General features: G+C 70.4%; 56 protein-coding genes, 2 tRNA genes and 1 riboswitch (1 of these 59 only partly in view). Of the genes, 35 read left to right on the top strand and 23 right to left on the bottom strand.

Going from position 1 to position 54,528, the window contains the following annotated elements:
- The 3 genes from ACIBQ1_RS58130 to ACIBQ1_RS58120 form a co-directional block, all read right to left on the bottom strand.
- On the bottom strand, positions 1-456 hold the 5' end (the start) of the coding sequence (locus ACIBQ1_RS58130) for a hypothetical protein (protein WP_397291876.1). Its footprint begins 507 nt before the window's first position; 456 of the gene's 963 nt are visible here — the first part of the coding sequence; its start codon is at positions 454-456; the stop codon falls past the left edge of the window.
- Between the two features lie 5 nt (positions 457-461).
- Positions 462-603, bottom strand: a riboswitch (cyclic di-AMP (ydaO/yuaA leader).
- A gap of 64 nt (positions 604-667) precedes the next feature.
- A complete protein-coding gene (gene galT, locus ACIBQ1_RS58125) occupies positions 668-1,747 on the bottom strand; it encodes a galactose-1-phosphate uridylyltransferase (RefSeq protein WP_397291874.1) in 1,080 nt (359 codons plus the stop codon).
- On the bottom strand, positions 1,744-2,523 hold the full coding sequence (locus tag ACIBQ1_RS58120) for a DeoR/GlpR family DNA-binding transcription regulator (RefSeq protein WP_355373446.1): 780 nt from the start codon (positions 2,521-2,523) through the stop codon (positions 1,744-1,746). Before ACIBQ1_RS58120 ends, galT begins: the two co-directional genes overlap by 4 nt.
- A 145-nt stretch (positions 2,524-2,668) precedes the next feature.
- Between ACIBQ1_RS58120 and ACIBQ1_RS58115 the strand changes: the two genes are divergently transcribed.
- Entirely contained in the window at positions 2,669-2,746 is a 78-nt protein-coding gene (locus ACIBQ1_RS58115) for a 50S ribosomal protein bL37 (RefSeq protein ID WP_371252575.1), read from the top strand.
- A gap of 35 nt (positions 2,747-2,781) precedes the next feature.
- Here the strand turns inward: ACIBQ1_RS58115 and ACIBQ1_RS58110 are convergent, their stop codons facing one another.
- The 6 genes from ACIBQ1_RS58110 to ACIBQ1_RS58085 form a co-directional block, all read right to left on the bottom strand.
- The gene (locus tag ACIBQ1_RS58110; RefSeq protein WP_397291873.1) at positions 2,782-4,092 is read right to left on the bottom strand and encodes a TrpB-like pyridoxal phosphate-dependent enzyme; all 1,311 of its coding nucleotides are present in this window, start codon (positions 4,090-4,092) and stop codon (positions 2,782-2,784) included.
- Positions 4,093-4,130: 38 nt separating this feature from the next.
- Positions 4,131-4,757, bottom strand: coding sequence for a uridine kinase (locus ACIBQ1_RS58105; RefSeq protein ID WP_397291871.1), 627 nt, complete (start codon positions 4,755-4,757; stop codon positions 4,131-4,133).
- Between the two features lie 2 nt (positions 4,758-4,759).
- Complete coding sequence (locus ACIBQ1_RS58100; protein WP_397291870.1) at positions 4,760-4,900, bottom strand: hypothetical protein; 141 nt, start codon at positions 4,898-4,900, stop codon at positions 4,760-4,762.
- A 57-nt stretch (positions 4,901-4,957) separates the two neighbouring features.
- Complete coding sequence (locus ACIBQ1_RS58095) at positions 4,958-5,380, bottom strand: nuclear transport factor 2 family protein (RefSeq protein WP_397291869.1); 423 nt, start codon at positions 5,378-5,380, stop codon at positions 4,958-4,960.
- A gap of 1,030 nt (positions 5,381-6,410) precedes the next feature.
- The gene (locus ACIBQ1_RS58090; protein WP_397291867.1) at positions 6,411-6,953 is read right to left on the bottom strand and encodes a flavoprotein; all 543 of its coding nucleotides are present in this window, start codon (positions 6,951-6,953) and stop codon (positions 6,411-6,413) included.
- A complete protein-coding gene (locus ACIBQ1_RS58085) occupies positions 6,950-8,332 on the bottom strand; it encodes an XRE family transcriptional regulator (RefSeq protein WP_397291866.1) in 1,383 nt (460 codons plus the stop codon). The genes ACIBQ1_RS58090 and ACIBQ1_RS58085 overlap by 4 nt, the downstream gene beginning before the upstream one ends.
- Before the next feature lie 349 nt (positions 8,333-8,681).
- Between ACIBQ1_RS58085 and ACIBQ1_RS58080 the strand changes: the two genes are divergently transcribed.
- Both ACIBQ1_RS58080 and ACIBQ1_RS58075 read left to right on the top strand, forming a co-directional pair.
- Positions 8,682-8,978 (top strand): hypothetical protein, encoded by a 297-nt coding sequence (locus tag ACIBQ1_RS58080; protein ID WP_397291865.1) that lies wholly within the window; start codon positions 8,682-8,684, stop codon positions 8,976-8,978.
- A 255-nt stretch (positions 8,979-9,233) separates the two neighbouring features.
- The gene (locus tag ACIBQ1_RS58075) at positions 9,234-9,965 is read left to right on the top strand and encodes a GntR family transcriptional regulator (RefSeq protein WP_397291863.1); all 732 of its coding nucleotides are present in this window, start codon (positions 9,234-9,236) and stop codon (positions 9,963-9,965) included.
- 13 nt (positions 9,966-9,978) lie between these two features.
- Here the strand turns inward: ACIBQ1_RS58075 and ACIBQ1_RS58070 are convergent, their stop codons facing one another.
- Positions 9,979-10,284 (bottom strand): hypothetical protein, encoded by a 306-nt coding sequence (locus tag ACIBQ1_RS58070; RefSeq protein WP_397291861.1) that lies wholly within the window; start codon positions 10,282-10,284, stop codon positions 9,979-9,981.
- A gap of 200 nt (positions 10,285-10,484) precedes the next feature.
- On the opposite strand from ACIBQ1_RS58070, the gene ACIBQ1_RS58065 reads away from it, so the two are divergent.
- From ACIBQ1_RS58065 to ACIBQ1_RS58030, 8 genes are all read left to right on the top strand, one after another.
- Positions 10,485-10,904 (top strand): plasmid replication, integration and excision activator, encoded by a 420-nt coding sequence (locus tag ACIBQ1_RS58065; protein WP_397291860.1) that lies wholly within the window; start codon positions 10,485-10,487, stop codon positions 10,902-10,904.
- On the top strand, positions 10,904-11,185 hold the full coding sequence (locus ACIBQ1_RS58060; RefSeq protein ID WP_397291859.1) for a hypothetical protein: 282 nt from the start codon (positions 10,904-10,906) through the stop codon (positions 11,183-11,185). The genes ACIBQ1_RS58065 and ACIBQ1_RS58060 overlap by 1 nt, the downstream gene beginning before the upstream one ends.
- Positions 11,182-11,502, top strand: coding sequence for a hypothetical protein (locus tag ACIBQ1_RS58055; RefSeq protein WP_397291858.1), 321 nt, complete (start codon positions 11,182-11,184; stop codon positions 11,500-11,502). The genes ACIBQ1_RS58060 and ACIBQ1_RS58055 overlap by 4 nt, the downstream gene beginning before the upstream one ends.
- Positions 11,503-11,588: 86 nt before the next feature.
- Positions 11,589-13,013 (top strand): FtsK/SpoIIIE domain-containing protein, encoded by a 1,425-nt coding sequence (locus ACIBQ1_RS58050; RefSeq protein WP_397291856.1) that lies wholly within the window; start codon positions 11,589-11,591, stop codon positions 13,011-13,013.
- The gene (locus ACIBQ1_RS58045) at positions 13,010-13,168 is read left to right on the top strand and encodes a hypothetical protein (protein WP_397291855.1); all 159 of its coding nucleotides are present in this window, start codon (positions 13,010-13,012) and stop codon (positions 13,166-13,168) included. The genes ACIBQ1_RS58050 and ACIBQ1_RS58045 overlap by 4 nt, the downstream gene beginning before the upstream one ends.
- A complete protein-coding gene (locus ACIBQ1_RS58040; RefSeq protein ID WP_397291854.1) occupies positions 13,165-14,781 on the top strand; it encodes a replication initiator in 1,617 nt (538 codons plus the stop codon). The genes ACIBQ1_RS58045 and ACIBQ1_RS58040 overlap by 4 nt, the downstream gene beginning before the upstream one ends.
- The gene (locus ACIBQ1_RS58035; protein ID WP_397291852.1) at positions 14,778-15,011 is read left to right on the top strand and encodes an excisionase family DNA-binding protein; all 234 of its coding nucleotides are present in this window, start codon (positions 14,778-14,780) and stop codon (positions 15,009-15,011) included. The genes ACIBQ1_RS58040 and ACIBQ1_RS58035 overlap by 4 nt, the downstream gene beginning before the upstream one ends.
- A 134-nt stretch (positions 15,012-15,145) precedes the next feature.
- Complete coding sequence (locus tag ACIBQ1_RS58030) at positions 15,146-16,216, top strand: tyrosine-type recombinase/integrase (RefSeq protein ID WP_397291851.1); 1,071 nt, start codon at positions 15,146-15,148, stop codon at positions 16,214-16,216.
- Positions 16,217-16,269: 53 nt separating this feature from the next.
- On the opposite strand, the gene ACIBQ1_RS58025 is transcribed toward ACIBQ1_RS58030, so the two are convergent.
- Positions 16,270-16,343 (bottom strand) — tRNA-Gly (locus ACIBQ1_RS58025).
- Positions 16,344-16,432: 89 nt separating this feature from the next.
- On the opposite strand from ACIBQ1_RS58025, the gene ACIBQ1_RS58020 reads away from it, so the two are divergent.
- Positions 16,433-16,509 (top strand) — tRNA-Pro (locus ACIBQ1_RS58020).
- A gap of 73 nt (positions 16,510-16,582) precedes the next feature.
- On the opposite strand, the gene ACIBQ1_RS58015 is transcribed toward ACIBQ1_RS58020, so the two are convergent.
- Positions 16,583-17,887: a M50 family metallopeptidase gene (locus ACIBQ1_RS58015; RefSeq protein ID WP_397291850.1), complete on the bottom strand. Its 1,305-nt coding sequence runs from the start codon at positions 17,885-17,887 to the stop codon at positions 16,583-16,585.
- Positions 17,888-18,043: 156 nt separating this feature from the next.
- Between ACIBQ1_RS58015 and ACIBQ1_RS58010 the strand changes: the two genes are divergently transcribed.
- The gene (locus ACIBQ1_RS58010) at positions 18,044-18,640 is read left to right on the top strand and encodes a response regulator transcription factor (RefSeq protein ID WP_397291849.1); all 597 of its coding nucleotides are present in this window, start codon (positions 18,044-18,046) and stop codon (positions 18,638-18,640) included.
- Between the two features lie 127 nt (positions 18,641-18,767).
- Here ACIBQ1_RS58010 and ACIBQ1_RS58005 read toward each other — a convergent pair whose 3' ends face one another.
- A complete protein-coding gene (locus ACIBQ1_RS58005; protein WP_355373467.1) occupies positions 18,768-19,883 on the bottom strand; it encodes a PP2C family protein-serine/threonine phosphatase in 1,116 nt (371 codons plus the stop codon).
- A 118-nt stretch (positions 19,884-20,001) separates the two neighbouring features.
- On the opposite strand from ACIBQ1_RS58005, the gene ACIBQ1_RS58000 reads away from it, so the two are divergent.
- Entirely contained in the window at positions 20,002-21,231 is a 1,230-nt protein-coding gene (locus ACIBQ1_RS58000; RefSeq protein WP_397291847.1) for a GNAT family N-acetyltransferase, read from the top strand.
- A gap of 39 nt (positions 21,232-21,270) precedes the next feature.
- A complete protein-coding gene (locus tag ACIBQ1_RS57995) occupies positions 21,271-21,417 on the top strand; it encodes a hypothetical protein (protein ID WP_397291846.1) in 147 nt (48 codons plus the stop codon).
- Between the two features lie 3 nt (positions 21,418-21,420).
- Here the strand turns inward: ACIBQ1_RS57995 and ACIBQ1_RS57990 are convergent, their stop codons facing one another.
- Complete coding sequence (locus tag ACIBQ1_RS57990) at positions 21,421-21,888, bottom strand: ribose-5-phosphate isomerase (RefSeq protein WP_397291845.1); 468 nt, start codon at positions 21,886-21,888, stop codon at positions 21,421-21,423.
- Positions 21,889-21,979: 91 nt separating this feature from the next.
- Here ACIBQ1_RS57990 and def point away from each other — a divergent pair, with 91 nt between their 5' ends.
- Positions 21,980-22,465, top strand: coding sequence for a peptide deformylase (gene def, locus ACIBQ1_RS57985; protein ID WP_397291843.1), 486 nt, complete (start codon positions 21,980-21,982; stop codon positions 22,463-22,465).
- 36 nt (positions 22,466-22,501) lie between these two features.
- Positions 22,502-23,206 (top strand): SDR family oxidoreductase, encoded by a 705-nt coding sequence (locus ACIBQ1_RS57980; protein WP_397291841.1) that lies wholly within the window; start codon positions 22,502-22,504, stop codon positions 23,204-23,206.
- A 119-nt stretch (positions 23,207-23,325) separates the two neighbouring features.
- Here ACIBQ1_RS57980 and ACIBQ1_RS57975 read toward each other — a convergent pair whose 3' ends face one another.
- Entirely contained in the window at positions 23,326-24,729 is a 1,404-nt protein-coding gene (locus tag ACIBQ1_RS57975; protein WP_397291839.1) for an aldehyde dehydrogenase family protein, read from the bottom strand.
- A 127-nt stretch (positions 24,730-24,856) separates the two neighbouring features.
- Complete coding sequence (locus tag ACIBQ1_RS57970; RefSeq protein ID WP_397291837.1) at positions 24,857-25,477, bottom strand: disulfide bond formation protein DsbA; 621 nt, start codon at positions 25,475-25,477, stop codon at positions 24,857-24,859.
- Positions 25,478-25,567: 90 nt separating this feature from the next.
- On the opposite strand from ACIBQ1_RS57970, the gene pepN reads away from it, so the two are divergent.
- The 9 genes from pepN (at position 25,568) to ACIBQ1_RS57925 (ending at position 38,219) form a co-directional block, all read left to right on the top strand.
- On the top strand, positions 25,568-28,132 hold the full coding sequence (gene pepN, locus ACIBQ1_RS57965; RefSeq protein ID WP_397291836.1) for an aminopeptidase N: 2,565 nt from the start codon (positions 25,568-25,570) through the stop codon (positions 28,130-28,132).
- A gap of 122 nt (positions 28,133-28,254) precedes the next feature.
- Positions 28,255-29,454 (top strand): ROK family protein, encoded by a 1,200-nt coding sequence (locus tag ACIBQ1_RS57960; protein WP_397291834.1) that lies wholly within the window; start codon positions 28,255-28,257, stop codon positions 29,452-29,454.
- Positions 29,451-30,377, top strand: coding sequence for a carbohydrate ABC transporter permease (locus ACIBQ1_RS57955; protein ID WP_397291833.1), 927 nt, complete (start codon positions 29,451-29,453; stop codon positions 30,375-30,377). Before ACIBQ1_RS57960 ends, ACIBQ1_RS57955 begins: the two co-directional genes overlap by 4 nt.
- A 106-nt stretch (positions 30,378-30,483) precedes the next feature.
- A complete protein-coding gene (locus ACIBQ1_RS57950) occupies positions 30,484-31,242 on the top strand; it encodes a carbohydrate ABC transporter permease (protein ID WP_397291832.1) in 759 nt (252 codons plus the stop codon).
- Positions 31,243-31,254: 12 nt separating this feature from the next.
- Positions 31,255-32,511 carry an ABC transporter substrate-binding protein gene (locus tag ACIBQ1_RS57945; RefSeq protein WP_397291830.1) on the top strand — a complete coding sequence of 419 codons (1,257 nt, stop codon included), beginning with the start codon at positions 31,255-31,257 and terminating at the stop codon, positions 32,509-32,511.
- Between the two features lie 19 nt (positions 32,512-32,530).
- On the top strand, positions 32,531-33,628 hold the full coding sequence (locus tag ACIBQ1_RS57940) for a glycoside hydrolase family 15 protein (RefSeq protein ID WP_397291829.1): 1,098 nt from the start codon (positions 32,531-32,533) through the stop codon (positions 33,626-33,628).
- Entirely contained in the window at positions 33,625-35,877 is a 2,253-nt protein-coding gene (locus tag ACIBQ1_RS57935; RefSeq protein ID WP_397291828.1) for a TIM-barrel domain-containing protein, read from the top strand. Before ACIBQ1_RS57940 ends, ACIBQ1_RS57935 begins: the two co-directional genes overlap by 4 nt.
- A gap of 10 nt (positions 35,878-35,887) precedes the next feature.
- Entirely contained in the window at positions 35,888-37,162 is a 1,275-nt protein-coding gene (locus ACIBQ1_RS57930) for a protein kinase (RefSeq protein ID WP_397291826.1), read from the top strand.
- Between the two features lie 106 nt (positions 37,163-37,268).
- Positions 37,269-38,219, top strand: a complete 951-nt coding sequence (locus ACIBQ1_RS57925; RefSeq protein ID WP_397291825.1) for a hypothetical protein — start codon at positions 37,269-37,271, stop codon at positions 38,217-38,219.
- On the opposite strand, the gene ACIBQ1_RS57920 is transcribed toward ACIBQ1_RS57925, so the two are convergent.
- Positions 38,216-38,578 carry a DUF5130 family protein gene (locus ACIBQ1_RS57920; RefSeq protein ID WP_397291824.1) on the bottom strand — a complete coding sequence of 121 codons (363 nt, stop codon included), beginning with the start codon at positions 38,576-38,578 and terminating at the stop codon, positions 38,216-38,218. The genes ACIBQ1_RS57925 and ACIBQ1_RS57920 overlap by 4 nt on opposite strands.
- A gap of 7 nt (positions 38,579-38,585) precedes the next feature.
- Entirely contained in the window at positions 38,586-38,876 is a 291-nt protein-coding gene (locus tag ACIBQ1_RS57915) for a hypothetical protein (RefSeq protein ID WP_397291823.1), read from the bottom strand.
- Between the two features lie 256 nt (positions 38,877-39,132).
- Here ACIBQ1_RS57915 and ACIBQ1_RS57910 point away from each other — a divergent pair, with 256 nt between their 5' ends.
- Entirely contained in the window at positions 39,133-39,909 is a 777-nt protein-coding gene (locus ACIBQ1_RS57910) for a nuclease-related domain-containing protein (RefSeq protein ID WP_397291822.1), read from the top strand.
- A 49-nt stretch (positions 39,910-39,958) separates the two neighbouring features.
- On the opposite strand, the gene ACIBQ1_RS57905 is transcribed toward ACIBQ1_RS57910, so the two are convergent.
- Positions 39,959-40,678: a TetR/AcrR family transcriptional regulator gene (locus tag ACIBQ1_RS57905; protein ID WP_397291820.1), complete on the bottom strand. Its 720-nt coding sequence runs from the start codon at positions 40,676-40,678 to the stop codon at positions 39,959-39,961.
- Positions 40,679-40,747: 69 nt separating this feature from the next.
- Here ACIBQ1_RS57905 and ACIBQ1_RS57900 point away from each other — a divergent pair, with 69 nt between their 5' ends.
- The gene (locus tag ACIBQ1_RS57900; RefSeq protein ID WP_397291819.1) at positions 40,748-41,557 is read left to right on the top strand and encodes a thioesterase family protein; all 810 of its coding nucleotides are present in this window, start codon (positions 40,748-40,750) and stop codon (positions 41,555-41,557) included.
- Here the strand turns inward: ACIBQ1_RS57900 and ACIBQ1_RS57895 are convergent.
- The gene (locus tag ACIBQ1_RS57895) at positions 41,554-44,250 is read right to left on the bottom strand and encodes a hypothetical protein (RefSeq protein ID WP_397291818.1); all 2,697 of its coding nucleotides are present in this window, start codon (positions 44,248-44,250) and stop codon (positions 41,554-41,556) included. The two genes, ACIBQ1_RS57900 and ACIBQ1_RS57895, sit on opposite strands and share 4 nt — an antisense overlap.
- Before the next feature lie 145 nt (positions 44,251-44,395).
- Here ACIBQ1_RS57895 and ilvD point away from each other — a divergent pair, with 145 nt between their 5' ends.
- The 3 genes from ilvD (at position 44,396) to ACIBQ1_RS57880 (ending at position 47,826) form a co-directional block, all read left to right on the top strand.
- Positions 44,396-46,234, top strand: a complete 1,839-nt coding sequence (gene ilvD / locus ACIBQ1_RS57890) for a dihydroxy-acid dehydratase (RefSeq protein WP_397291817.1) — start codon at positions 44,396-44,398, stop codon at positions 46,232-46,234.
- Between the two features lie 153 nt (positions 46,235-46,387).
- Positions 46,388-46,882, top strand: coding sequence for a helix-turn-helix transcriptional regulator (locus tag ACIBQ1_RS57885; RefSeq protein WP_397291815.1), 495 nt, complete (start codon positions 46,388-46,390; stop codon positions 46,880-46,882).
- Between the two features lie 68 nt (positions 46,883-46,950).
- On the top strand, positions 46,951-47,826 hold the full coding sequence (locus ACIBQ1_RS57880) for a serine hydrolase (RefSeq protein WP_397291814.1): 876 nt from the start codon (positions 46,951-46,953) through the stop codon (positions 47,824-47,826).
- 47 nt (positions 47,827-47,873) lie between these two features.
- On the opposite strand, the gene ACIBQ1_RS57875 is transcribed toward ACIBQ1_RS57880, so the two are convergent.
- Genes ACIBQ1_RS57875 through ACIBQ1_RS57865 form a run of 3 tightly spaced genes read right to left on the bottom strand, consistent with a single transcriptional unit; the run spans position 47,874 to position 49,432 of the window.
- Positions 47,874-48,074 carry a zinc ribbon domain-containing protein gene (locus ACIBQ1_RS57875; RefSeq protein ID WP_397291813.1) on the bottom strand — a complete coding sequence of 67 codons (201 nt, stop codon included), beginning with the start codon at positions 48,072-48,074 and terminating at the stop codon, positions 47,874-47,876.
- 3 nt (positions 48,075-48,077) lie between these two features.
- Positions 48,078-48,878 (bottom strand): GNAT family N-acetyltransferase, encoded by an 801-nt coding sequence (locus ACIBQ1_RS57870; protein ID WP_397291811.1) that lies wholly within the window; start codon positions 48,876-48,878, stop codon positions 48,078-48,080.
- 47 nt (positions 48,879-48,925) lie between these two features.
- Entirely contained in the window at positions 48,926-49,432 is a 507-nt protein-coding gene (locus ACIBQ1_RS57865) for an HNH endonuclease (protein WP_355374175.1), read from the bottom strand.
- 286 nt (positions 49,433-49,718) lie between these two features.
- On the opposite strand from ACIBQ1_RS57865, the gene ACIBQ1_RS57860 reads away from it, so the two are divergent.
- The 4 genes from ACIBQ1_RS57860 (at position 49,719) to ACIBQ1_RS57845 (ending at position 54,422) form a co-directional block, all read left to right on the top strand.
- A complete protein-coding gene (locus ACIBQ1_RS57860; RefSeq protein WP_397291810.1) occupies positions 49,719-51,776 on the top strand; it encodes a prolyl oligopeptidase family protein in 2,058 nt (685 codons plus the stop codon).
- Positions 51,777-51,785: 9 nt separating this feature from the next.
- The gene (locus ACIBQ1_RS57855) at positions 51,786-52,577 is read left to right on the top strand and encodes a helix-turn-helix domain-containing protein (protein WP_397291809.1); all 792 of its coding nucleotides are present in this window, start codon (positions 51,786-51,788) and stop codon (positions 52,575-52,577) included.
- A 5-nt stretch (positions 52,578-52,582) separates the two neighbouring features.
- Positions 52,583-52,933, top strand: coding sequence for a VOC family protein (locus tag ACIBQ1_RS57850; RefSeq protein WP_397291808.1), 351 nt, complete (start codon positions 52,583-52,585; stop codon positions 52,931-52,933).
- 64 nt (positions 52,934-52,997) lie between these two features.
- Positions 52,998-54,422, top strand: coding sequence for an FAD-binding oxidoreductase (locus tag ACIBQ1_RS57845; RefSeq protein WP_397291806.1), 1,425 nt, complete (start codon positions 52,998-53,000; stop codon positions 54,420-54,422).
- Positions 54,423-54,528: the final 106 nt, after the last annotated feature.

The following is a 54,528-nucleotide window of genomic DNA, read 5'->3' as shown; positions in this document are numbered from 1 at the left end:
GGCGGCCTCGTCGGAGGCCTTCTTCTTGTCGTCGCGGGCCTTGGCCACGCCCTGGACCAGCGCCTGCTGCTCGGCCGTCAGCTGTTCGAGCAGGGCGGCGCCACCCCCGTTCTGGACCATCAGGGCGGAGGGCAACGAGGGGTCGTGGTTCTGGTACCGCATCCTGGCGAGGTCGCCGACCCGCTGCTCGGCCGTGGCCAGCGCCTGCTCCGCGGCGGCCAGTCGCTCCTTGGCCGCCTTGGCGGCCGCCTGCGCCTTGGCCAGCTCGACCCGCTTGAGGTTGTACCTCTCGATGAGCTTGTCGACCTTGCCGTTGAGCTGCTTCAGCTGGGCGCGGAGCTGGGTCTCGGACGGCTTGGGGGCCGCCGAGGCCGAGGCCGCGGTCGCCGGCAGGAGGCCGACGGCGGCCGCGGCCAGGAGGCTGATGGCAAGGGCCGCGGGGGACGGAGCCGCCACGTGGATGTTCCTCTCCCTCTGCCGACCGGGTTAGCTGACGGGTTCGGGCTGGGAGCTGCGTGCCCTACCACCGAAGTGGATTCACCCCAGGTGCAAATGGGTCCCCGGCTCCCGGGCGACTCGCCCGGGATTAGGCGCGTGACTGCTGTTACGGCAGCCACAAAAGGGATATTAGTGGTAGATCACGAGTCACGCGACCCCCATTAGAAATCTAATAGTGATCTACCTGTGATCGAAGCATCCGTGCGGCCTCCTCCGGCAGCACATCGTTCACGAAGGCCCCCATCGCGGACTCCGACCCGGCCAGGTACTTGAGCTTGCCCGGCGCCCGCCTGATGCTGAACAGCTCCAGGTGCAGATAGCCGAGCTCGCGGTCCTGCCGCACGGGCGCCTGGTGCCAGGCCGAGATGTACGGCATCACCACGCCGAACAGGTCGTCGAAGGCCCTCAGCACCGAGGTGTAGAGCGGCGCGAACGCCGACCGCTCCTCCTCCGTCAGCGCGGCCAGATCGGGCACGTGCCGGTGCGGGTAGACGTGCACCTCGTACGGCCACCGCGCGGCGGCGGGCACGAACGCCGTCCACAGCTCGTTGGCGGCCACCACGCGCGTCCCGGCGGCCCGCTCGGCGGCCAGCACGTCGGCGAACAGGTTGCCCTTCGAGTAGCGCCTGGCGGCGGCGAGCTGGAGCTTGGTCCTGGGCGTGACGTACGGGTACGCGTAGATCTGGCCATGCGGATGGGCCAGCGTGATGCCGATCTCCTCGCCCCGGTTCTCGAAGCAGAACACCTGCTCCACGCCCTCGATCCCGGACAGCTCGGCCGTCCGGTCGGCCCACGCCTCCATGACCAGCTCCACCTGATCGCTGGAGAGCTTGGAGAAGGACGACGAATGCTCCGAGGTGAAACAGACCACCTCGCACCGCCCCACCCCCGGCCGGACCTCGCTCAGGCCCCCTGGATCCACATAAGTCCCGAAATTTCCGGAGAAGGAGGGGAATCGGTTCTCGAACACCGCCACGTCGTAGTCGTACGCCGGGACCTCCGTCGACCTCGTGGCCGACGACGGGCACAGCGGGCACTCGTTCGCCGAGCCGGTCGGCTGGAACGTGCGCGTCTGCCGGTGCCCCGCCATCGCGATCCATTCCTCGGTCAGCGGGTCGTACCGCAGCTCGGAGGCCACCGGCCGGGGGTCGAGCACCCGCCGGTCGATCGCGCTCCTGTCGGCGTCGTCCCGCCGATCGAAATAGATCAGCTCACGGCCGTCGGCCAGGTGGGTGATGGTGCGCTTCAAGGCGAGCCCTCCGCGATGATCAGTTCTCCGGCCCGTTCGGCCAGCTCCATGCGTGCGTCCTCAGGCAGCCCCGCGTCGCTGATGACCACGTCGGCCTCGGTCAGCTCGGCGATGGTGCTGATGCCGACCGTGTTCCACTTCGTGTGGTCGGCGGGGACCACCAGCCGGTGGGCGGCCGTCACCAGCTCCCTGTCGGTCTCCGACTCCAGCAGGTTGGGGGTGGTGAACCCGGCCCGCACGCTCATCCCGTGCACTCCGAGGAACAACGTGTCCACGTGCAGGCGGCGGATCGCCGCCACGGCCACCGGGCCCACCAGCGCGTCGGACGGCGTGCGTACGCCGCCGGTCAGCACGACCGTGCGGTCGGGACGCGGGTTGCGGTGGAAGACCTCGGCGACGGGGATCGAATTGGTGATCACGGTCAGCTCGGGGACGGCGATCAGGTGGCGGGCCAGCGCCCACGTGGTGGTGCCCGCCGAGAGCGCCACGGCCGTGCCGGGCCGGACGAGGCCGGCCGCGCGGCGCGCGATAGCCTCCTTCTCCTGCTGCTGGCGGGCCGACTTGGCGGTGAAGCCCGGCTCCTCGGTGGAGCCGGGGCCGAGGGCGGTGGCGCCGCCGTGCACCTTCTCCAGCAGCCCGCGCTCCGCCAGCACCTCAAGGTCGCGGCGGATGGTCATGTCGGACACGCCGAGCTCGCGGACCAGGTCCGCGACCCGGACACCGCCGTTGCTGCGCACGCGTTCGAGGATCGTCTGCTGACGCTGCTGTGCGAGCACGCCCGCTCCTTCCAACAGATTCCACCAAATTATGACACGAAATTGTTGGGGAATGTTAGTTCGCGTGCTGCGCTTGCGCTGGTCAGCGCGGGCGGGAGAGGCTCGTGGCGTACCCGATCATTGGCCGATCATCGGAGGCGAGCTTATGGCCAGGCGCGCGCGCAAGGGCAAGGCACGCAAGAAGAAGAAGGCGAACCACGGCAAGCGCCCCACGGCGCGTTGACCGGGTGGCCGCCTCTCACGGCGGCCACCCCGCCCTCATCCGGGCAGCTCGCTCAGCGCCTGCTCGATGCGGTCCTGCGGGAGCGTGTAGTCCTCCAGTCCCCCGGCCAGGTAGCGGTCGTACGCGCCCAGGTCGAAGTGGCCGTGGCCGCAGAGCGCCGTCAGGATCACCTTCTCCTCGCCGCTCTCCCTGCACAGCAGGGCCTCGGCGATCGTCTCCGCGAGCGCGTGCGTGGGCTCCGGGGCGGGCACGATGCCCTCGGTCCTGGCGAAGCGGACACCGGCCTCGAAACACTCGCTCTGGGCGCGGGTGACCGCCTCGAACAGGCCCAGCTCGTACATGTGCGACAGCAGCGGCGACATGCCGTGATAGCGCAGGCCGCCCGCGTGGATCGGGTCGGGGACGAACCCGTGCCCCAGCGTGTGCATCTTGAGCAGCGGCGTGAGGCCCGCGGTGTCGCCGAAGTCGTAGGCGTACACGCCGCGCGTGAACGACGGACAGGCGGCCGGCTCGACCGCCCTGAACACCGTCCGGATCCGCCCGGCCAACTTCTCGCGCAGGAACGGGAAGGTGAGGCCGGCGAAGTTCGAGCCGCCTCCGGTGCAGCCGATGACCAGGTCCGGCATCTCGGGCAGCTGTCGCAGCGCCTCCTCGCCGATCACGGTCTGGTGCATGAGCACGTGGTTGAGGACCGAGCCGAGCGCGTAGCGGGCGTCGGGCGTGGCGGCGGCCACCTCGACGGCCTCGCTGATCGCGATCCCCAGGCTTCCGGGCGAGTCCGGGTCGTCCGCCAGGACCTTGCTGCCCGAGCCGGTGACGGGTGACGGGCTGGCGTGGACGGTGGCGCCGTACACCTGCATGAGAGAGCGGCGGTACGGCTTCTGGTCGTACGAGGCGCGCACCATCCAGACCTGGCACTCGACGTCGAACTGGGAGCAGGCGAACGCCAGGGCCGACCCCCACTGCCCGGCGCCGGTCTCCGTGGTCAGCAGCCGCACGCCTTCGCGGGCGTTGTAGTACGCCTGGGGCACGGCCGTGTTCGCCTTGTGCGAGCCCGCGGGCGAGACGCCCTCGTACTTGTAGTAGATCCTGGCCGGCGTGCCGAGCGCCTTCTCCAGCCGGCGGGCCCGGATCAGCGGCGTCGGCCGCCAGAGCCGGTAGACGTCGAGCACCTCTTGCGGGATCGGGACGAACCGCTCACCGCTCACCTCCTGCCCGATCAGCTCCATCGGGAAGAGCGGAGCCAGGTCGCCGGGCCCCACGGGCTCGCGCGTCGCCGGATGCAGCGGCGGCGGAGGCGGAGCGGGCAGGTCGGGAACGATGTTGTACCAGTCGCTGGGGATCATCGCCCCAGTCTGCGCCGCTCACGCTCCGCATTCCAGCATCACGCGTCGCGGGTCATGACGGCCGGCCTGCCGGGGTGATCGGCCCTGACCACGACGTCGGCGGCCTGCTGGGGCCGTGCCTCACGCTCGTACCGCTCGTACGCGGGCAGCCGCCACCGCTCGTCCTCGGGGGTCCCGCGCTCCAGTGCCCCCGCCGACAACCACACGTGCACGCTCACCTCGAACGCCAGCCCCCGTCCCAGCAGCAGCGTCCCGTCCACGACCAGCGCGCCGCCCGGGGGCAGCTCCTCGTACGGCGCCCGGTACGCCCGGTCGACGCGGCTGTCCCAGAGCCGCGGCAGCACCCGTCCCGAGCCGCCCTCGTCCAAGGGCTCCAGCACCTCCCTCCGGAGCGCCTTGACGTCGAGCCAGTCCTCGTAGAAGACGTCGGGATCGGTCCTGCCGTGTTCCAGACGCAGCGACGCGGGCCGCAGGAAGTCGCCCGCCGACACGCGCAGCACGGGCCGCCCGCGCAACCGCAGCGGAGCGACCAGCTCGTCGGCCAGCGTCTCGGGGCGCGCCGCCGGGGCCCCGTCGACGGCCACCCGCACCCACCCCGGCCGCCCGGCGACCAGCTCGGCCAGCTCCTCGACCAGGCCGTCACGGGAGATCGCTCGCGCACGCATGCCTAGGGACGCAGTCCCGCCACGAACCGGTCCGTCTCCGCGGTCACGTCCCTCAGGAGGGGGCAGGCGGGCAGGACGACGGCCGCCCGAGCCGGATCGCCTTCGCACCGGGCCGGAATCCCGAAGATCGTCTCAGCAGCCACCTGCGGAGTATAGGCACATGCCCGGTGGCCGGGTCATCCCCGGCCCTCAGGAGCGGGTCACACCCGCGCGCCGAGAGCCCGCGCGACCGTGAGGCTGTCCTCGTAGATGTGATAGCGGGTGACCAGCCCGTCCTCAACGGTGAGGTGCAGCGCGAACGGCGAGGTGTACGCCGTGCCGTCGGCCCGCACCGTCTGTGCGATCTCTCCGAGGACCACGGCGTGCGTGCCGTCGACCAGGATCCGCGTCACCGACGTGCCGTTCAGCTCGGGCACGTGATGGGCCTCCAACGACCGGAAATGATCCGCCACATCGACCCGGCTGGACCTCGGGATGATCCACGGCACCGCCGGATGCCCCTCGGCGGGCCAGTCGAGCTGCCAGTCGATCGGCTCGGCGAACAACTCGGCCGTCCGCTCGTGATCGCCCTCGGCCATCCGGCGCAGCAACTCTTCCACGACGTCACGGGTGTCATCACTCATGCCGCAACCCTCTCGGCCCGGGGTGAGGCACGTCGATTACCTCCGAGGTAAGGCGGCCGACCCGGAAGATCTGGAAGAAATGGCGAAAACCACAAAGGCCAGGTCGCCTCATGAGGCTGACCTGGCCTTTTGCCTGTGGAGCGGACGACGGGAATCGAACCCGCGTAGCTAGTTTGGAAGATTTCGGTACGTGATTTCGTGAGCTGCTGAGGTGCAGGCGGAGGGAAGATTCAGGCTATCCACGACACACCGCCACTCCCCGTGAATCACTGCCCTGTCGGGCACGTAGCGGGCACGCGCTGCCGACCATGGCGTGGCGTCCTAACCTTTATCAGGCGACGTGTGAGCGCTCGCCAACCTCGCAGTGATAGCAGAGATCCACTTGATCGTCATGGTTGTACCACTCATGATCACGGCAATCACGGCGACCTTTCCCTGCTACGCCGAGATCGATGAGATACCACGGCAACCGTCTGCGAAGCCTGGTTCTCCAGCGGTATCGCCCCTTGCGCCTGATCATGGGGATTCCCTTTCTCTCTCCGATCAAGGGTAGACAGTCAGGCACCGGCAGCGCTCTGGAATTTCGACCCCCGCCGACCACCCTGCCTGATCTTCCCGTCGCCGTCGTCCCACCCGTCAGGGGAGCGGGCCAGAGGGCAGGGGTGAAGGTGGAGCTCCCCGCTGGAAGAACGACCTTCGCCCCTGCCCTCTGGTCTGCTCGGGCTTGTCCTGGGCGACGGCGACGGGAAGATCAGGCCCACCTTGTCAACCACCCCGCATTGTGTGTGGTCGCGATCATCTCGGAGCCTGAGGCCCCCGCCGGAGGCATGCTTGAACGTCTGCCTCTGATGACGCGCCCGGTCCAGTGCGGCGGTGCGGCGCTTGGTCGGTGGGTTCGGGGATGTACGGCGGGGCGGGCGTACGGCGATGCCCCGCGCGGCGCTCGCGCGAGAACGGCCCCCAGGCCGCACGCGCAGCGCGGGACGGCGGCGCGGGGCGTACGGCGGCGCGCCGCGCCGCCGCTTGATACCTATGAGATCAATTCGGCAAGTTCTGTGAGTGCGCGTTTCCAGGGATAGGCGTCGATGCGGTCGCCTCCCGAACTCGGCGGATGTGGCTCGAACTGGTCTGGGCCGAACAGGACGTGCACGCCATCGGTGCGTAGGTCCTCAATGCTGCGGCGGAATGGCGTGCGGGAGGCCAGGGCGCTGTTGACGAACGGCAAGATGACAACCGGGATGCCCAAGCCTGGGGCTTCGGAGAGAACTCCTAGGGCGTAGGTGTCGGCGATGCCTTGGGCGAACTTGTTGATCGTGTTGTACGTAGCGGGGGCAACGATGATCGCGTCAGCACGAGGCGACTTCGGCTCGTCCGGCTTGCGGTACTGACTGCGGACAGCGTGGCCGGTCTGCTTCTCCAACGCGGGGATGTCGATGAAGTCGAGGGCCGGCGGGGTAGCGATGACCTGGACGGTCCAGCCTTGGTCTTGGGCGAGGGTGACGAGGTGGCCGACGTTGGGGGCGGGTCCTGCTGCGCAGACGATGATGTGGAGGACCTTGCCGGGTTGGGTCACGCGCTGACTCCCAGGGTGGCCGCGTATTCGCGGGCTTCGCGGCGGACGCTGATCGGGGCGGTTGCCAGGATGTCACGTACCAGCCGGAGAGCCGCGGGGCGGCCGGTGATTTCCTCGGGGGCGATCTCGCCTGCGGCGCGAAGGATGTGCAGGGCCTTGTCGTGCTGGTTCCACATCAGGAACGCGCGGGAGGTGTCGAGTAGCAGCGTGGCCTTGCGTTCGTTGATCGGTAGCTTGTCCAGCTCGACCTGGCGGGCGTAGTCGATGGCGGTGCCGGCGTCCCCGAGGCGGAGGGCGACGTTGGCCCGGTGGCACAGGACGTTGTTGGGACCGAACGCGGTCCACATGTGGTTGCCGTCGTGGCCAAGTCGTGTGCCTGCTTCGGCGGCTTCGTCGAGGAGTTCGACGGTGTTGTGCCGGTTGCCGGTGTTGGCGGCGGCGACGGCTCCGCGTAGCAGGAGGGATCCGTAGATGGACAGGTCGTCGGGGGAAGGGGTGGTGAGGTCGGCGTCCATGCGTTGGGCTGCGCTGCGGGCGGCGTCGGTGGCGGCGTGGTGGTGTCCGCCGTCCATGAGGGCGTGGGTGATGATGCGGGAGCTTGAGCCGATCATGAGGGGGCTCTGGCTGGCGTGGGCGGCTTGGACGCTGCGGTCTGCGGCGAGCCAGGCGAGTCCCTTGTCCTCCTGTTTGAGCAGGATGGAGGCGGTCACGTGGTACGCCTCGGCGCACAGCATGTGAGCCCGTAGCTGATCGTCGCCGTGCAGCGTGGTGCTGGCGGCGCGGAGTTTGCTGAGCAGGGCCGGCAGTTTGGCGGTCACCTGGGTGTATCGGCATGCCTGGTAGTTGCGCTTGGCGGTGCTGACTGCGGTGGCGAGTGCATCGAGGTCGATCGGGCCGTCTGCGGGAGTGGAGTAGTCGACGAGTGCGGCGGCGAGATTTTCGATATTGAGGCCGGTGTCCTGGGTGGGGCTGGGCTGTCCGACTACTGAGCTGAACAGGGCGGCCCCCGTGAGGCCGACGAATTCGCGGCGTCGCACGTTCTCGTCCTCTCCTCTTTCGACGAGATTCACAGCGCGTGGTGCATTTGCAAGGGTATCAACCGCTTTGCGGGAATCCGTGTGCGTGCGGGTGCGCTTGGTGGGCGCGAAGCCCAGGTCTTCCGGGTCCTGGTGGGTGACCTCGGTTAAGGCCAGTCGGTACGGCTCGCGCGGCCAGGTGACCTCGCCTGCCTCCCAGCGGCGTATGCGCTCCTCGTCGCAGGCGAGGTTGTACTTGATCCCGCTCTTGGTGAGGTTGACCATTTTCGCCATTTCGGCGCGGGTCAAATCGGCCTGCTGCCGCCAGTTCCGAAGTAGCACATTGGGTGTTGCCTCGGGCATACCTGGCCTGCTTTCCGATGGTGGATCGAAAAGGGGGTTAAGAGGGGGGCCTCTTAGCAGGTCCCCTCATTCTGCTTTGCCGGTGAACTTGCCATCAATCAACCACGGTACGTCAAACGGACTTCCGCCACAGGGAGTACCGAACGACTCGCAAGGAGATGGCGACGGTGACCCGGCCAGACGAGAACAGCGAGGCAAGGCTCTGCCCTGCGTGTCGAGGGCTCGGTTACAAGCTGCGGAGCTCGCGCCGCGCCCTCCTGATCGGCAACGACGGGGAGGAGCCCGAACGGATTGGGGAGCAGGAGTGTCTCGACTGCCTCGGAAGAGGCCAGGCCGAAGGGAGCGGGAGATGAATCCGATCATGGCCGTGTCGATGGAAAGGATCAGCGAGGCGATCAGCCATCACGACGAGGCGGTAAAGCTCATCACGTTGCGTGATCAGCTCGCGGAGATCGGTGTGCATGCCGAGTTGCGCGACAACAACAGTGCCCTGATGGTGGTTCGCCCTGCCGGGGCATTGCCGGTGTGGGTGTTCGTCGGGTACGGCGGAGCCTTCTACTCCTGGGACAACACCAACAGGCGGCACCCGACCGACGACCCGCAGGGAGCCGCTTCGACCCTGGCCGAGTACGTCAAGGGTCTCTGAGGCGGGCGCGGCGAGGCGGTGACAGTGCCCGATCGGAGGGGGTCGGGCGTTCTTTCCCCTGCCTCGTCGCGCCTCATCGTCCCGGCAGGCTGCGCGGCAGCGCCACCAAGGGGCTAACCCCCGGCCCCTTCTGCTGGTCCAGCCTGCCGGGCGCGTTCTGGACGGCTTGCGTCACCTGAACCGACGTGGACAGACGGTCCGAGTCGGGATACGCTCAACTTGGTAAAACAACCTGTCGGGTGTTGGACGGTCAGAATGTCGCTAGAGTCCGTACCGCCGAAGTATGCGCAGCTTGTACAGGCACTTCAACGGCGTATCGAGGCGGGAACGTACCCGCCCGGCTCCCTCCTCCCCAGTGAACACCAGCTCATCCAAGAGTTCGGCGTCTCGCGCCCTACCGTTGTCGCCGCGCTGCGGGTGCTACGTGAGCAGGGCTGGATTGAGTCCCAGCAGGGCAAGGGGCGTTTCGTGCGCGGCCGTCCCGCGATGGCAGCCGTGGAGCCCAACCGCCCCGGGCAGGCGTACCTGACCAACCCGGAGACCAACGCCCCCGGCGAGCTGGTCGAGGCCGGCGCCGTCGCTCTTCCCAATCGGGTGGCGGCGTTGCTGGATGCACAGCCCAAGAGCAAGGCGTTCCTGCGCCGACGCCTCGTAGTCCGTGATGGCGAGCCGACTGAGCTGGTCTCGCTGTGGCTACCTCTGGAACTGTCGGAGGGCACCGACCTGACCAGTGGCGAGCCGTTGCCGCAGGGCATCCGTGAGCATCTGAAATCGCGCAAGGGCGTCCGTTTCGATCACATTGTGGAGCAGATCACCGCCCGGATGCCCACCGTTCAGGAGGCCAAGCAGCTCGGCATGCCCAAGAATGTGCCGCTCCTGGCGGTCTTCGGGGCTGTCCGTGATGCCTCCGGCCGGCCCTTGGTCGTAGTTGAAGTGCTTCTTCCGGCCGATCGTCATGAACTGGAAGACGCCTACCCAATCAGCTGACCAACTCTTTCGGTTACTTGCGCAGCCCTAGCCACACCCAGAGAGCGGCCACCGCGAGCAGGGCCAGGCCGAACACGATGGTGGCGGTGCGCCGCCTGGACACGAGGGCGAGGGTGAGCCCCAGCACGGGCGTGCCGAAACCGACGAGCAGCATGGCGTTCCCGCAGATCTGCGAGAGCTGCCCGTTCCTCGCCTCCCCTCCGATGAGGGCAAAGCCATAGCTGAACCACAGCACGCCCAGGAGGGGTGTGCCCAAGATCCATAAGAGGAACAGCATCCATGGCCAGGCGGCGTCCTTGCCCGGCGGATCCGATTTCATGATCCGGATTGTTCCTCTGACGCCTCGGATAGCCCAGCAGCGTTCGGCGCCAAGCGTGACACAACATGGCATCGTGACGTATCCGGCTGGTTAGATCGCCGTCACCCACTCCTAGGCACTTGACCTACCAAGTTTGCCAGTCGTATTCTCAGAGCATCACTTGATAGGTCAAGTGTCAGACATCCAAGAGGGGAGCCGTCATGGCTCTGCAAGGTCCCATCCCCGTCACCTTCGCCATGGTCTTCCCGCACGGCTGCTACGTCGTCGGCGAGGTCGAGCCCGTCAAGGACTTCGACGCCTCGTCCAACGGGCGGTTCGTGCAGGCCCGCGACAAGCAGACCGCAGAGCTGGTCTGGCAGGTCGCAGTCATGGACGGTGACCCGACCCTCAAGCCCGCCCAGAAAACGGTGGCGGTCAAGATCCTCGCGCCGGTGCAGCCGGTGCCCCCGCAGCCGATGCCGGGGCTTCCGTTCACGCCGGTCGAGTTCGACGGCATGTCCGTCACGCCGTACGTCAACGCCGCCGGCCGTCTCGCCTACTCGATCAAGGTCCACGAGATGCACGCTCCCCGCCCGACCGCCCAGACCACCCCGAACAAGGCCGGAAAGGACGCCGCCTGATGACCCGTCGCCGTACCCCTCGAACCAGCGTGATCCGGCTGACCACCGGCCGGACCGCCCGAACCCTGCTCCACCCCTACGGCCACCGTGAGCCTGTGCTCGCGCTCGACTTCGGAGCCACCTGCGTCCTGGTCACCACGCGAGGACCCGTGACCACAGAGGACCTGACGTTCGCGCGCCGGCTCGCCCGCGAGGCCGCCCGCTACGCCCGATCGGTCGAGCGCTCCTTGCTCGCCCTGGGCGACACCCGTGAGACGACTGCCACGAGGAGGGCCGCATGAGCAACCTCGGCCCGTACACCTACGTCACGCTGTCGATGCGACCGGACGACGCCCCGCATCTGGGCGTCTCGTTCTACACGCCTCGGCTGCGCGTCAGCGCCGGGATGCTGCTCAGCAACCCGCGCCCGTTCCTGGAATTCACCTCGCACGAGGCCCAGGTGCACATCTCCACCACTGGCGCCGGCCGGGTCACTGACGCCGACCTGGCCACTGCCCGCGAGATCTTCAACGCTGCTGCTCGCTACCTGGCCGACTGCGAGTGCCTGCACGCTGACCAGTCGGCCACCGACAAGACCGCCACCGACACGGCGGCCTGACCAGGCAAGGCGGGGCCGCCAGAAGCGGCAACTTCCGGCGGCCCCCGATCTTCTCCCTGATCTCACTCATGAGAGGCACCTAGCTTATGTTCCGCAGGCTTCCCGGCGACGAGGCGCGCAACCTCGTCTCCACCACTCCCGACACGGCCGTCGTCTTCCGCCCGGCCGTCGTCACCACCCCCGCCATCCTCACCATCGTCATTCTCACCTGGCGGCTGCTCGCTGGGCTCGTCCGTACGATCTGGCGACACCCCGTTGTCTCCGTTGTCCTGGCGGTGCCGTCCGCACTGTGCTGGCTGTACGGCTGGCAAACCGCGCTCCTTCTCGTCGCGCCGGTCCCAGTAGGGCTCATCACCTGGGCCGTCATCGATCGCGCCTCGTTCGCTCACTGGGTCGGCTGGCGACTGCTGGCCTGGTGGCGGCTCATCTGGGTCTACCGCCGCCACTGGCAACCGGTCATGATCATCTCCGGGCTAGGCCGACACCTACGCGGCCGTGACTACCTGCCCCACCTCAGCAAGGTCACCTGCAACGCCTGGGCCGACACCGTCACCATACGAATGCTCGACGGCCAAGCCGTCAAGGACTGGGCCGACCGCATCGACGCCCTCGCGCACGGCTTCGGCGCGTCCTCCTGCCGCGTCTCGATCCTCCGCGCCGGGCGGCTCGTCCTGACCTTCCCCCGACGTGACCCCTTGGCCACGCCGTTGCCAGCGATCCCGACCCCACCAGAACCGACCGTGGGACCCATCAAGATCGGTATCCAGGAGAACGGCGAGCCATGGCTGCTGAAGATCCACGGCACTCACGTCCTGGCGGCGGGCGCCACCGGAGCGGGCAAGGGCTCAATCATCTGGTCCACCATCCGCGCTCTCATCCCGGCCGTCCTGGCGGGCCTGGTCGAGATCTGGGCGCTGGACCCCAAGCTGATGGAGCTGTCCTTCGGCCGTGCCCTGTTCGGCGCCCGGTACGCCGCCGCCCCGGAAGAGTGCGCCGACCTGCTGGAGCAGGCCGTCAAGGTCATGCAGGAACGGGCCACCCGCTTCGGCGGAGTCCAGCGCTCCCACACACCCACCGTCAAGGACCCGTTCATCCTCGTGATCGTCGATGAGGTCGCATTCCTGACCGCCTACCAGGCAGACAAGGACCTGAAACGGCGCGTCTCCGCCGCTCTGGCCACGCTCACCACCCAGGGACGGGCGGTCGGCGTCGGCGTCCTGGCGGCGCTCCAGGACCCTCGCAAGGAGGTCATGACCATCCGCAACCTGTTCCCCGACAAGATCGCCCTCCGGCTGGACGAGTCCGAACAGGTGGACATGGTCCTCGGCGACGGCGCACGGGACCGGGGAGCGCTGGCCGATCGGATCTCGGCGAACCCCGAGCTGGGCGCGGGCGTCGGTTACGTCCGGCTGGAGACCTCCCCTGACCCGATCCGGGTCCGGGCTGCCTACGTCTCCGATCACGACATCCGCGCCCTGGTCGCCGCCTTCACAGGGGGTGAGAGCCGATGAGGCTGCTGGCCCACGTTCTCGACGGGCTGCGCTGCTCGGTCTGCCGCACCGAGAACGCGCTGTGGATGGACGTGGCGGCGGGCCTGGTCGAGTGCCGCGAGTGCGGCCAGACCGCACTCGTCACCACCGACGCCGCCGACGGGAGGACTGCATGACCCATCGCCCCCTACCCCGCGCCGTGCGGCAGGCCATGCCCCTGGCCCGCCAGGTGGCCGAAGAGGTCGCCAAGCAGTACGGCGTGTGCATCCGGCCCGTCCCGCTCAAGCGGCTCGACACCCACACCGGAACCTGGGAGATCGTAGACGTTCCCTGCGGGGCCACCCTGGATGCCACATGTCCCCCGTGCGCCAAGCGCAACCGGCAGCTCCGCATGGCGCAATGTCGGGAGGGCTGGCACCTCGACCAGGAGCCGGCCATCACCCCGGACCAACCCAACGACGAACAACGCTGGCTGATCGAGTTCCGCGCCGACCTGCAAGCCCACCGTGACCAAGCCGCCTGGCTTGGCGAAGACACCTCCGACTGGGACGCCGCCATCGAGGGCATCGATGCCGAGATCAACGAAGCGGGCATGCGCGGCAACGTGCTCGGCCGGACCGCCCCCAAGCGCAACCGCTCGACGCGGCGGCGGCAGGACGCCCCGGACCTGCCCAAGCGCAAGATGACGGCCACCACGCTGGGGCGCACGTTCACCAGCTCGGACGGCAAGGTCTACCGGCCTTCGCTGTTCGTCACGCTCACCCTGCCGTCATACGGCAAGATCCGCGATGGGGTACCCGTCGATCCCGACACCTACGACTACGCGGCGGCGGCCCGGGATGCGCTGCACTTTTCCAAGCTGGTCGATCGGTTCGTGCAGAACCTGCGCCGCGTCGCGGGCTACGACGTGCAGTACTTCGCCACGGTAGAGCCTCAGAAGCGGCTCGCCCCGCACCTGCACATGGCCATCCGGGGCACCCTCCCCCGCGCGGAGATCAAGCAGATCGCGGCGGCCACCTACCACCAGGTGTGGTGGCCTGCCGTCGATCGGGTCGTCTTCGACGGTGACCACCTGCCCATCTGGGACGACGGGATCGGCTACCTCGACCCGGCAACCGGTGAGGTGCTCCCGACGTGGGACGAGGCGCTCGACCAGCTCGACGCCGACAAGGCGGCCGAACCGCTGCACGTGCTGCGCTTCGGCGTTCAGGTCGATGTGCAGGGCGTGCTGGCCGGCACTCCGGACGCCGACCAGTGCATCCGGTACCTGTCCAAGTACCTGACCAAATCCCTCGGCGACAGCCTCGACTCCGACAACCCGGCGCAACGCGAGCATGCCGGACGGCTGGCCGAAGCGCTGCGGTTCGAGCCTTGCTCGCCCACGTGCGTGAACTGGCTCCGCTACGGCATCCAGCCCAAGGGCGCCAAACCCGGAATGGCTCCCGGCCGGTGCCGGGGCAAAGCCCACAAGCCCGATCACCTCGGCTACGCCGGACGGCGCGTCCTGGTCTCCCGCAAGTGGTCGAACAAAACCCTGGCCGAACACAAGCAGGACCGTCGTACCTGGGTCCTGGAAGCCCTCGGGCAGACCGACCAGCCACCACCGGATCCCCACCGCTACGTCTGGAAGCCCGTTCCGGCCGGAGACGCCAACGTGGCCCCGCTGGCGGTCCGCCTCCTGCGCACGGTGGCCGAACGGCAGCGCTGGCGCGCCCACATGGCCCAACTCCAGGCCCAAGCAGACGGCCAAGATCTTTCGGCAACTGAGGACCTGGGGAGGGCGGCATGACCCCCACCACGCTCCCCGACTGGGCTCAGGGCCGGTTGCTCACCGTGGAACAGGCCGCCGAACGGCTGAACACCTCGGTCCGCTTCCCTCGACGGCTGATCGAGGAACGGCGGATCGCCTTCATCCACGTCGGACGCAACGTCCGTATCCCCGAAGCGGCACTTGAAGCCTTCATCGCGACGGGGCTCGTCGAACCGATCACCACCACGCGCCGTAGGAGGGCCGCGTAATGGCCAAGACCGCACGTGCCACGCCCGAAGGGCCCAAGCGTCCCACCAAGTCCAGCTCGCCCAAGAGGCGCTTCGGTCGCGTCCGTCTGCTGCCCTCAGGTCGCTATCAGGTGCGCTACCCGGCACCTGACGGGATGGACCGACCAGCACCGTTCACCTTCGCCACCAAGGGCGAGGCGGACCGCTGGCTGGTGCTCAAAGAGGCGGAGATCCAGCGCGGAGAATGGATGAACCCGGACGGCGGCATGATCTCGTTCGAGGTCTTCGCGACCCAATGGATCGATGACCGGGTGATCAAGAGGACCACGGAGGGGCTCTATCGAAGTCTCCTCAAGAATCACCTCATGCCGACCTTCGGCAAGCGGCAGATCGGCGAGATCAAGGACGCGGACGTCCGGCAGTGGCGCAAGGAACGCCTCGGCGCGGTGGGACAGTCCACGGTGGCCAAGGCGTACCAGCTCCTCAAGTCGATCATGAACACGGCGGTGGCCGACGAGCTGATCCGGCGCAACCCCTGCCGGATCAAGGGGGCGTCTGTCCCTGACACTCCGGAGCGGCCGGCGATCCCGCTGGCCAAGGTGCTGGAGATCGCCGACGCCGTACCCGAGCGATACCGGGCGCTCGTGCTCCTTGGCACCTTCACCAGCCTCCGGTGGGGCGAACTGGCCGGGCTCCGCCGTAAGAACCTCGACCTGGACGCGGCCGTTGTCCGTGTCGTCGGCACACTGGCCGAACTGAACGGCGGCAAGCTCGTAGACGACACGCCCAAGTCCCGGGCCGGTCGTCGGGTGGTGGCCATCCCTCCGGAGATCCTCCCCGACCTTCGGAGGCATCTGGAGCGGTACGCCGAACCAGGAGAGAACGGCCACGTCTTCATCGGCCCCAAGGGCGGCCTGCTGCGGCGCTCGGCCTTCCGGCGCATCTGGAACAAGGTTCAGATCAAGGTGGGGCTGCCCGATCTTCACTTCCACGACCTCCGGCACGCGGGAAACACCCTCGCCGCGTCCACAGGGGCGAGCCTGCGGGAGCTGATGACCCGTATGGGCCACTCCTCCACGCGAGCGGCGCTGATCTACCAGCACGCGACACAGGACCGTGACCAGGCCATCGCGCAGGCGCTCGGCCAAGCGTTGAAGGGGGCACGGAAGGAGCACGGAAAAAAGGCATCGGGCACGCAACGGGCACGAAAGATCAAGAAGAAATAGCGGAGATCACAAAGGCCAGGTCGCCTCATGGGGCTGACCTGGCCTTTTGCCTGTGGAGCGGACGACGGGAATCGAACCCGCGTAGCTAGTTTGGAAGACTAGGGCTCTACCATTGAGCTACGTCCGCGCGAACCGGTCGAACTCTGGTCTAGACTTCATCCGGTCGTCAGGGCGTAAGCGTACCGGAGTCCCGGAGCGCATGCGCACTCGGCGAGGCGGGGCGTGGCGCAGCTTGGCAGCGCGCTTGCTTTGGGAGCAAGAAGTCGCAGGTTCAAATCCTGTCGCCCCGACCAGCTCAAAGGCCCTTTCCCAACCGGGAAAGGGCCTTCTGCTTCGATTGCGGCTTTTTTCGCGTGAACGGAGGCGTCAGCCCGTCAGCGTGAGCGGGTTGACCAGGTCGGCGTAGACGAGCAGGCCGGCCATGATCATCATGACGAACGCAATCGCGTACGTCAGCGGCAGCACCTTCGCGATGTCCACGTACGCGGGCTCCGGCCGCCGCATGATCTTGGCGTACGCCCGCTTGACGCCCTCCCACAGCCCGCCGGCGACGTGGCCGCCGTCGAGCGGCAGCAGCGGGATGAGGTTGAACAGGCCGATCGCCAGGTTGAACCCGGCCAGCAGGTTGACGAAGATGGCGATCTTCTTCTCGTTGGACAGGTCGGAGGCGAGGATCTCGCCGCCCATGCGGCCCGCGCCGACCACGCCCACCGGGCCCTCGGGGTCGCGTGCCTCGCCGGAGAAGGCCGCCTGCCAGACGCCGACCATCTTCTGCGGCAGATTGACGATCGAGCCCGCCACCCGGCCCGTCAGCTCGCCCATGTAGCCGAGGACCTGGCCGATGCTCTGCTGCTGCATGACCTCGGTGGGCAGCACGCCGAGGAAGCCGACGTTCTTGTCGATCTTCTTCGGGTCCTGGAGGTTGGGGCGGTCCTGGGCGATGAGCGTGACGTTGAGCGTCATGGGCTTGCCGTCGCGGACGATGCCGAGCGCGACCGGACCGGGTCCGTGGGAGCGGATCAGGCGGGTGGCGTCCTCCCAGGAGACGATCTTCTGGCCGTCGAAGGCGACCATGCGGTCGCCGGGCTTCATGCCCGCCTGGGCGGCGGGGGTGGGCTTGTCGGTGGACTTGCACGTGGTGCGGTGCTCCGAGATCGGGATCACGCACGTGTCGGTCTCGGGCGACACGACCGGCGCCCAGGTGGGCAGGCCGATGCCGACCAGCAGGATGCTGAAGAAGATGAACGCGAGCACGAAGTTCATCGCCGGGCCGCCGGACATGATGATGACCTTCTGCCACCACTTCTTCCGGTAGAAGACCCGGTCCTCGTCGCCGGGGCGCACCTCCTCCTGCGCGGCCTCGCGCGCCGAGTCGATGAGGCCCTGGAACGGCCCCGTGGAGGTGCTCCGGAGCTTGGCCGGGTCGTCGCCCGGGCGCGGCGGCAGCATGCCGATCATGCGGATGTAGCCGCCGAACGGGATCCACTTGATGCCGTACTCGGTCTCGCCCTTCCGCCGCGACCAGGCCGTCGAGCCGAAGCCGACCATGTACTGGGTCACCTTGACGCCGAAGATCTTGGCCGGCACGAGGTGGCCGATCTCGTGCAACGCGATGGAGAACATCAGCCCGAGGAGAAAGAGGATGATCCCCACGATGTAGAGCCAGTTCATCTATGCGCGCTCCGTAGCCGACGACAGGGGTGGACGAACCGTCCGACAGCCCCAGAGTAGTCGAACGAGCCCTGCTCCACGGCTTGCGTGCCATTTAGAGAGGATTGACAGCCCGCTATCAAACAATCACTCTGAGTTACGACGGAGGGGGACGTCTTGATTCGGATACTGATAGCCGAGCACCTGCCCTTGGTCCGGCGCGGCCTGCTCGCCACGTTGAGCGCCGAGCCCGATCTGCGCGTCGTCGCCGAGGTCGGGTGCCCAGAGGAGGCGGTGCGGGCCGCGCTGGCGTGCGGGCCGGACGTGGCGGTCGTCGACCTCGACCTGCCGGGGCTGCCCGTGGCCGTCCAGTTGGCCGAGCAGGCGCCGCGCTGCGGGGTGCTGATGCTGTCGGCCCAGCCCAACCCCGGCCAGGTGCGCAAGGCGCTGTCCGGGCCGGCGCTGGGGTTCATGAGCCTGTGCGTACGGCCGGAGCGCCTGGCCGAGGGGGTGCGCCAGGTCGCGGAGGGCCGCCGGGCCATCGAGGCGGAGCTGGCCGTGGCCGCGTTCCAATGCGCGACGAACCCGCTGACCCGGCGGGAGCTCGACGTGCTGCGGATCGCCGCGGGCGGGGCGCGCTCCACGGAGATCGCCGATCAGCTCTTCCTGTCGGTGGGCACTGTGCGTAACCATCTGTCGCGGATCATGTGCAAGACGGGCGCCCGCAACCGTCTCGACGCCGTACGCATCGCGAGCGACTCCGGGTGGATCTGAGACGGGTCCGGTGGAGCCGCGCCGCTCCGCCGGGCCCGAACCCCTAGAGGATCTCAGCACCGCGAGCACGCTGCCAGTGAGCGCCATCACGACCGCCCCGTGTGAAACGTCACCGGGCGGGAGCGGCCTAGGGCCGCCAGATCAGCACGAGCGCGCAGTCGTCGTTGTGACCCGAGGCCATGGCGTTGACCAGGGCCCTGGCGCCGTCGCGGAAGCCGGACGGCAGCAGCCGCTCCGCCTCGCCGAGCAGCCGGTCGAGGCCGGCGTCGATGTCGCGCCCCGGCTGCTCGATCAGCCCGTCGGTGTAGAGCAGCAGCGCGTCGCCCTTGCGCAGGGTGCCGCTGTCGGGCTCGCAGTGCAGGTCGGGGACGACGCCGAGCACCACGCCCTTGGCCGAGGCCACCTGCCAGTTTCCGGTGCCCGCGTCGAACTTCACCACCGGCGGGTGACCGGCCGAGGTGATCGTGTAGTCGCCGGTGTCGAGGTCGAGGCGTACGTGCACCGCGGTCACGAAGCCTTCGTCGCCCCGCTGCCGGTGCAGGTAGGTGTTGCACGCGGGCAGGAAGTCCTCGACCGAGCCGAGCAGCCCGCCGAACGTGCCCGACAGCAGCAGCGCCCTGGTGCCCGCGTCGACGCCTTTGCCGGACACGTCGACCAGCGCGATCTCGACGGAGTTGCCGTCGCGCATGGAGACCAGGAAGTCGCCGCCGAACGAGGACCCGCCCGCCTGCTTGAGCACGACCTTGCCGCCCCAGTCCTTGGGCAGCGCGGGCAGCTCGCCCTGGCTCTTGAGCCGGTCGCGCAGCTCCAGCAGCATCGCGTCGCCGCGCAGCCCCTGAACGCCCAGCTTGCCCCTGGTGCGCGCCATGAGCACGGCCAGCACCGTGGTGAACCCGATCGTCACCATGAGCCCCAGACCGACACGGCCCACGCCCAGCGTGATCGCGATGTAGCCGAGCGCGACCCCGACCCCCACCAGCAGCTTGACCAGGCTGCCCAGGCGGAGCTGGAGCCCGCCGACCAGGGTGACCAGGATGAGCAGCGACGGCGAGAACCATTCGGTCGACACCTTCGCCGCCAGGAACCCGATGACGAGCGCGAGCGCCGTCAGCGCGACGAGCAGATTGCGGTCGCGGGCCAGCGGGCCACGCCGGACGAACCGCACGGCAGCCACCAGAAACGGCACCCGCACCAAGACCGCGCGGACCCGTGGCGGGATCAGCGGCGCCGGACGGGTACTCATGATGCGCCTGACTGTATCGGTCTGACCCGTGTTTGGGCAGCCCACTTGACCAAGGCCTTGATCATTAAGCACGTATATTGGGTGGCCGTCCCCCTTTGCCCGCTCCTACCGTGGACAGATGACGTATCCGATCCGTCCGATTGACGAGTCCGAGTGGCCGGTCTACTTCTCGGTCCTCGAAGAGGCGTTCGGCTGGACGCCCCACCCCCAGCAACGGGACCGGTTCAAGGCGGAGACCGAGTTCGATCGCACACTGGCGGCCTTCGACGGCGAGGTCATCGCGGGGGTCACCGCCGCCCTGAGCTTCACCATGACCGTCCCCGGCGGCCGGCTCCCCGTCGCGGGCGTGACGAGCGTCGGCGTGCTCCCCTCGCACCGCCGCCGCGGCATCCTTTCCGCGCTGATGCGCCGCCAGCTCGCCGACGTCCGCGAGCGCGGCGAGAGCGTCGCCGCCCTCTACGCCTCCGAACCCGCCATTTACGGCCGGTACGGGTACGGCAAGGCCGCGCAGGAGCTGTCGTTCCGCATCAGCAAGACCGGCTCGGCCTTCGTCAGGAACGCCCCGGTGGACCCGTCGCTGAGGATCAGGGTGGCCACCCCCGCCGACGTCCGCGCCGAGCTGGAGCGGGTGTTCGCCTCCGTCGTGACCCGGCACCCGGGACGCTTCGAGCGCCTGCCGCACGCCTGGGACGCGGTGCTGGCCGACGAGGAGTTCGACCAGCGCGGCAACGGGCCGCTGCGCTCGGTGCTCGCCGAGGACGACGGCGGCGTGCGCGGCTACGCGCTGTTCCGCATCAAGGGGTCCTGGGACGCCAACGGCATCCCCGACGGGGAGCTGAAGCTGCAGGAGCTGGAGGCGACCGATCCGGCGGCCTACGCCCTGCTCTGGCGCAGCGTCCTGGACCGCGACCTCGTCTCCAAGGTCGAGGCGGGCGGCAGGCCCGCGGACGACCCGCTGATCGCGCTGATCGCCGACCAGCGCCAGCTCCGCGCGACCTGGGCCGACGAGCTGTGGGTTCGCGTGGTCGAGGTCGACAAGGCGCTGACCGCCCGCGCCTACTCGGCGCCGGTGGACGTGGTGATCGAGGTCGAGGACGACGTGTGCCCGTGGAACGCCCGCCGCTGGAGGCTGACCGCCGACCCGACCGGCGCCGAGTGCAAGCCGGCCGAGGAGGAGCCGGACGTGACGCTGCCGGTGGTCGCGCTCGGTTCGGCGTACATGGGCGACGGCCTGCTCGTGGAGTCGATGGAGGCGGGCCTGCTGCGCGAGCACTCCCGCGGCTCGGTGCGCGCGCTGGCCACCGCGATGTCGTGGAGCCCGAAACCGTGGTGCGGCCACGTCTTCTGACGGCCCCGGCCCCGGCTCCGACGGCGTAAGGTCGAGGGCATGGCATTGCAGAGCCTGCAGATCACCGCGACCGTCGCCATGCGCGCCCGCGACGTGTCGAAACCGTCGAAGGAGCAGCAGGAGGCCGCCGACCGGCGGCCTCTGCGCGACGAGATGCCCAGGCGCGACGTCAAGCGCAAGGGCTGAGGGCTAGGGCAGCGAGGGCAGCTGGCCGATCGTCTCGTACGTGGTCAGCTGCGCGATGCGCCTGCTGTGGCGCTCGCTGCCGGAGAACGCCGTGCCCAGGAAGACCTCCACGAACCTGGTGGCGTCTTCCACGGAGTGCATGCGCGCGCCGACGCTGATCACATTGGCGTTGTTGTGCTCGCGGGCCAGGCTGGCCGTCTCCTCGCTCCAGGCCAGCGCGGAGCGGATGCCGCGTACCTTGTTGGCGGCGATCTGCTCGCCGTTGCCGGAGCCGCCGATGACCACCCCCAGGCTGCCGGGGTCGCCCGCGACGCCCTCGGCGGCGCGCAGCACGAACGCGGGATAGTCGTCCTCGGCGTCGTAGACGAAGGGACCGCAGTCGGTCACCTCGTGACCGTGGTCCTTCAGCCAGGACACGAGGTGGTTCTTGAGCTCATAGCCGGCATGGTCGGCACCGATGTAGACACGCACCCGCCCAGTCTTCCACAGCCCCCGCCGGTGGGCCGCGCTGGCTAGAGTAAGGACCCCTACCGTTGTCCAGTCCTTACGAAAGTAGAAATCCATGCGTGAGATCCGCGTCATCGGCGATCCGGTCCTGCGCACGCCCGCCGAGCCCGTGACGGATTTCGACCGCGAGCTGCGCCGGCTGATCGACGAGATGTTCCAGTCGATGTACGCGGTCCACGGCGTGGGCCTGGCCGGCCCGCAGATCGGCGTGTCGCGCCGGCTGTTCGTGTACGACATCGCCGGGCGCAAGGGCCACGTGATCAACCCGGTGCTGACCGTCGACGACCTGGAGGAGGTGACGGACGAGGAGGGGTGCCTGTCCGTGCCCGACCGGCAGACGCGGGTGCCGATCTACGCCCCGGTGGCGCGGGCCGCGGGTGTGACCGTCGAGGGGATCGACCGGCTGCAGCGCCCGGTACGGATCAAGGCCCGCGGATCGCTGGCGCGCTGCTTCCAGCACGAGACCGAGCATCTCGACGGCAAGCTGTACGTCGATCGCCTGCCGCGAAACGAGGCCCGCACGATCATGCTCAGAGCATAGGTTGGGCGCATGAGCATACTTTCCGGGAAAGGTGCGTTGGTCACAGGAGGATCCAGGGGCATCGGCAAGGCCATCGTGGAGCGGCTGACCGCCGACGGGGCGGAGGTCGTCTTCTGCTACGAGCGTTCGGCCGAGGCCGCGGAGCAGGTCGCCAAGGAGACGGGCGCGCACGCCGTACAGGCGGATCTGGGCAGCAAGGAGGATCTGGCGCGGCTGTTCGGCGCGGCCGAGTCGCGGCTGCCCGGGCTCGACATCCTGGTCAACAACGCCGCCGCCGTGCTCGGGCAGAAGCCCATGGCGGAGATCACGGACGAGGAGTACGAGCGGGTGTTCGCGGTCAACACCCGGGCGGTCTACCTGGCCATGCAGTGGGCCGCGCGGGTGATGCGCGACGGCGGGCGCATCGTCAACATCTCCACGCTCAACACCCAGGTGCCCGCTCCCGCCCTGACGCTCTACTGCGGCAGCAAGGGGGCCGTCGAGCAGTTCGCCAAGGTGGCGGCGCGGGAGCTGGGCGGGCGCGGGATCACCGTCAACGTGGTCTCGTCCGGCGCCACCGACACCGACATGCTGCGGGGCGCCAATCCGCCGGAGGCGCTGGAGCGGACCGCGGCGATGACGGCGCTGCAGCGGCTCGGGCAGCCCGGCGACATCGCCTCCGTGGTCGCCTTCCTGGCGGGACCGGACGGGCGCTGGATCACCGGGCAGAACCTGAACGCCACGGGTGGCCTGCTCGTCTGACCCGACCCCTTCACCTCGGCGCCGCCCCTCGCTCAGGGGCGGCGCCGACCTGGCGGACACCGGCGACACGCCGCGCACGGCCGATGGCGGGCACGGCGCGAACGGACGGCGCGGGGCCGTTACAGCTGCATGGCCTTGGTCTCGAGGTATTCCTCCAGCCCCTGCTCCCCCAGCTCGCGCCCCACCCCCGACTGCTTGTAGCCGCCGAACGGGGCCAGCGGGTTGAAGCGGCCGCCGTTGATGGCCACCTGCCCCGTGCGCAGCCGCCGGGCGACCGCGACCGCGCGGTCCTCACTGGCGGCCCAGACCGCTCCGGCCAGGCCGTACTTCGTGTCGTTGGCGATCGCGACGGCGTTGTCCTCGCTCGTGTACGGGATCAGCGACAGCACCGGCCCGAAGATCTCCTCCTGCTCGATCGTCATCCCCGGCTCCACCCCCGCGAACACGGTGGGCTCCACGTAGTAGCCCCGCTCGTGGGGCCGCTCGGTGCCGCCGGTCACCAGCCTGGCGCCCTCCTCCTGGCCCCGGTTGATGTAGCGGACCACGCGGTCGCGCTGGACGGCGGAGACCAGGGGGCCGATCCTGGTGGACTCGTCGAAGGGGTCGCCGACGGTGTAGCCGCGCGCCGCCGCGACGGCCAGGCGGACGGCCTCGTCGTACTGGTCGCGGTGGACGATCATCCGGGTCCACGCCGAGCAGGTCTGGCCGGCGTTGACGAAGCAGTTGGCGACGCCGACCTTGACGGCCAGCGCCAGGTCGGCGTCGGGGAGGATGATGTTCGCCGACTTGCCCCCGAGCTCCAACGCGACCCGCTTGACGGACTCGGCGGCGAGCGAGGCCACCCTGCGCCCGGCGGCGGTCGAGCCGGTGAAGGAGACCATGTCCACCTCGGGGTGGGCGGCCATGGCCTCGCCGACGACCGGGCCGCGCCCGCTGACCAGGTTGAACACGCCCGCCGGCAGGCCCACCTCGGCGAAGATCTCCGCCAGCGCGTACGCCGCCAGCGGCGCCACCTCGCTCGGCTTGAGCACCACGGTGCAGCCGGCGGCCAGCGCGGGCGCCACCTTGCAGACGATCTGGTGCAGCGGGTAGTTCCACGGCGTGATCGCGGCCACCACCCCGACGGGCTCCTTGACCACCATCGAGTTGCCCACGCGTGACTCGCGGGGATGGCTCTCGGCCAGCCGCGCGTAGGAGGACAGCACGCCCGCCGGCATCAGCGTCTGCACCTTGCGCGCGAAGCCCAGCGGCGCTCCCATGTCGGTGGCGATCGTCTTGGCGATCTCCTCGGAGCGCTGCTTCAGCAGCTCGGCGGCGTCGGCGAGCAGCTTGCCGCGCTCCGAGGCGGCCGTTTCCGACCAGCCGGGGAAGGCCTTTCGAGCGGCGCCCGCGGCCGCCTCGACGTCGTCGGGAGACCCCGCGGGCACGCGGTCGACGATCTCTTCCGTGGCCGGGTTGACGACGTCGATGAACCCGTCCGACGCCGAAGCGGTCCAGGAGCCGCCGATGTACAGCTGACGCATAGCCACCATCCTGTCAGCACCTCAGATGGCGGTGGGAGTCTCATCCTGAGGCGGGGATAAGTCTTCTCCACCGCAAGCTGCGTTCTTCCGTCAGCGTACGACGATTGGCCCCCCGAGAATGAGAGGGTTAGTCGAATTCGGGCCGCTTTGTGCGGCTGCGCTTGAGCTCGAAGAAGTCCTCGAAGGAGGTGACGGCGAGCACGCCGTCCCAGAGCCGGCCCGCTTCCTCACCCCTGATGATCTTGGTGATCACCGGGCCGAAGAAGGCGTTGGCGCCGACCCGGATGACCGGGGTGCCGACCTCCTGGCCGACGAGGTCGATGCCCTCGTTGTGGGAGGTGCGGATGGCCTCGTCCCATTCGTCGGAGTCGATGGCCTCGATGAGCTCCTTCTCGATCCCCGTCGCCTCGAGCGCGCCCGCGATGACCTCGCGCAGACGCTCCGGCTCCTTGCTCAGGCCCTGGTTGTGCAGGCGGGTGCCGAGTTCGGTGTAGAGCGGCCCGAGGATCTGGTCGCCGTGCTTGGCGGCCGCGGCGGCCACCACCCGGACGGTGCCCCTGGCCCGCTCGGTCGACTTGCGGTACTCATCCGGGATGTCCTTGTCCACGTTGAGGACGTAGAGGGACATGATGCGCCAGCGAGGCTCGATGGGACGGACCTTCTCGACTTCGAGAAGCCATCGTGACGTGACCCATGCGAAGGGACAGGCAGGATCGAACCACAGATCCACGGGAATCTTTTCGCTCATGTGGACCCGTAACCTGAGGTGGATCGAGTCCTATTCCCAGCGTGACACGATTCCGACAAACTTCGATGAAGTGGTGAAAAGGAGCGCAACTTGGCAGGCAACCTGACCCGGGACGAGGCTCGTGAGCGCGCCCGGTTGCTGAAGGTGGAGTCGTACGAGGTCGCACTCGACCTGACCGAGGGGGACGAGCGCTTCGAGAGCGTCACGACGACCCGCTTCACCAGCGCCAGGCCAGGCGCGTCCACCTTCATCGACCTGCACGGCGCCCATGTGCGCAAGGTGACGCTCAACGGCGTGGACCTCGACGTGTCCGCCTATGACGAGGAGAAGGGCCGCTTCCCGCTCCCGTCGCTGGCCGAGTCGAACGAGCTTCGCGTGGACGCCGACTGCAGCTACATGCGCACCGGCGAGGGCCTGCACCGATTCGTCGACCCGGTGGACAAGAAGGTCTACCTGCACAGCCAGTTCGAGACGGCCGACGCGCACCGCATGTACGCCTGTTTCGACCAGCCCGACCTCAAGGCCACCTTCCAGCTCACCGTGCTGGCCCCGGCCGACTGGGAGGTCGTCTCCAACGCCGCCGCCTCGGCGGTCGAGGAGCTGGCGGAGCAAGGCGGCAAGCACGGGGCGGTGGCCCCGGCCAGGCGGTGGGAGTTCCCGCCCACGGCGGCCATCTCGACGTACATCACCGCGCTGGTGGCGGGGCCGTACCACAAGGTGACCTCGGAGCACGACGGCATCCCGCTGGGCATCTACTGCCGGGCCTCGCTGGCCGAGCACCTCGACCCCGACAACATCCTCGAGGTCACCAGGCAGGGCTTCGACTTCTTCCACAAGGTGTTCGGGGTGCGCTACCCGTTCGGGAAGTACGACCAGTGCTTCGTGCCCGAGTTCAACGCCGGCGCCATGGAGAACGCGGGCTGCGTGACGTTCCTGGAGGACTACGTCTTCCGCTCCCGCGTCACCGACGCGGTGGTCGAGCGGCGCGCCGAGACGATCCTGCACGAGATGGCGCACATGTGGTTCGGCGACCTGGTCACCATGCGCTGGTGGGACGACCTGTGGCTGAACGAGTCGTTCGCCACCTACATGTCCGTCCTGGCGCAGGCCGAGGCGACCAGGTGGGGCAAGGGCGCGTGGACCACGTTCGCGAACGTGGAGAAGGCCTGGGCCTACCGCCAGGACCAGCTCCCCTCGACCCACCCCATCGCCGCTGACATCCCGGACATGCAGGCGGTCGAGGTCAACTTCGACGGCATCACGTACGCCAAGGGCGCCTCGGTGCTCAAGCAGCTCGTGGCCTACGTCGGCCTGGACAACTTCCTGGCCGGCGTGCGCGACTACTTCGCCGAGCACGCCTGGGGCAACACCGAGCTGAAGGACCTGCTCAACGCCCTGGAGCGGACCTCGGGCCGCGACCTGTCGTCCTGGTCGAAGGAGTGGCTGGAGACGTCCTGGGTGAACACGCTGCGGCCCGCGTTCGAGGTGTCCGGCGGCCGGTTCACCGGCTTCGAGGTGGTGCAGGAGGCGCCCGCCGAACACCCGACGCTGCGCTCGCACCGGGTCGCGATCGGCCTGTACTCGCTGGTGGACGGCGAGCTGAAGCGGACCAAGCGGGTCGAGCTGGACGTGGTCGGCCCTCGTACGAGTGTGGCCCAGCTGGTCGGCGAGGAGCAGCCGGACCTGGTGCTGCTCAACGACGACGACCTCACCTACGCCAAGATCCGCCTCGACGATCGCTCGATGCGGACGCTGGTCGACGGCGGCATCGCGGCGTTCACCGAGTCGCTGCCGCGGGCCCTGTGCTGGTCGGCGGCCTGGGACATGACCCGTGACGGCGAGATGGCCACGCGCGACTACGTCAGGCTCGTCATCTCCGGCGCCGCCACGCTCAAGGACATCACGGTCCTGCAGGCGGTGCTGCGGCAGGCGCGCATGGCCGTCCAGCAGTACGCGGACCCGGCCTGGCGGGCCGAGGGCCTGTCGCTGCTGGCCGCGGAGCTGCGCGAGCGGCTCGCCCAGGCCGCGCCGGGCTCCGACCACCAGCTAGCGTTCCTGCAGGCGTTCGGGCCGGTGGCCACCTCCGGCGCTGACCTCGACCTGCTGCAGCGCATCCTCGACGGCTCCGAGGTGCCCGAGGGCCTGAGCGTGGACGCCGACCTGCGCTGGTCGCTCGTGCACGCGCTGGTCACCGGCGGGCGGCTGGGCGAGGCCGACATCGACGCCGAGCTTGAGCGGGACCCTACGGCCACGGGTGAGCGGTCGGCGGCGCAGTGCCGGGCCGCGATCCCGACCGCCGAGGCCAAGGCGGCCGCCTGGGAGCGGGTCGTGGGCGGCAAGCTGGCCAACCACATCGCGCGTACGACGATCGCCGGGTTCCAGGACGCGCACCACCCCGAGCTGCTGGCGCCGTACCGGGAGAAGTACTTCGCCGAAGTGGGGCGGATCTACCGGGAGTGGACGTTCGACCAGGCGTCGAACTTCGCGGTGGGGTGCTTCCCCGCGCTGCTCATCGAGCCGGAGACGGTGCGGGCGGCGCAGGACTACCTGGCGGCCGAGCAGCCGCCGCAGGCGCTGCGGCGGCTGATCCTGGAGGGCGCCGACGGCGTCAGCCGCGCGCTGCGCAACCGGGAGAAGGACGCCGAGTCCGCCTGAAGCACCGAAAGGACCCCCGCCACACGGCGGGGGTCCTTTCGTGTGTCCGGGGGTTGACAGCCGCCCGCACCGAGGGGGATATTTCGGGACTAACTTTACTTCTGAAGAAAGTCCCCTATCGCATGGTAAGCACCGATCGCGGCGACCTCACCCGGACGGCGATCCTCGCCCTGCTGGGCACGGTCGGGCCGCTCAGCCGCAGCGAGATTGCGCGCCGGCTCGACCTCAGCCCGGCCACCGTCACCCAGCTCACGCGCGAGCTCATGGGGCACGGGATGCTCGAGGAGCTCGACCTGAAGCCGTCGCGCGGCGGGCGGCCCGCCGTGCGGCTGGGGCTGGTGGGCAGCGCGGGGCGGGCGCTGGGCGTCAAGGTGACGGCCGATCACCTGGTGCTCGTCGACGTGCGGCTCGACGGGGAGGTGCTGGGCTCCTGGGAGCGACCCTTCGACCCGGCCGCGCCCGACGCGCTCGACTCGCTGGCCGGGGCGATCTCGTCCGTGGTGGCGGAGAGCTCGGCCGACGCGCGGACGCCGCCGCTGCTCGGGGTCGGGGTCGGGGTGCCCGGCAACGTGAACGACCAGGCGGCCGGGACGGTGAACGCGCCCACGCTCGGGTGGCAGGCCATGGCGGTGGGCGAGTGGCTGCGCCGCCGGCTCGAACTTCCGGTGCTGGTGGAGAACGACGTGAACGCGCTGGCGGCGGCCGAGCGGCTGTACGGGCGGGGGCGTACGCACCGGGACTTCCTCGTGGTGACGATCGGGCGCGGCGTGGGCGCGGCGATCGTGGCGGACGGGCGGGTGTACCGGGGCGCGCGCGGCGGCGCGGGCGAGTTCGGCCACCTGCCGGTGGACCCCGGCGGGCCAGTGTGCGGGTGCGGGGCCCGGGGCTGCCTGGAGGCGTACGTCGGCGCCGCGGGCCTGGTCGCGGCGGCCCGGGCCAAGAACGTTCATCTCGACCTGCCGGCGCTCGGACGGGCCGCAGCGGGGGGCGACGCGGGGGCGCGGGAGGTGTTCGCCGAGGCCGGGGCCATCCTGGGCCGGGCCACCGCCGGGCTCATCAACGTCGTCGACCCCGAGGTCGTGGTGGTGCTCGGCGAGGGGACGTCCGACTGGCCGCTCTGGCGGGCGAGCTTCGACGCGGCGCTCAGGGCGCAGCTCTACCCGGGCCGGCGCGACATCTCCGTCGAGGTGGAGAGTTGGGACGACACGAGCTGGGCCCAGGGCGCGGCCGCCCTGGTGCTGGCCACCCCGTTCGACGCGGCGGGGGCGGCGGGCGAGCAGGGCCGCCTGGTACGCGCCCGCCTGATCGGAGCGGCGCCGTGACCCTGACCGCCGCCCCGCCCGAGGCCCCGGCCACCCGCGCGCGCCCGCGCGAGAAGGGCTGGCGGTACGGGCTCACCGTCGCCGTGTTCCTGCTCCCGAGCCTCGTCCCCCTGACCCTCTACACGCTGGTCCCGATGCTCGGCTCGCTCTGGACCAGCCTGCACGAGTGGGACCTCATCACCGAGATGCGCTGGGTCGGCCTGGACAACTACGCCGAGCTCATCGGCGACCCCGGGACCCGGGCGGCCTTCCTGCACACGCTCTCGTTCATCGCCGGCTACCTGCCGCTCGTCTACGTCGGCGGGCTGGGCCTGGCCGTGCTGCTGAACCGGGCGATGCGGGGCCGGAGCCTGCTGCGCGGCGTGTACTTCCTGCCGGTGATCACGAGCTGGGTGGTCGTCGCGCTGATGTGGAAGTGGCTGCTCAACCCCGCCGGCGGCATCGTCGACTGGGCGCTCGGCCTGCTCGGGATCAGCGGCCCCGGCTGGTGGACCGACCCGGACTGGGCGATGCCGTCGATCATCCTCGCCTCGGCCTGGAAGGACCTGGGCTTCGTGATGATCATCCTGCTCGCCGGGCTGCAGGCGATCCCCCGCGAGTACCAGGAGGCCGCCATGGTGGACGGCGCGTCGGCCTGGCGCAGGTTCCGGCACATCACGCTGCCGCTGCTGTCCCCCTCGACGTTCTTCGTGATCGTGATCTCGCTGATCAACGGCTTCCAGGTCTTCGACCAGGTCAAGATCATGACCGGCGGCGGTCCCGGAGGCGCGACGCAGGTGGTGGTGTCGCAGATCTACGACCTCACCTTCAGGTACGGCCGGGCCGGCGCGGCCTCGGCGCTGTCGTGGCTGCTGTTCGCCGTGGTGCTGCTGGTGACAGTCGTGCAGATCCGGGGCCAGCGGCGGTGGGTGACCTATGGGTAGGGCGCGAGGATGGATCCGCAGCGAAGCGAGGACATCCATCCGAACCCGCCGAGCGGGGCTCGGCCAGATAGCGCGCCACTCGCTCGTCGGGCTGGGCGCACTGGCGATGCTGTTCCCGTTCGCGTGGGCGGTGATCACGTCCATCACGCCCGGTGACGCGGTGCTGGCCGTGCCGCCCGACTTCACGCCCGAGGGCGCGAGCCTCGACGCGTACGGCAAGCTGCTGGAGACGCTGCCGTTCTGGCGCATCGTGCTCAACAGCGCCTGGATCGGGGCCGCCTCCACCGCCCTGCAGCTCGTCACGAGCGCGATGGCGGCCTACGCCTTCGCCCGGCTGCCGTTCCCCGGCAGGGGCGCGTTGTTCGCGGTCTATCTCGCGACGCTGATGATGCCGCTGCCGGTGCTGGTCGTGCCGCTGTTCATCGAGATGCGCACGTTCAACCTGGTCGACACGTACTTCGCGCTGCTCGCGCCGACGATCGCCTCGGCGTTCGGGGTGTTCCTGCTGCGGCAGGCGATCAATCAGGTGCCGCGGGAGTTCGACGAGGCGGCGGTGCTGGACGGTGCCGGACATTTCCGGATCTTTCTGTACGTGGTGCTGCCGCTGATCCGCCCGGCGCTGGCCACGTTCGCCATCTTCGGCTTCATGGCCAGCTGGAACAGCTACCTCTGGCCGCTGATCATCATCAAGTCGCCCGAGTTCATGACCCTCCCCCTGGGCCTGGCGACGCTGCACGGCCAGTTCACCACCGAGTGGGACGTGGTCATGGCGGGCTCGGTGACCAGCGTCGTACCGATCCTCGTCCTCTACGTCTTCGCGCAGAAGCACGTCATCGCCAGCGTCGCGCAGAGCGGGCTCAAGTAAAGGAATCCCCCCATGTCAAGACATTTCATCATCGTTGCGGCGGCCACCGCGCTGCTCGCCTCCGCCTGCGCCCAGGGCTCGGCCACGAAGGCCACGACCGGCACCGACGGCCGGGTGACGCTGCGGTACTTCACGTTCTCGGCGGCCCCCGACCACGTCAAAGACCTGGACAAGATCGAGAAGGCCTTCGAGAAGGAGAACCCGAAGGTGGACGTGGTCGTCGAGACCGCGCCGTTCGACGAGTACTTCACCAAGCTCCAGACCAGCATCGCGGGCGGCACCGCGCCAGACACGTTCGAGCTCAACTACGAGAACTTCGTCACCTACGCAGGCGCCGGCTCCCTGCTCGACCTCGGCGGCGTGGCGGGCGGCGGCGACACCTCGGTCTACGCCCAGGAGTCGCTCAACGCGTTCAAGCACGACGGCAAGCAGTACGCCCTGCCCGCGTCGTTCTCGACGGTCGTGCTCTTCTACAACAAGGACCTGTTCGAGAAGGCCGGGGTCGCCCTGCCCACGGCGGACTGGACCTGGGCCGACGAGCAGGCGGCCGCCGCGAAGCTGACCGACCGCAAGAAGGGCGTGTACGGCGACTTCCAGCCGGTGCAGTTCTTCGAGTTCTACAAGACGCTCAAGCAGGCGGGCGGCGAGTTCCTGTCGGCCGACGGGAAGAAGGCGGCGTTCGACAGCCCGCAGGGCGTCAAGGCGGCGCAGTGGCTGGTCTCCAAGGTGGGCAGGACCATGCCGACCGAGGCCGAGATCGGCGGCACCGCCGACTACGACACGAACCTCTTCAAGTCCGGCAAGCTCGCCATGTGGCACAACGGCATCTGGCAGTTCGCCGGGCTGAAGGACGTGCCGTTCGCGTGGGACGTGGTCGTCGAGCCCGGTGACGCCGCCAAGGCCAGCGCGGTCTTCCACAACGCGGTGGCCGCCTCGTCGAGCACGAAGCACGCCCAGGAGGCGGGGGCGTGGGCCCGTTTCCTGTCCTCGTCGGACACCGCGGCCACCACGCGCGTCGAGTCCTCCTGGGAGCTGCCGCCGGTGGCCGACCAGCAGGTGCTCGCCGGCTACCTCAAGGACCCGAAGCCGGCCAACCGGCAGGCCGTGTTCGACTCGCTCAAGTCCATCGCGCTGCCGCCGGTCATCAAGCGGCAGCAGGAGATGCAGGACGCGGTGACCAAGCAGCTCGGCGAGGCCGCGGCCGGGCGCAAGCCGGTGGCGGACGCCCTCAAGGCCGCCGCCGCCGACGTGGACGCCCTGCTCGGCTGATCTTTTAGGAGAGTTCTCGTTGTCCCTCGTCGCGCACAGCCTCGACGTGATCAAGAGGTGGCAGTCCCCCACCGGGGCCTATCCGGCCTCGCCCACCTTCTCCGCCTACCGCGGCTACTCGTGGCTGCGGGACGGGGCGTTCATCGCCGAGGGGGTGAGCAGGCACGGCGACGTGGCCGGGGCGAACGCCTTCCACGCCTGGTGCGCCCGGGTGGTCGCGGACCGGGCGGGCCAGGTGGACTCGCTGGTCTCGCGGGCCGCCCGGGGCGAGGCCGTACCGGTCGCGGAGATGCTGCCGACCCGCTTCACCCTCGACGGGGCGGACGGGGGCGACGACTGGTGGGACTTCCAGCTCGACGGGTACGGGACGTGGCTCTGGGCGCTGCGCGAGCACTGCGCGCGGCACGGCGCGGTGGTCCCCGGGGTCGAGAAGGGGGTCAGGACGGCCGTCCGGTACCTGGCGGCGTTCTGGCACCTGCCCTGCTACGACTGGTGGGAGGAGCACGTCGAGCGGCGGCACGTGGCCACGCTCGGCGCGATCCATGCGGGCCTGCGGGCCGCCGCCGCGCTCGGGGTGCTGAGCGCGGCCGAGGAGGCGTCGGCCGCGCAGGCGGTCGCGGGCATCGCGGCGCTGGTGGAGCGTGAGGGCCTCACCCGGGACGGGTCCGGCCCGCCGCGGCTGCGGAAGTGGCTCGGCGGCGACGCCGTGGACGCCAGCCTGCTCGCGTGCGTGGAGCCGTTCGGCCTCTACCCGGCCGCGCACCCGGTCGGGGCGGCGACGGTCGCCGCGGTGGAGCGCGCGCTCGCCAGGGACGGCGGGGTGTACCGCTACCTCGCCGACACCTTCTACGGCGGGGGTCGGTGGGTGCTGCTGGCCGGTTTCCTCGGCTGGAACCACGCCAGGGCGGGACGCCCCGCCGCGGCCCGGCGCCGGCTGGACTGGATGGCCGCCCAGGCCACCGCCGACGGCGACCTGCCCGAGCAGGTGTCCGACCTGCTGCTGGCGCCCGGGCGGCGGCAGGAGTGGCTCGACCGCTGGGGGCCCGTGGCCACGCCGCTGCTGTGGTCGCACGGCATGTATCTGATCCTCGCCGACGAGTTGGGAGTACACGCATGATCCGGCATCGGCCGCACGGCTCGGGGCACCCGTACGCCGAGACGGAGGACCAGCGCGTCCCGGCCAGACCCGTGGACGGGGAGCCGGTGGAGCTGCGGGTGCGGGCCTCGGCGAACGTGGTCGCCGTGGTGTGCGAGTGGGCCGCCGACGGCGCGCCGCCGGTCGAGCTCCCCCTGACCAGGCGCGACACGGGTGCGGGCCCAGGTGCGGGCCCAGGGGCGGACACTGACGGCGGGCATCTCGCCGCCGCCCAGGCCCGGGCCGCGCGGGCGGCCGCCGGGTCGTGGGCCGTCCGGACGCCCGCGCTGCGGGCCGGGCACCGGTACGCCTACCGCTTCCGCGCCACGACCGTCGGCGGCGCGACCCGTACGGGCAGGTGGTTCGAGGTGTCGGCGGCGAGCTGGTCGGACGCCGGCGGAAAGCTCGACGTCACCGGTGCCGACCGGATCGTGCCGGGGAGCGTGCGGTGGCTGTCGGACGGCGACGGGCCGCTGCGGGCGCGGTTCGAGCTGGCGCTGGGGCCGGAGGAGCACGTCGTGGGGTTCGGCGAGCGGTTCGACGCCGTGGACCAGCGCGGGCGCGAGCTGGACGCGGTCGTCTTCGAGCAGTACAAGGCGCAGGGGCGGCACGGCCGCACCTACCTGCCGATGCCGTTCGCGATGGTCGTGGGCGGGGCCGCGAGCTGGGGCTGGCACGTGCGGACCTCGCGGCGCACCTGGTACGACGTGGCCGCCTCCGCGCCCGGCCGAATTCTGGTGGAGGCCGAGGTGGGCCGGGACGGCGAGCTGGGCGTGCGCTTCCACGACGGCGACGCGCCCGCCGACGTCCTGCGGGGCTTCCTCGACGACGTCGGGCGGCCCACGGAGCTGCCGCCGTGGGTGTTCCGCCTGTGGGCCAGCGGCAACGAATGGAACACGCAGGAGCGGGTGCTGGCCGAGATGGACCGGCACCGCGAGCACGGCATCCCCGTGGGCGCGCTGGTCATCGAGGCGTGGAGCGACGAGAGCACGTTCACGGCGTTCAGAGGGGCCGAGTACGAGCCCTCCGAGGAGCCGCACCGCCTGGCCGACTACGCCTTCCCGCCCGACGGGCCCTGGCCCGACCCCAAGGGCATGGTGGACGAGCTGCACCGCAGGGACGTCAAGGTGCTGCTCTGGCAGATCCCGCTGCAGAAGACGCGCCCCCACCCGAGGCACCAGGCGGCCGTGGACGCCGGGCAGCTCGTCGAGCGCGGGTACGGCGTGCGCGAGCCCGACGGCCGCCCCTACCGCAACCGGGGCTGGTGGTTCCCGCTCGCGCTCATGCCCGACCTGTCCTCCCAGGAGGTGCGCGACTGGTGGACGGCCAAGCGCCGCTACCTGGTCGAGGAGGTGGGCGTCGACGGGTTCAAGACGGACGGCGGCGAGCACGCCTGGGGCCACGACCTGCGCTACGCCGACGGGCGCGACGGCGCGGAGGGCAACGGGCTGTTCCCCGTCCACTACGCGCGGGCCTTCGGCGACCTGCTGCGGTCGTGCGGCAAGGCGCCGGTGACGTTCAGCCGGGCCGGGTTCGCCGGGTCGCAGCCGCACGGCGCGTTCTGGGCCGGGGACGAGGACTCCACGTGGGAGGCGTTCAGGTCGTCGATCAGGGCCGGGATCACGGCCTCCGCCTGCGGGATCGTCTACTGGGGCTGGGACCTGGCCGGCTTCTCCGGCGAGGTGCCGGGGGCCGAGCTGTACCTGCGGGCGGCCGGGGCGGCGGCGTTCATGCCGATCATGCAGTACCACTCCGAGTTCAACCACCATCGCGCGCCCCTCAGGGACCGCACGCCGTGGAACGTCGCCGCCCGGACCGGGGACGAGCGGGTGATCCCGGTGTTCCGGCGGCTGGCCGAGCTGCGCGAGCGGCTGGTGCCGTACCTGGTGGAGCAGGCCCGTACGGCGGTCGGCGGTGGCGCCCCGCTCATGCGCGGCCTGTTCTTCGACCACCCGCGCGACCCGGGCGTCTGGCGGCATCCGCTGCAGTACAAACTCGGGGACGCGCTCCTCGTGACCCCTGTGACCGAACCCGGTATTTCGGAAATTTCGGTCTACCTTCCGGACGGCGAATGGGTCGACGTCTGGACCGGGCGCGACCTGGCGGGCGGCCGGGAGGTGACGCTGTCCGCCGAGCTCGATCGCCCGCCCGTCACCTGCGCGAAGACGCACTGGACACGCCTCGCGGGAGTGTTCACCGACTTGCCGATAGCATCCCGGGCACGATGTTAGCCTCGGGTACGTGCTTGGGGCCGGGACCACTCTCAATGATCGCTACGTGCTCGCCGGCCGTCTCGGCGGCGGCGGCATGGGCGAGGTGTGGCGTGCCGACGACACGGTTCTCGGGCGCGCGGTGGCGGTCAAGGTGCTCATGCCCGCGCTGTCGGAGAGCCCGGCCTTCACCCAGCGCTTCCAGAACGAGGCCCGCGCCATGGCCACGCTCCGGCATCCCGGCGTGGTCGACGTCTACGACTACGGCATCTGCGAGGTCGAGGACCGCCAGGTCAGCTTCCTGGTGATGGAATACGTGCGCGGCGAGTCGCTCGACCGCGTCCTGCGGCGCGGCCCGCTCGGCGCCGAGGCCACCATGCGGCTGGTCGGGGAGGTCGGCGACGCGCTGGCCGCCGCGCACGCGCAGGGCATCGTCCATCGCGACGTCAAGCCGGCCAACCTCATGATCAGGGCCGACGGCGGCGTGGTGCTCACCGACTTCGGCATCGCCCACTCGGCCTCGGCCGGTCATCTGACGGCCACGGGCACGATGCTCTGCTCGGCCGGCTACTGCGCCCCCGAGCTGGCCACGGCCAGCGACGTGACGCCGGCGGTCGACGTCTACGCCCTGGGCGTGGTGGCGTACGAGTGCCTGACGGGGGAGCTCCCGTTCCAGGGCGACACCCCCGTACAGATCATCTTCAAGCACCTCAACGCCCCCATTCCGCGCCTGCCCGACGACGTGCCACCAGGCCCGCGCCAGGTGGTGGCGCGGGCGCTGGAGAAGACGCCCGACCGGCGCTGGCCCTCGGCCGCGGCGATGGCGGAGGCCGCGCGCAGGGCGCTGGCCGCCCCGGACCGGCCGCTCGCACCGCGCCGTCACCGCACGATGCGGGCGGTGCTCACCGCGGCCGCCGCCGTGATCATCTCGGGGGTGGTGGCGGGGTCGGTCTGGCTGCGCCCGGCCGACCCGACGTCCACCGTCGAGGAGGTGCCGCCCACCGTGGATGCCACCTCGGTCACCGTCTCCCCGCCCTCGCCGAGCGTCAGGAAGCCGTCCACGCCCCCGGCCAGGCGCGCCCCGACCCCCAAGCCGACGGCTCACGGCAGCGTGACGCCCGCGCCGAGCCCCAGCGCCTCGGCCTCGGCCACCCCGACCGTGACGCCCACCCCCACGCCGACCGCCTCGGAGCCCGAGCCCACGGCGGAGCCGACCACGGCCGGCCCCGAGGAGCCGCCGACCGCCGACCCCACGATCAGCCACTCCTCGGGCGAGATCCAGTGCATCCGCTCGCCCTGCCCGTGACCCCCTGCCCGTGACCCCGCGCCCGTGACCCCGCGCCCGTGAGGCACTGCCCGTGACGCCCCGTCGCGTGGCCTCGGGCGCTCGCCGGTCGTGAGAGAGTCTCTGGATGGACTCGACTCGCGACCTGCTCATCGCCCTGGCCCGCCGCCATGCCTTCGCCGATCTCGGCGCGCTCGCGCCGGCCACGGAGATCGCCGAGGTGTGCGAGTTCGGGCATCGGCTGATCACCCTCGACGCCGAGGACTTCGCGGCCGAGGCCAAGGGCGTCCCGGCCGACCTGCGGCGGCGCGCGCGGGCGTGCCACATGCCGCAGACACCGCGCGAGCAGCCGCGCGGGGCGCTCGAGTCGCTGCGGCCCGCGTACGGCCTGCTGCTCGAAGTGATCGCCGTACGGTGGCACCGGCGCGAGCTGAGCCCGATGATCGCCGCGGTCCACATCGCCAGCGAATACCTGCCGCTGCTGGCCTTCGAGCCCCAGCTCGGCCACGCCGGCGACCCGGCCCGCTGGCCCGAAGGGCTGAGCGCGCCGGGCAGCCGCTTCGGCGTGATCGGCGACCGGGAGTGCGACCACACCAAGTCCGAGCAGTCCGCCACCAACCGGACGCTGCGGGTGTCGGTCGAGCCGGGCGAGGGCTGGCGCGCGTACTTCGACCGGCAGCACAGCCAGGTCGCCGGCGCCCTCGCCGTCTGCGTCGCCACCTGCCGCAACCCGTGCACGGCCATGGACTGGATCGCGCCCGAGGCGCGCGCCGACCTCCACGTCCGGGCCCGCACGGCGCTCGCCTTCGCCGAAAGCCCCCTCGTCCGGCTGCGGCACGCGGCCCCGGTGGGGCACGGGTTCGGGGTGCCGTCGCCCGAGGAGGTGCTGGACGCCTGGGAGCGCAGCCGCGCCGCCCTCGACAAGAACCCCGTCGGGGCCGCGGCCACGAAGGACGACGGCTTCCCGCTCCCCGGGCTGCCCTCGCTGTTCTCGGCCGTCACCGCCGCGCCCATCGAGCCCTCGACGCTGCTGAACGGCGTCAGCGAGCACATCGTGGGCCTGCTCGAACGCCTCTAGCGGCGTGCGGTGGCCTGCTCTCCCAGGGCGGCGATGCCGTAGAGGAGGCCACCCACCAGGTCGCCCACGCTGAACGCGGTGGCCATCGACATCGCCGTGAGCCGGCAGGCCCCGTCCGACAGCCGTCTGCGGGCATGCTCGCCCGTCACGATCTCCAGCGCGCGGCCCTTCAGGTCGACGAGGAGCACCACGGCGTCGTCGGCCTCCTCGCCGAGGGCCGCGTGCAGGCGTTCGGCGAAGTGGCGGCGCGAGCCCACCGGATCCCCCAGGAACACCCCGAACCGCAGCCCGCTGCGCCGCTCGGCGGTATGCAGAGCGCGCCTGACGTCGTCGGCCTGTGAGGCGGTCAGTCCTCGCATCGTCACATCACCATCCCGCGGAGGCCCCGCCGACGCGGCTGCCGGGCTCGGCGCTCTCGGCGGCGGCCACCCAGTCGCGCTCCGGAACGTCCGCCCAGCGCGCCACCCGGCCGGCCAGGACCAGGTCAGAGGTGCTCACACCGCGCTCGCTCCTGGACGGCCCGCCCAGCCACACCGGGCCGGACTCCACCCGGCGCTGCGCGCTGCGCCCCGGCAGCATGACCAGCAGGCTGATCACGATGAACAGCCCGAACGACACCCCGATGAGAAAGAGCAGAATCTCGCCTGCGCTGTACACATCATGAACGTAATCCCGATGCGCTCAGCGGGCCAGACCCCACGTGGGAGTGTCCACCAGGTAAGATCTTTTTTGAGACGACTTCTCTAGAGAAGAACGTAGAACATACCCCGAAAACATGCGTGGAACACGATGAGCTGGGCCATAAAACTATGGACAGGGCAACACTAGGAAACGTTCCGATCTCCGAGCTACGGTGAGTGACGTGGACTCCGACATCCAGCGAGAAGACGGTCACAATGCGTCACCAATCTGGGTGAGCGACCGGCCAGAGAGCGAGCAGACCGCCGCCGCGAAGCCTTCGGCGCCCACCTCCACGTACGCGCCGGTCGAACGCGCGTCCGTGCGTAGCCTGCTGCAACAACCGCGCGTCCGCCGCCTGCGCAACCGCGTCCTGGTGGGGATCGGCGTCGCGGTGGTGGTGGGCTTCCTCGTGAGCGACTGGCGGCTGGGCGTGACCGCGGGAGTGATCGCGGGCGTCGCGGAGGCGATCTATCGCTCGCGATCCCATTCGACCGTGCCCGCCTGGCGGCGCACGTCCGTGGCGGAGCGCCGCACCGAGGCGCAGCTGCGCAAGCTCGAACGCAGCGGCTATCGCACGCTCCACGCCAGGGCGATCCCCAACAGCGAGGCCCAGATCGACCACCTCGTGGTGGGCCCGACCGGCGTGTACGCGGTCGACTCCGAGAAGTGGGACAAGCGGCTTCCGGTGCGCGTGCAGATGGGCAAGAAGCTCTTCCACGGCCCCTTCGACAAGAAGGCCCGCCTCACCGAGGCGAAGTGGGAGGCGTCGCAGGCCAGCGAGCTGATCACCAAGTCGTTCGGCCGCGAGGTCGCGGTCGTGCCCTCGCTCGCCATCTACGGCCCGCCGGTGCCGTGGAAGATCATGACCATCCGCGGCGTGGACGTCTACCAGGGCGACCGCGCGCGCAGGTGGATCACCAAGCGGGAGCGGGCCCTGACCGACGGCGAGATCGACCGGATCTTCGACATCGCCGCCCAGGTCCTGCCCGCCCGCTACGGCGAAGACTAGGCCCCGGCCCGGACATACCCGTTCGATATGGCGGGGTCCGGGCCAGAGGTCATTCCCCTGCCCCGCCGGGCTCGGTCCCGCGGGGCTGCTCGCCGCCTGAGGCCAGGCGCGCGCCGAAGTCGTCCAGGGCGGCGGCCAGGTCCGCGCTCGGCGGGAGCGTCTTCGGCAGGCGCGAGTACACCGCGGTGCCGAACCCGGCGATGCGCACGATGTGGTCGATGAGCGCGTCCCTGTCGCGCGGCCACGGGAACGACGGCTGGGCGATCAGCAGCGACACGCAGCCGTGCACGGCCGACCACAGACCCAGCGCGAGCTCTTCGGGATCGCCCTCGATCACGCGGGTCTCCACGCAGGCCGAGACCGCGTTCACCATGTGGCGGAAGCACTCGGCCGCGGCCGGCGGCACGCCCGGCCCGGGCGAGGCCCGCATCATCAGCACCCGGTACTGCACCGGATGCTCCAGGGCGAAGCGGGCGTAGGCGCGCCCGCACCTGCCCAGGGCGAGGAACGGGTCGCCGCCCAGGTTATCGCTGAACAACCGGCCGAGCTCGCCCCAGACCCGCATGCAGACCGCCTCGACGAGCGCCTCCTTGTCGGCGAAGTGCAGGTAGACGGAGGGCGTGGAGACGCCGGCCCGCATGGCGACCGCGCGCAGCGTGAGCGCCTCCTCGCTGCCGGACTCGGCCAGCAGGTCCTCGGCCGCGCGCAGGATCTCCTCGCGCAGCAGCACTCCCTCTCCGCGCTTGGCGCGTACGCGTCTGGTGGTCATGGTTCTCAGGTTGACGCCGTCAGGTTAACGGTGTCAATCTGAGACCTTGGGGAAAGGATTTACTGAAAAATGGGGACTTTTAGCGAAGCGACCGCTGTGACCGACCGCGGCGACGGCGAGTTCGGGGCCGTGCTGGACGCCCAGTGGAGCGTCGGCAACCGGCTGCACGGCGGCTACCTGCTGGCCGTGCTCGCCAGGGCCGCCTGCGAGAGCCCGGCGGGCGCGGACCATCCGCACGTGACGGCCGTCAGCGGCTCCTTCATCGAGCCGCCCGAGCCCGGCGAGGCCGTCGCCCGGGTGGAGACACTGCGGGTCGGCAGGAGCGTGGCCCAGGTCAGGGCCGCGCTGGTGCAGGAGGGCCGCCTCCGCGTCGAGTCGCACATCACGCTCGGCCTGCTGGACGACACCGGCCCCTGGTGGTCCTCGCACGAGCCGGTCGAGCTGCCGCCCGAGCAGGACTGCGTCCTGGCCCCCACCAACCCTCCCGGCACGGACCTCACGGTGCCGCTGATGGCCGTGGTCGAGGAGCGCATCGTCCCCGAGCACCTGTCCTTCGCCTTCGGCGCCCCCACCCGGAACGGCGTCATCGCGAGCTGGCAGCGGCTGGCGGACGGCTCCGACTGGGACCCGCTGAGCCTGCTGGTGGCGCTCGACCCGGTGCCGCCGGTGTCGTTCGACCTGGGGCTGTCCGGATGGGTGCCGACGATCCAGCTCTCGGCGTACATCCGCAGGCTGCCCGCTCCCGGGCCGGTCAAGGTGCGGCTGGCGGCCACGGACGTCGGCGGCGACCGGATGGACGAGGTGGCCCACGTCTGGGACGACAAGGGCCGCCTGGTGGCCCAGGCGACCCAGCTCGCCGCCGTACGCCTGCCGGCCTAGCGGTAGATCTCCGGGACCGAGGCGCACCACGGGAAGATCTCGCTCCGGCTGGAACGGGTGACGTCGCCGCACAGGCCGACCTGGGCCGGCCGCTCGGCCCCCTTGGCGCGCAGGATCAGCACGGCCTTGTCCAGCGGGTACTGCCGGGGCGAGCCCGCGCCGAAGTCGAGCGCGCCCGTGGCGCCCTCGATGGCGTGCCCGCTCTGGTCCGGCGTGAAGAGCGTGCCGAGCTGGCGCCAGACGGTGTACGAGTTCACCGGCACGCGGTGCCGCTCCCTGCCGAGCCGCCGGATGGCGGTGATCATCGTCTCCGTGGCGTCGTAGGCCAGGGCGGCGTGACCGTCCAGCGTCCGGCCCGGCCCCGGCTCCTCGCACTCGAAGGGGAACGTGGCGAACAGGTCCGCGTAGAAGTCGTGGCGCTGCGGCTCTCCGCACTTGTTCGGCGCTGCGGCGAACGACTCGTAGTAGTAGCCCACGCCGCTGACGGCCGACCTGATGCGCACGTCCGCGACGTACCTGCTGACGTCGTCGCCGCCGAGGATGGTCGGCGGCGACGCGGCGCACTTGTCGGCCACCCCCTTGACGAACTCGGCGAAGTCGGGGATCCCGCGCCCGGCGAAGTACACCAGCCCGTCGAACCCGCACGCCGACACCCCCGCGTCCCTGGGCTCCCCCGCGTAGGCGTCGTCGCTGCGGTCGTCGGGGCCCGGCTTGGCCCCTCCGACGGGCGTGAACCTGAGCCCCTCCACCGCGAACCCGCGCTCCTCCAGCCGGGCGACGGCCCGTTCCTTGAGGTTGGAGGCGTAGTAGTCGGTCACGTCGTGCGAGTAGTAGACCCGGGCCCGCCGCTTCACCTCGCCCTTCTTGACCAGGGAGTCGGCGAAGGCGGCCGCCATCCACGCCTGGCGGGAGTTCTGCGGTGCGACCTGGAAGTAGAACGGCGACTCGTTCACCAGGCGGTCGGCCGACAGCGTCGAGGCCACCATGGGCAGCCCGGCCTTGCCCAGCTCCTGGATGGCCGCGACGGTCTCCTGGCGGCTCTGGTCCAGGCCCACCACGCCCACGATGGGCGCCTCCTCGTCGCGGTAGCGCAGCAGCAGCCGGGCTATGCCGGCCCCGTGCTGCATCCTGCCGCCCGCGTTCGCCAGGAGGATGCGGACCAGCGGCTCGCTGGCGCCGGCGGAGCTGTTCTGCCGTTTCTGCGCGATGGCGACGCCCGCCAGGCCCTCGCGGGCGGCGGCCAGCGCGTCGCGGTCCGTCGAGGTCAGGGCCGCGAGGTAGGCGATCGTCACGTACGGCCGGTCGCTGCCCTCGTGCAGCTTGGCGGCCCGCTCGTTCTCCTGCTGGAGCACGGCCTGGACCTGCCGCATCTCGGCGTTGCCCGGCGAGAACAGGTAGTCGGGCTCGGCCACTCCCACGCACTCGGTGCCGGCCAGCTGCCTGCCGCTCTCCGTCCACGGTGTCCACAGGCCGGTGGCGCAGGCGGTCCGGTGCCAGGCGGCGGTCTGGCCCGCGTACGCGCCGACGGCGCCCGCCAGGGCCATCCAGAAGAGCGCGATGGCCGTCCACGACGACCACCACGGCACCAGGCGGGCGGGCGGCACCCACGGGGTGTCCGCGACGTCGTACCTGGTCAGGTCGTCGGGGACGGGCGGCGCCGAGAGGCCGATCGGCGTGTCCAGCACCCGGTGCCAGGCCTCAGGGGTCTCGGCCGTGACCAGCTCCCGCCGCCAGCGGATCAGGCGCCACACCGGATCCTCGTCGTCCTCCAGGAGCACGGCGTCCGGCGTGCAGGAGACCACCACGACCGGATCGAACCTGCCGAGGTCCGCGCGCCGCTCCTCGACGAGCTCGACGAGCGCGTCGCCGTGCTCGTTGAGCAGCAGCAGCGGGTAGAAGAGGTGGCCGGCGCCCCGCACGTGCAGCGGGGAGCGCCGGAACTGCGCGCCCAGGTCGTCCATGAACGCGCGCAGCAGCAGCCGCGCGACGCCCTGCTCGTCGGCCGGGTCCACGTCGGCCAGCAGGGCGGCGACGCCGCGCGCCTTGGGGTCGTCCTCCGACAGCGCGCGCCGCAGCCAGCGGAAGCGCCCGCCGAGGCCGGGCACGCGCCCGCTGAGGCGCAGGTCGTGCAGGAACCCGGGTAACAGCCTCAGCAGCAGGTTGATCGGGAAGGGGACGTGCTCGGCACCCCTGCCCGCCGTGTCGACGCCCCATCCCCAGTTGCGGTCGGACTCGCGCAGCACGCGGCCGGCCTGATCCTCCTTGCCGTACGACTCGTCCAGCCGCTCGACGACCCGGGCGGTCAGCTCGTAGCGGGGGAAGCGCAGCCTCGCACCGCGCAGCGCGGACACGACGCGGGAGAGGATCTTCGGCACCGGCTCGCCCGGCTGGATGTCGGGGCGGGCACGCGGGATCTCGCGCGAGATGACGTGCGTGGCCTGCCTGCCCTGGGGCGCCAGGATCTCCGGCCAGCGCCCCGCCTCGCTCAGCCGGACCAGCGGGACGCCCATCCGGTCGACGTGCTGCTTCTTGTCCTCCCCTCCTCGCCACCTGGCCAGCAGCGGCTGCCTGGCGACGTGCGGCGAGTCCTGTACCCCCTCGCCCCTGGCCGGCCTGCGGCACAGGCGGTCTATGGTGTGGATGAAGTTGCCGACCCTGGCGGGGTCGTCGAGCATGACTGCCCCGTTGCTCATCTGATCTCTGTAACACGAGATCGGGTGCGGAAGGCGCTTTTTCGGGCTCGATCCGGTAACCAACCGTCCGATGTATGGACACGTGTCTCAGTTGCCGGGCAGTGGCCGTAACATGTGAAGACTCGCTAGCGATGGGAGATGCCCAATGCCCGCCCTCAGGTCACGTACAGTCACCCACGGCAGGAATATGGCCGGTGCCCGGGCCCTGCTCCGGGCGACCGGCGTAGCCGGGAGCGACTTCGGCAAGCCGATCATCGCGGTGGCCAACAGCTACACCCAGTTCGTGCCGGGCCACGTGCATCTCAAGGACGTCGGCGAGGTGGTGTCGGCCGCGATCCGGGAGGCCGGGGCGATCCCGCGGGAGTTCAACTCGATCGCCGTGGACGACGGCATCGCGATGGGCCACGGCGGCATGCTCTACTCGCTGCCCTCGCGCGAGCTGATCGCCGACTCCGTCGAGTACATGGTCAACGCGCACTGCGCGGACGCGCTGATCTGCGTGTCCAACTGCGACAAGATCACGCCGGGCATGCTGCTGGCCGCGTTCAGGCTGAACATTCCGACGATCTTCGTCTCGGGCGGCCCCATGGAGGCCGGCAAGATCCCCGGCAAGAAGCTCGACCTCATCGACCCGATGATCGCCTCCGCCGACGACTCCGTCTCGGACGCCGAGCTGCTGGAGATGGAGGAGAGCGCCTGCCCGACCTGCGGCTCGTGCTCCGGCATGTTCACCGCCAACTCCATGAACTGCCTGGCCGAGGCCATCGGCCTCGCGCTGCCCGGCAACGGCACGATCCTGGCCACGCACAAGGCGCGCAAGAAGCTGTTCGAGGACGCCGGCCGCCAGCTCGTGGAGATCACCCGCCGCTACTACGAGGACGACGACGCCTCGGTGCTGCCGCGCTCGATCGCCACCCGCGACGCGTTCGAGAACGCGATGACGCTCGACGTCGCGATGGGCGGCTCGACCAACACGATCCTGCACATCCTGGCCGCCGCCCGCGAGGCCGGCGTGGACTTCGGGCTCAAGGAGATCAACGAGATCTCGCTGCGGGTGCCGTGCGTCTGCAAGGTCGCCCCGGCCACGAACAAGTACCACATCGAGGACGTCCACCGCGCCGGCGGCATCCCGGGCATCCTGGGCGAGCTCGACCGGGCCGGGCTGCTGCACCGCGACGTGCCCACCGTGAACGGCGGCACGCTGGGCGACCTGCTGGCCGACTGGGACGCGCAGTCGCCCACGGTGCTGCCCGAGGCCGTCGAGCTCTGGCACGCGGCCCCCGGCAACGTGCGCACGGTCAAGGCGTACTCGCAGGACAACCGCTGGGACGACCTCGACCTCGACCGCGCGGCGGGATGCATCCGCGACCTGGAGCACGCCTACACCGCCGACGGCGGTCTGGCCGTCCTCTACGGCAACATCTCGCGCGACGGCGCGGTGGTGAAGACGGCCGGCGTGGACGAGTCGATCTGGAAGTTCAGCGGTCCCGCCGTGGTGTTCGAGTCGCAGGACGACGCGGTCGAGGGCATCCTCGGCGGGCGCGTCAAGGAGGGCGACGTGGTGGTCATCCGCTACGAGGGCCCCAAGGGCGGTCCCGGCATGCAGGAGATGCTCTACCCGACGTCCTTCCTCAAGGGCAAGGGCCTCGGCAAGGCCTGCGCGCTGGTCACCGACGGCCGCTTCTCCGGCGGCACCTCCGGCCTGTCCATCGGCCACGCCTCGCCCGAGGCCGCCGAGGGCGGGACGATCGCGCTGGTCGAGGACGGCGACATCATCGACATCGACATCCCCAGCCGGTCGATGGAGCTGCGGGTGCCCGAGGCCGAGCTGGCCGAGCGGCGCGAGCGGCTCCTGGCCGACCTGGGCGGATACCGGCCGCGCGACCGCAACCGGCCGGTGAGCGTCGCGCTGCAGGCGTACGCGGCGATGACCACGTCCGCGTCCACGGGCGCCTCGCGGGATCTGACCCAGCTGTCGCGGTGAGCAACCTGTGATGGATCCGCAGCGCGGCGAGGACATCCATCACAGGACCGCCGAGCGCGGCTCGGCCGGAGAACACTGTGCGGCAGGTGACAAGGACCTTGCCTGCCGCACAGGTTTTCGAAAATTGTCGGTCGTCGTCTCTAATATTGGGGTATGACGACAGTCGTGAAGCACGATACTCGCCCGCTGACGACCGCCGAGATCGCCGCCCTCGCCCTCTCCCTCGCTCACCTCGGAGCGGGCCCGCAGGCCGTCACCGCACGGCGTGGCCTGCAACACGCACTCGAGCACCTGGAGCTCGACGACGACGTCATCGCCACCACGCTCACGACGCTGACCGAGCCGCTGCCCGTCGAGGTCGCCTCCAGAGCCAGGCTCATGGCCGATGCCATCACCAGCCGCCTCATGATCCGCCTCCACTACCGCGACGCCTCCGGCATCGTCACCGCGCGCGACGTCGAGCCGGTGACGTGCCTGGTCCACCGCGAATACTGGTATCTGGTCGGCGTGTGCAGGATGCGCCGGGCGATCAGGGCGTTCAGGTTCGACCGGATCATCGCGGTCGAGCCCACGCTCACGCCGTCCCGTCCGCACCTGGCTGACCGGTTCCTCCCGTTCCAGCGCCGCAAGCGCACCAAGGCCGCCTAGAAAAACTGACCGGCGTTTGACCCGTCGCGCCCCCGGCCTTTGGGGTGGCGGCTGGCAGGCTCCCGCACATGCGTGTTCGGCGGATCTCTCTCGTCGGTGCCCTGCTGGCCGTGGCCGGTTGTGCGAACCCGTCAGCCGTCGTCCCGCCCCAGGCCGCCTCCTACGGGCGGCCGGGCGGGGTGGTCGTCGAGAGCGTGCTGCCCGTTGCCGCGCGGCGCGCTCTCGACCGTACGCTGGATCGTTACCTGCGCGAACGCCCGGGGCGCGCGGCCCTGGCCGTCTACGACCGCACGACCGGCGTCAGGTACGCCTACCGCGAGCGCACGCCGTTCGTGCTGGCCAGCGTGGCGAAGGTGGACATCCTGCTGGCCTTCCTGCTCGGCAAGGTCGGTGAGCTGAGCGCCTACGAGCGCACGCTGACCTCCAAGATGATCCGCCAGAGCGACAACGACTGCGCCCACGAGCTCTACATGATGATCGGCGGCCAGAAGGGGCTCACCCGGGTCCTGCGCCGGCTCGGCATCGAGCACACGTGGCCGGGGCCGGGGCTGTACTGGGGAACGACCCGGAGCCGGCCGTCCGACCAGGTCAAGGTGCTGGAGTGGCTCACCGATCCCGGGGGGCCGCTGCCGGACCGCCACCGGCGCTACGCGCTGAAGCTCATGTCGTCCGTGGAGCCGTCGCAGGCGTGGGGAGTCAGCGCGGCGGGGGGCGACGTGGCGCTCAAGAACGGGTGGCTGCCCGTGGACGCGCACGACGGGCTGTGGACGATCAACAGCGTGGGGCAGCTCGGCGTGGACGGGCACGACGTGCTCATCGCGGTGCTGTCGGAGCGCAGCCCGACCATGGAGACGGGGATCGACACGGTCGAGGGGCTCGCCCGGCTGGCGGTGGACGCGCTGACGCGCTCTCAGACGACCTTCACCGCCGCCCAGGTGTTCTAGGACGCCCTCAGACGCGCCAGGAGCGTGTGTGCCGGGAGCCCGGCCTCCTAGGAGCAGCACCCTCCCCCGCAGCAGCCTCCGCCCGCCTTGGGAGCGGTGGCGCCGCCCGTCATCGACACCGTGGACAGCAGCTTCACCGTGTCGCCGTGGCCCTCGGGGCAGGTGGCGGGGTCGTCAGAGGCCGACATGGGACGGGAGACCTCGAACGTGGAGCCGCAGGCGCGGCAGCGGAAGTCATAACGCGGCATGCCCTAAGCGTAATAGGTCATGTGCTCGTAGTCGGAGACGGGCACGTAACCGATCGACCGGTAGATGGCGTTGCTCGTCGGGTTGCCCAGGTCGGTGAAGAGCACCACCTGGTCGCAGCGCTCGGCCAGGCCGGTCTGGCTGGCGTACGCGGTGACCGCGGCGCCGTAGCCGTTCCTGCGGCACGAGGGCGGCGTGTAGACGGGCCCGATGCGGCAGACCCCGCCGACCGCCGGGGAGAGCGCGGCCAGCGAGACAGGCGCCCCGCCCGCCTCCCACACGAAAAGCTCGCGGGCCGCCAGCCGCCGCGCCACCGACTCGGTCGCGTCGTCGCCCATGCCCATCCGCACCTCCGCGGCGAACGCCTGATACCAGCTGACCAGCAGCGGGAAGTCGGCGGGAGCGGCGAGCCTGCCGCGCCCAGGCGTGCCGGGGGCGGCGAGCGTCCCCAGGCGGTAGAGCCGCTCGGGCACCAGGCGCCCCGGCTCCCCCAGCAGGCGCTTGACCTCGGAGGTCAGCTCCACCCGGCCCACGACCTCGGGGACGTCGCCGAACTCGGCGAGGAGCGGCGCGACGGCCTCGACGGGCATGTCGGCCAGCCCGACCGGATGCGGCGGGGTGTGGAAGACCGCGCCCCGGACCTCGCCGCCGGCCGTCCACCAGCCGAACCGGGGACCCTTCGCGGGCATGCCGGCCCGCAGGTTGGCGAGGACGGTCAACGCGACCGTGTTGCGCACCGGGTCGCCGAGCAGGAACGGCTCGGCGACCGCGGCGTACTCCTCAACATCTGAGGTGAAGGTCCACATGCCTGCTCATGGTGTCAGGCGGCGGCCTTCCCTTACAAAGCGGTATATCAGGCCGCAGCCTCGAGGTAAGGCGCCCATTGGGGGTCCCCGATCGACGAGGCGCCGATCAGCCTCCAGTGGGCGCCCCGTGGCACCGCGGGGCTGAAGCGCAGCGTCCACCCCAGCTCCTCCAGGTACTTGTCGGCCTTCCTGTGGTTGCAGGTGGTGCAGGAGGCGACGCAGTTTTCCCAGGTGTGGGTGCCGCCCCTGGACCGCGGGATGACGTGGTCGATGGTCTCGGCCCGCTGCCCGCAGTAGGCGCAGCGGTAGTCGTCGCGCCGCATGAGGGCGGCCCTGGTCAGGGGGATGCGGGACCGGTAGGGGATGCGGACATATCTTCGCAGCCTGATCACCGAGGGCACGTCGAGCGTGTGGCTCGCGGAGCGCAGCACCGCGCCCCTGCCGTCACGGTGGACGACATCGGCCTTCTCCCGCAGCACCAGCACCACGGCCCGGTGCAGGGAAAGGGTGGTCAGCGGTTCGTAGGTGGCATTAAGCAGCAGGACCTGGCGCATCATCGGGCCTCTCCCTGCTGCGCGCGTATCAAAGGGGACATGCCGCGGCATGTCCCGACTGTCGGCCCCTCCTGGGGCACTTGTGCTTCCGTCACGTGGACCTCCGCCGGACGGCCCAGCGGATGGTCACCACGGCACCGTCCTGTCACCAAGTCTGGCGTTTGCACCGTGGTCCCCGCCACCCCAAAAAATCCTCCAACCGGAATGGACCAGAGGGACACACGTTACGTTTTATGCCCACTTCACCAGCGCTTTACGCATGTCCTTTGGCAGTAGGGTTCCCAGCATGAAGCTGGAGCCGTATCCGACCGCACGCCGCGAAGACACCGTCGACACCCTGCACGGCACACCCGTGCCAGATCCTTATCGATGGCTTGAGGATCCGGACAGTCCCGAGACGAAGGGGTGGTTGCTGGAGCAGGCCGACCTGTTCAGCCGGAGCAGCGGGCCGCAGCGGTTCAAGAGCCGGATCGCCGAGCTGCTCAAGTCCGGCTCGGTCGGCGCGCCAGCGTGGCGCGGCGGCCGGCAGTTCTTCACCCGCCGCACGCCCGACCAGGAGCACGCCGTCTACTACGTCGTCGAGCCCGACGGGACCGAGCGGGCCCTGATCGACCCGATGGCGATCGATCCGTCGGGGCTGACCACGCTCGACGCCGTGCAGCCCGACAAGGAAGGGCGGCTGCTGGCGTACCAGATCTCCGTGGGCGGCAACGAGGAGTCGATCCTCTACGTCATCGACGTCACCACGGGCGCGCGGGTCGAGGGGCCGATCGACCGCTGCCGCTACTCCCCCATCGCGTGGCTGCCCGGCGGGGAGGCCTACTACTACGTACGCAGGCTGCCCAGCACCGAGGTCCCGGAGAACGAGTCGCAGTTCCACCGCCGCGTCTACCTGCACCGCGTCGGCACCTCCACCGAGGACGACGTGATGATCTTCGGCCAGGGCCTGAAGATGACCAACTACTACGGCGTCTCGGTCTCGCGTGACGGGCGCTGGCTGCAGGTCTCTGCGCACGAGGGCACCGCGCCGCGCAACGACATCTGGGTGGCCGACCTGGCCGCGTCCCCGATCGACCGGCCGGAGCTGCGGGTCGTGCAGGAGGGCGTGGACGCGCAGGCGGGGCTGATGTTCGGCCGCGACGGCAGGCTCTACGTCCACACCGACCGCGACGCGTCCAGGGCCCGGGTGTGCGTCACCGACCCGGCCGAGCCGGGCTACGAGACCTGGCGCGACCTCATCCCCGAGGACCCCGAGGCGGTGCTGAACGACTTCGCGATCCTCGACGACCTGGAGCGCCCGGTCATGCTGGTGGGCTGGACCCGCCACGCGATCAGCGAGATCACCGTCCACGACCTGCGGACCGGCGAGCGCGTCGGCGAGGTGCCCACGCCCGGCCTCGGCTCCATCGGCGGCATCTCCGAGCGTCCCGAGGGCGGCCACGAGGCGTGGTTCGCCTACACCGACAACACCCGGCCGCCCTCCATCCAGCGCTACGACGCCAGGACCGGCGAGACGACGCTCTGGGCCGCCTCCCCCGGCGCGGTCGAGGTGCCCCCGGTGCGCACCTCGCAGGTCGTCTACCGGTCCAAGGACGGCACCGACGTCCGCATGCTGATCATCTCGCCCGACGACGACACGCCGGAGCCGCGGCCCACCATCCTGTACGGCTACGGCGGCTTCGGCCTGTCGATGACCCCCGGCTACTCGGCGTCGGTCCTGACCTGGGTCGAGGCCGGCGGCGTCTACGCCATCGCCAACCTGCGCGGCGGCGGCGAGGAGGGCGAGGAGTGGCACCGCGCGGGCATGCTCGGCAACAAGCAGAACGTGTTCGACGACTTCCACGCGGCGGCCGAGCACCTCATCGCCACCGGCGTCACCACGCCCGGGCAGCTCGGCATCTCCGGCGGCTCCAACGGCGGCCTGCTGGTGGGCGCCGCGCTGACGCAGCGCCCCGAGCTGTACGCGGCCGTGGTGTGCTCGGCGCCGCTGCTCGACATGGTCAGGTACGAGCAGTTCGGGCTCGGCGCCACCTGGAACGTCGAATACGGCGCCGCCGAGGACCCCGAGCAGTTCGGCTGGCTGCTGGGCTACTCGCCCTACCACCACGTCCAGGAGTCGGTGCCGTACCCCGCGACGCTGTTCACCGTCTTCCAGTCCGACACGCGGGTTCACCCGCTGCACGCGTGGAAGATGTGCGCGGCGCTGCAGCACGCCTCGACCGGCGACCGCCCGGTGCTGCTGCGCAACGAGACCGAGGTGGGGCACGGCGCCCGGTCGGTGAGCAGGACGGTCGATCTGTCGGCCGACACGCTCACCTTCCTCGCGCGGCACACGGGCCTATAGCCTCGACGCATGGGCACGCTGGGGCTGGCCATGGTGGAGGCCACCCCCAGTGCTGCGCTGCGGCCCTACGTGACCCGGCTGTGCGCCTACCGCGAGCACTACGACACGCCCGTGGTGCGGTCCGAGACGGCCATGCCGGGGGCCGTGCTCGTCCTGGCGTTCGGCGCGCCGATGGAGGCGGGCGGGCGGCGGGTCACGGCGTTCTCGGGCGGGCTCGGCGACCGCTTCACCGTCACGCGCACGATGGGGCCGTGCGAGGGCGTGGAGGTGGTGCTGACGCCGTTCGGGGCCAGGAGGCTGTACGGCGTGCCGATGCGGCACCTGACGAACCTCGTCCTGCCGCTCGGCGACCTGCTGGGGCCGTGGGCGGAGACGGCGCTCGACCGGCTGGCCTCGACCCCGTCGTGGCCGGACCGGCTGGCGCTGGCCGACCGGCTGCTCCGCGCGCGGATCGTCGCCGGGCCCTCCCTGCGCCCCGAGGTGCCGTGGGCCTGGGCGCGGCTGCTGGAGTCGGGGGGCCGCGTGGGCGTGTCCTCCCTCGCGGAGTCGCTCGGCTGGAGCCATCGCCACCTCGTCGCCCGCTTCCAGGACGAGGTCGGGCTGCCGCCCAAGACGGCGGCGCGGGTGATCAGGTTCGGGCGGGCGATGCGGCTGCTGCGGTCGGGGCCGGACATCGCCTCCGTGGCGGCCGAATGCGGCTTCTACGACCAGGCGCACATGAATCGCGAGTTCCGGGTGCTGGGCGACACGACGCCAGGTCAGATTCGTCCAAGACCCACGGCGGCGCACCCGGCATCCTGAGCCTCATGAGCCGAACCGTTTACGCGATAGCCCGCTACCACGACTGCCAGGCCGCGATCGACTTCCTGACCAGCGCGTTCGGGTTCCGGGTGCATGAGGTGTCGAAGGACGACCAGGGCGAGATCAACCACGCCGAGCTGATGGCCGGCGACGATCTGATCATGATCGGCCCGGGTGAGGCCGGCGGGCCGGGGATCTACATCGCGGTCGAGAACGCCGACGCGCATCACGACCGCGCCAGGGTCGCCGGGGCCGGGATCACGATGGAGCTCGTCGACCAGCCGTACGGGTCGCGCGAGTACGCCTGCAAGGACCCGGAGGGCAACCCCTGGTATTTCGGGACGTACCGGCCATGACCCCGCACATGCCTACCTGCCTCTGAGGAGGGCAGGAGTACCCCTGGTTGCATGGGGAGGGGCCATGCTTGAGCTAATCGCCAGGTCAGGAGCCACCGCGACGGTCCCCGAGCGCTACGTCGAGGGCTTCGCGGAGCAGATACGGGGCGGTCTGGTCAGGCCGTCCGACCCCGGGTACGACACGGTACGCGGCGTATGGAATGGAATGATCGACCGGCGTCCCGGCCTGATCGCCCGCTGCGCCGGCGCCGCCGACGTCATGGCCGCCGTCGGCTTCGCCCGCGAGCATGACCTGCTCCTGGCCGTGCGCGGCGGGGGCCACAACGTCTCGGGCAACGCTGTCTGCGACGGCGGCCTGGTCATCGACCTGTCCGCGTCGAGAGCGGTCCACGTCGACCCGGCGGGACGCACCGTACTGGCCCAGGCCGGCGCCACCATCGGCGACCTCGACCATGAGACGCAGGCGTTCGGGCTGGCCGTGCCCATGGGGGTGGTCTCCCAGACCGGCGTCACCGGCCTGACCCTCGGCGGCGGCCTGGGCTGGCTGCGCCGGCGGTACGGGCTGAGCAGCGACAATCTCCTGCATGCCGACGTGGTGACGGCGGACGGCCGGCTGGTCACAGCGGGGCCCGAGGACCACGCGGACCTGCTTTGGGCCCTGCGGGGAGGCGGAGGCAACTTCGGCGTGGTCACGTCGTTGACCTACCGCGCCCATCCCGTCGGCCCCGAGGTGTTCTTCGCCGTCGTCATGCACCCGCGCTCGGACGCGAGCGGCGCGCTGAGGTTCTTCCGCCAGTGGCAGGCGACCGCGCCCGAGGAGATCAGCGCGCTCGGTGTCCTGTGGCACGCGCCGAGCATCGACGAAATCCCCGCCGAGTACCACGGCAGCCCTGTCGTGCTGTACCTGGCGATGCACTGCGGAAGCCCGGCCGACGGCGAGCGGGCGCTGGAGCCGCTGCGGGAGTACGGCTCCCCCATCGCCGACCTCAGCGCCGCCATGTCCTACCTCGACGTGCAGCACTACCTCGACGCGGACTACCCCGCGCACACCAAGCGGTACTACTGGAAGTCCCGCTTCCTCGGCGACCTGCCCGACGAGGCGGTGGACCTCCTCGCCGGCCTCAACGACGCGGCCCCGACACCCGACAGCACGCTCGACCTCTGGCAGCTCGGGGGAGCCGTGAGCCGCGTGCCTCCCGAGGACTCGGCGTTCGGCGGGCGCTCGGCGCCCTTGCTGCTCGCCATCGAGGCCAACTGGGAGCACGCCCGGCACGATGACGCCTGCATCGCCTGGGTCCGCAGGGTGTACGCCGCGGTGGAGCCGTACGCGTCCGGGGGCGAATACGTGAACTTCCCCGGCTTCTACGAGAACAGCGAAGCCGTGGTCCGCAGCACCTTCGGCCGGAATCTGAGCCGCCTCACGGCGCTGAAGCGGCGTTACGACCCGGGCAACGTGTTCCGGCTCAACCACAACATCCGTCCGGACTGAGCGGGAGGCGCCTAGCCCCGTTTTCCGCACGTCGGGTTGTGTGAAGATCGCCAGGTTGCTGTGGTGATCGTCATCGCGGTATGACCTGGCTGGTGAGACAGCGTGC

The organism is Nonomuraea sp. NPDC050153 (genome assembly GCF_044460125.1).
Lineage (GTDB): Bacteria > Actinomycetota > Actinomycetes > Streptosporangiales > Streptosporangiaceae > Nonomuraea.
Note: the sequence above shows the minus strand (reverse complement) of the source record. Positions and strands in the feature narration are given on the sequence as shown.

What these genes read in the sequence shown, in the direction of transcription:
- ACIBQ1_RS57975 (WP_397291839.1), bottom strand. Translation starts at nt 24,729, where the DNA reads ATGCGTCAGCTGTACATCGGCGGCTCCTGGACCGCTTCGGCGTCGGAC.
- ACIBQ1_RS57865 (WP_355374175.1), bottom strand. Translation starts at nt 49,432, where the DNA reads ATGCGCCAGGTCCTGCTGCTTAATGCCACCTACGAACCGCTGACCACC.
- ACIBQ1_RS58065 (WP_397291860.1), top strand. Translation starts at nt 10,485, where the DNA reads ATGGCTCTGCAAGGTCCCATCCCCGTCACCTTCGCCATGGTCTTCCCG.
- ACIBQ1_RS58110 (WP_397291873.1), bottom strand. Translation starts at nt 4,092, where the DNA reads ATGATCCCCAGCGACTGGTACAACATCGTTCCCGACCTGCCCGCTCCG.
- ACIBQ1_RS58105 (WP_397291871.1), bottom strand. Translation starts at nt 4,757, where the DNA reads ATGCGTGCGCGAGCGATCTCCCGTGACGGCCTGGTCGAGGAGCTGGCC.
- ACIBQ1_RS57945 (WP_397291830.1), top strand. Translation starts at nt 31,255, where the DNA reads ATGTCAAGACATTTCATCATCGTTGCGGCGGCCACCGCGCTGCTCGCC.
- ACIBQ1_RS57845 (WP_397291806.1), top strand. Translation starts at nt 52,998, where the DNA reads ATGCTTGAGCTAATCGCCAGGTCAGGAGCCACCGCGACGGTCCCCGAG.
- ACIBQ1_RS57880 (WP_397291814.1), top strand. Translation starts at nt 46,951, where the DNA reads ATGCGTGTTCGGCGGATCTCTCTCGTCGGTGCCCTGCTGGCCGTGGCC.
- ACIBQ1_RS58095 (WP_397291869.1), bottom strand. Translation starts at nt 5,380, where the DNA reads ATGAGTGATGACACCCGTGACGTCGTGGAAGAGTTGCTGCGCCGGATG.
- ACIBQ1_RS57970 (WP_397291837.1), bottom strand. Translation starts at nt 25,477, where the DNA reads ATGAGCGAAAAGATTCCCGTGGATCTGTGGTTCGATCCTGCCTGTCCC.
- ACIBQ1_RS58075 (WP_397291863.1), top strand. Translation starts at nt 9,234, where the DNA reads ATGTCGCTAGAGTCCGTACCGCCGAAGTATGCGCAGCTTGTACAGGCA.
- ACIBQ1_RS58070 (WP_397291861.1), bottom strand. Translation starts at nt 10,284, where the DNA reads ATGAAATCGGATCCGCCGGGCAAGGACGCCGCCTGGCCATGGATGCTG.
- ACIBQ1_RS58085 (WP_397291866.1), bottom strand. Translation starts at nt 8,332, where the DNA reads ATGCCCGAGGCAACACCCAATGTGCTACTTCGGAACTGGCGGCAGCAG.
- ACIBQ1_RS57950 (WP_397291832.1), top strand. Translation starts at nt 30,484, where the DNA reads ATGCTGTTCCCGTTCGCGTGGGCGGTGATCACGTCCATCACGCCCGGT.
- ACIBQ1_RS58000 (WP_397291847.1), top strand. Translation starts at nt 20,002, where the DNA reads ATGACGTATCCGATCCGTCCGATTGACGAGTCCGAGTGGCCGGTCTAC.
- ACIBQ1_RS57925 (WP_397291825.1), top strand. Translation starts at nt 37,269, where the DNA reads ATGGACTCGACTCGCGACCTGCTCATCGCCCTGGCCCGCCGCCATGCC.
- ACIBQ1_RS58045 (WP_397291855.1), top strand. Translation starts at nt 13,010, where the DNA reads ATGAGGCTGCTGGCCCACGTTCTCGACGGGCTGCGCTGCTCGGTCTGC.
- ilvD (WP_397291817.1), top strand. Translation starts at nt 44,396, where the DNA reads ATGCCCGCCCTCAGGTCACGTACAGTCACCCACGGCAGGAATATGGCC.
- ACIBQ1_RS57895 (WP_397291818.1), bottom strand. Translation starts at nt 44,250, where the DNA reads ATGAGCAACGGGGCAGTCATGCTCGACGACCCCGCCAGGGTCGGCAAC.
- ACIBQ1_RS57905 (WP_397291820.1), bottom strand. Translation starts at nt 40,678, where the DNA reads ATGACCACCAGACGCGTACGCGCCAAGCGCGGAGAGGGAGTGCTGCTG.
- ACIBQ1_RS57920 (WP_397291824.1), bottom strand. Translation starts at nt 38,578, where the DNA reads ATGCGAGGACTGACCGCCTCACAGGCCGACGACGTCAGGCGCGCTCTG.
- ACIBQ1_RS57935 (WP_397291828.1), top strand. Translation starts at nt 33,625, where the DNA reads ATGATCCGGCATCGGCCGCACGGCTCGGGGCACCCGTACGCCGAGACG.
- ACIBQ1_RS58035 (WP_397291852.1), top strand. Translation starts at nt 14,778, where the DNA reads ATGACCCCCACCACGCTCCCCGACTGGGCTCAGGGCCGGTTGCTCACC.
- ACIBQ1_RS58040 (WP_397291854.1), top strand. Translation starts at nt 13,165, where the DNA reads ATGACCCATCGCCCCCTACCCCGCGCCGTGCGGCAGGCCATGCCCCTG.
- ACIBQ1_RS58050 (WP_397291856.1), top strand. Translation starts at nt 11,589, where the DNA reads ATGTTCCGCAGGCTTCCCGGCGACGAGGCGCGCAACCTCGTCTCCACC.
- ACIBQ1_RS57870 (WP_397291811.1), bottom strand. Translation starts at nt 48,878, where the DNA reads ATGTGGACCTTCACCTCAGATGTTGAGGAGTACGCCGCGGTCGCCGAG.
- ACIBQ1_RS58015 (WP_397291850.1), bottom strand. Translation starts at nt 17,887, where the DNA reads ATGAACTGGCTCTACATCGTGGGGATCATCCTCTTTCTCCTCGGGCTG.
- ACIBQ1_RS57885 (WP_397291815.1), top strand. Translation starts at nt 46,388, where the DNA reads ATGACGACAGTCGTGAAGCACGATACTCGCCCGCTGACGACCGCCGAG.
- ACIBQ1_RS58030 (WP_397291851.1), top strand. Translation starts at nt 15,146, where the DNA reads ATGGACCGACCAGCACCGTTCACCTTCGCCACCAAGGGCGAGGCGGAC.
- ACIBQ1_RS57960 (WP_397291834.1), top strand. Translation starts at nt 28,255, where the DNA reads ATGGTAAGCACCGATCGCGGCGACCTCACCCGGACGGCGATCCTCGCC.
- ACIBQ1_RS58080 (WP_397291865.1), top strand. Translation starts at nt 8,682, where the DNA reads ATGAATCCGATCATGGCCGTGTCGATGGAAAGGATCAGCGAGGCGATC.
- ACIBQ1_RS58060 (WP_397291859.1), top strand. Translation starts at nt 10,904, where the DNA reads ATGACCCGTCGCCGTACCCCTCGAACCAGCGTGATCCGGCTGACCACC.
- ACIBQ1_RS57875 (WP_397291813.1), bottom strand. Translation starts at nt 48,074, where the DNA reads ATGCCGCGTTATGACTTCCGCTGCCGCGCCTGCGGCTCCACGTTCGAG.
- def (WP_397291843.1), top strand. Translation starts at nt 21,980, where the DNA reads ATGCGTGAGATCCGCGTCATCGGCGATCCGGTCCTGCGCACGCCCGCC.
- ACIBQ1_RS57900 (WP_397291819.1), top strand. Translation starts at nt 40,748, where the DNA reads ATGGGGACTTTTAGCGAAGCGACCGCTGTGACCGACCGCGGCGACGGC.
- ACIBQ1_RS57855 (WP_397291809.1), top strand. Translation starts at nt 51,786, where the DNA reads ATGGGCACGCTGGGGCTGGCCATGGTGGAGGCCACCCCCAGTGCTGCG.
- ACIBQ1_RS58115 (WP_371252575.1), top strand. Translation starts at nt 2,669, where the DNA reads ATGGCCAGGCGCGCGCGCAAGGGCAAGGCACGCAAGAAGAAGAAGGCG.
- ACIBQ1_RS57850 (WP_397291808.1), top strand. Translation starts at nt 52,583, where the DNA reads ATGAGCCGAACCGTTTACGCGATAGCCCGCTACCACGACTGCCAGGCC.
- ACIBQ1_RS58055 (WP_397291858.1), top strand. Translation starts at nt 11,182, where the DNA reads ATGAGCAACCTCGGCCCGTACACCTACGTCACGCTGTCGATGCGACCG.
- ACIBQ1_RS58005 (WP_355373467.1), bottom strand. Translation starts at nt 19,883, where the DNA reads ATGAGTACCCGTCCGGCGCCGCTGATCCCGCCACGGGTCCGCGCGGTC.
- ACIBQ1_RS57995 (WP_397291846.1), top strand. Translation starts at nt 21,271, where the DNA reads ATGGCATTGCAGAGCCTGCAGATCACCGCGACCGTCGCCATGCGCGCC.
- ACIBQ1_RS57860 (WP_397291810.1), top strand. Translation starts at nt 49,719, where the DNA reads ATGAAGCTGGAGCCGTATCCGACCGCACGCCGCGAAGACACCGTCGAC.